General features: G+C 64.3%; 45 protein-coding genes and 1 pseudogene (2 of these 46 running past the window's edge). 28 read left to right on the top strand and 18 right to left on the bottom strand.

Annotated features, from left to right (window positions below; translation table 11 throughout):
• The 12 genes from B5X73_RS02865 to lpxC all read left to right on the top strand — a co-directional run.
• Positions 1-1,804: the 3' portion of a peptidoglycan D,D-transpeptidase FtsI family protein gene (locus B5X73_RS02865; protein ID WP_079520494.1), read on the top strand. The gene continues 5 nt to the left of window position 1, outside the view; the window shows 1,804 of its 1,809 coding nt (coding positions 6-1,809); the start codon falls outside the window, past its left edge; its stop codon occupies positions 1,802-1,804.
• A complete protein-coding gene (locus tag B5X73_RS02870; protein WP_079520495.1) occupies positions 1,801-3,294 on the top strand; it encodes a UDP-N-acetylmuramoyl-L-alanyl-D-glutamate--2,6-diaminopimelate ligase in 1,494 nt (497 codons plus the stop codon). The genes B5X73_RS02865 and B5X73_RS02870 overlap by 4 nt, the downstream gene beginning before the upstream one ends.
• A complete protein-coding gene (gene murF / locus B5X73_RS02875; protein WP_079520496.1) occupies positions 3,291-4,655 on the top strand; it encodes a UDP-N-acetylmuramoyl-tripeptide--D-alanyl-D-alanine ligase in 1,365 nt (454 codons plus the stop codon). The genes B5X73_RS02870 and murF overlap by 4 nt, the downstream gene beginning before the upstream one ends.
• Positions 4,645-5,727 carry a phospho-N-acetylmuramoyl-pentapeptide-transferase gene (gene mraY, locus B5X73_RS02880; RefSeq protein WP_036110460.1) on the top strand — a complete coding sequence of 361 codons (1,083 nt, stop codon included), beginning with the start codon at positions 4,645-4,647 and terminating at the stop codon, positions 5,725-5,727. Before murF ends, mraY begins: the two co-directional genes overlap by 11 nt.
• A gap of 6 nt (positions 5,728-5,733) precedes the next feature.
• Positions 5,734-6,954: a putative lipid II flippase FtsW gene (ftsW, locus tag B5X73_RS02885; RefSeq protein WP_079520497.1), complete on the top strand. Its 1,221-nt coding sequence runs from the start codon at positions 5,734-5,736 to the stop codon at positions 6,952-6,954.
• Positions 6,951-8,045, top strand: coding sequence for an undecaprenyldiphospho-muramoylpentapeptide beta-N-acetylglucosaminyltransferase (gene murG, locus B5X73_RS02890; protein WP_079520498.1), 1,095 nt, complete (start codon positions 6,951-6,953; stop codon positions 8,043-8,045). The genes ftsW and murG overlap by 4 nt, the downstream gene beginning before the upstream one ends.
• Positions 8,042-9,481 carry a UDP-N-acetylmuramate--L-alanine ligase gene (murC, locus tag B5X73_RS02895; RefSeq protein WP_043695767.1) on the top strand — a complete coding sequence of 480 codons (1,440 nt, stop codon included), beginning with the start codon at positions 8,042-8,044 and terminating at the stop codon, positions 9,479-9,481. Before murG ends, murC begins: the two co-directional genes overlap by 4 nt.
• The gene (locus tag B5X73_RS02900; protein ID WP_079520499.1) at positions 9,481-10,455 is read left to right on the top strand and encodes a D-alanine--D-alanine ligase; all 975 of its coding nucleotides are present in this window, start codon (positions 9,481-9,483) and stop codon (positions 10,453-10,455) included. Before murC ends, B5X73_RS02900 begins: the two co-directional genes overlap by 1 nt.
• On the top strand, positions 10,452-11,192 hold the full coding sequence (locus B5X73_RS02905; protein ID WP_036110469.1) for a cell division protein FtsQ/DivIB: 741 nt from the start codon (positions 10,452-10,454) through the stop codon (positions 11,190-11,192). Before B5X73_RS02900 ends, B5X73_RS02905 begins: the two co-directional genes overlap by 4 nt.
• An 8-nt stretch (positions 11,193-11,200) precedes the next feature.
• The gene (gene ftsA / locus B5X73_RS02910; protein ID WP_036110472.1) at positions 11,201-12,436 is read left to right on the top strand and encodes a cell division protein FtsA; all 1,236 of its coding nucleotides are present in this window, start codon (positions 11,201-11,203) and stop codon (positions 12,434-12,436) included.
• Positions 12,437-12,572: 136 nt separating this feature from the next.
• Positions 12,573-13,763 (top strand): cell division protein FtsZ, encoded by a 1,191-nt coding sequence (gene ftsZ, locus B5X73_RS02915; RefSeq protein ID WP_036110474.1) that lies wholly within the window; start codon positions 12,573-12,575, stop codon positions 13,761-13,763.
• Positions 13,764-14,090: 327 nt separating this feature from the next.
• Positions 14,091-15,002 carry a UDP-3-O-acyl-N-acetylglucosamine deacetylase gene (gene lpxC / locus B5X73_RS02920; RefSeq protein WP_036110475.1) on the top strand — a complete coding sequence of 304 codons (912 nt, stop codon included), beginning with the start codon at positions 14,091-14,093 and terminating at the stop codon, positions 15,000-15,002.
• Between the two features lie 1,107 nt (positions 15,003-16,109).
• On the opposite strand, the gene B5X73_RS02925 is transcribed toward lpxC, so the two are convergent.
• Complete coding sequence (locus B5X73_RS02925; protein WP_079520500.1) at positions 16,110-16,568, bottom strand: DciA family protein; 459 nt, start codon at positions 16,566-16,568, stop codon at positions 16,110-16,112.
• A 30-nt stretch (positions 16,569-16,598) separates the two neighbouring features.
• Here B5X73_RS02925 and B5X73_RS02930 point away from each other — a divergent pair, with 30 nt between their 5' ends.
• Both B5X73_RS02930 and secA read left to right on the top strand, forming a co-directional pair.
• Positions 16,599-17,537: a M23 family metallopeptidase gene (locus B5X73_RS02930; RefSeq protein WP_036110481.1), complete on the top strand. Its 939-nt coding sequence runs from the start codon at positions 16,599-16,601 to the stop codon at positions 17,535-17,537.
• Between the two features lie 131 nt (positions 17,538-17,668).
• On the top strand, positions 17,669-20,386 hold the full coding sequence (gene secA, locus B5X73_RS02935; RefSeq protein ID WP_079520501.1) for a preprotein translocase subunit SecA: 2,718 nt from the start codon (positions 17,669-17,671) through the stop codon (positions 20,384-20,386).
• A 101-nt stretch (positions 20,387-20,487) separates the two neighbouring features.
• Here secA and B5X73_RS02940 read toward each other — a convergent pair whose 3' ends face one another.
• The 7 genes from B5X73_RS02940 to B5X73_RS02970 all read right to left on the bottom strand — a co-directional run bounded on the left by B5X73_RS02940 (position 20,488) and on the right by B5X73_RS02970 (position 28,279).
• Positions 20,488-21,339 carry a symmetrical bis(5'-nucleosyl)-tetraphosphatase gene (locus tag B5X73_RS02940; protein ID WP_036110488.1) on the bottom strand — a complete coding sequence of 284 codons (852 nt, stop codon included), beginning with the start codon at positions 21,337-21,339 and terminating at the stop codon, positions 20,488-20,490.
• A gap of 56 nt (positions 21,340-21,395) precedes the next feature.
• On the bottom strand, positions 21,396-21,779 hold the full coding sequence (gene apaG / locus B5X73_RS02945; protein ID WP_036110491.1) for a Co2+/Mg2+ efflux protein ApaG: 384 nt from the start codon (positions 21,777-21,779) through the stop codon (positions 21,396-21,398).
• Between the two features lie 52 nt (positions 21,780-21,831).
• Positions 21,832-22,611 (bottom strand): 16S rRNA (adenine(1518)-N(6)/adenine(1519)-N(6))-dimethyltransferase RsmA, encoded by a 780-nt coding sequence (rsmA, locus tag B5X73_RS02950; protein WP_079520502.1) that lies wholly within the window; start codon positions 22,609-22,611, stop codon positions 21,832-21,834.
• Positions 22,608-23,603, bottom strand: a complete 996-nt coding sequence (gene pdxA, locus B5X73_RS02955) for a 4-hydroxythreonine-4-phosphate dehydrogenase PdxA (RefSeq protein WP_079520503.1) — start codon at positions 23,601-23,603, stop codon at positions 22,608-22,610. Before pdxA ends, rsmA begins: the two co-directional genes overlap by 4 nt.
• 7 nt (positions 23,604-23,610) lie before the next feature.
• Complete coding sequence (locus B5X73_RS02960; protein ID WP_036110498.1) at positions 23,611-24,984, bottom strand: peptidylprolyl isomerase; 1,374 nt, start codon at positions 24,982-24,984, stop codon at positions 23,611-23,613.
• A gap of 30 nt (positions 24,985-25,014) precedes the next feature.
• Positions 25,015-27,558, bottom strand: coding sequence for an LPS-assembly protein LptD (gene lptD, locus B5X73_RS02965; protein WP_079520504.1), 2,544 nt, complete (start codon positions 27,556-27,558; stop codon positions 25,015-25,017).
• 160 nt (positions 27,559-27,718) lie between these two features.
• Positions 27,719-28,279: a cob(I)yrinic acid a,c-diamide adenosyltransferase gene (locus tag B5X73_RS02970; RefSeq protein WP_043695756.1), complete on the bottom strand. Its 561-nt coding sequence runs from the start codon at positions 28,277-28,279 to the stop codon at positions 27,719-27,721.
• Between the two features lie 109 nt (positions 28,280-28,388).
• Between B5X73_RS02970 and ubiH the strand changes: the two genes are divergently transcribed.
• From ubiH to B5X73_RS02985, 3 genes are all read left to right on the top strand, one after another.
• Positions 28,389-29,576, top strand: coding sequence for a 2-octaprenyl-6-methoxyphenyl hydroxylase (gene ubiH / locus B5X73_RS02975; protein WP_343124637.1), 1,188 nt, complete (start codon positions 28,389-28,391; stop codon positions 29,574-29,576).
• On the top strand, positions 29,573-30,784 hold the full coding sequence (locus B5X73_RS02980) for a UbiH/UbiF/VisC/COQ6 family ubiquinone biosynthesis hydroxylase (protein ID WP_036110503.1): 1,212 nt from the start codon (positions 29,573-29,575) through the stop codon (positions 30,782-30,784). Before ubiH ends, B5X73_RS02980 begins: the two co-directional genes overlap by 4 nt.
• A gap of 62 nt (positions 30,785-30,846) precedes the next feature.
• Positions 30,847-31,644 carry a dienelactone hydrolase family protein gene (locus tag B5X73_RS02985; protein ID WP_079520506.1) on the top strand — a complete coding sequence of 266 codons (798 nt, stop codon included), beginning with the start codon at positions 30,847-30,849 and terminating at the stop codon, positions 31,642-31,644.
• Between the two features lie 4 nt (positions 31,645-31,648).
• On the opposite strand, the gene B5X73_RS02990 is transcribed toward B5X73_RS02985, so the two are convergent.
• Positions 31,649-32,647 carry a polyprenyl synthetase family protein gene (locus B5X73_RS02990; protein WP_036110505.1) on the bottom strand — a complete coding sequence of 333 codons (999 nt, stop codon included), beginning with the start codon at positions 32,645-32,647 and terminating at the stop codon, positions 31,649-31,651.
• A 130-nt stretch (positions 32,648-32,777) separates the two neighbouring features.
• Between B5X73_RS02990 and B5X73_RS02995 the strand changes: the two genes are divergently transcribed.
• The 6 genes from B5X73_RS02995 to ssb all read left to right on the top strand — a co-directional run bounded on the left by B5X73_RS02995 (position 32,778) and on the right by ssb (position 39,322).
• Positions 32,778-33,974, top strand: a complete 1,197-nt coding sequence (locus B5X73_RS02995; RefSeq protein WP_079520507.1) for an MFS transporter — start codon at positions 32,778-32,780, stop codon at positions 33,972-33,974.
• 207 nt (positions 33,975-34,181) lie between these two features.
• The gene (locus B5X73_RS03000; protein ID WP_079520508.1) at positions 34,182-34,736 is read left to right on the top strand and encodes a fimbrial protein; all 555 of its coding nucleotides are present in this window, start codon (positions 34,182-34,184) and stop codon (positions 34,734-34,736) included.
• A gap of 74 nt (positions 34,737-34,810) precedes the next feature.
• On the top strand, positions 34,811-35,548 hold the full coding sequence (locus tag B5X73_RS03005) for a fimbrial biogenesis chaperone (RefSeq protein ID WP_079520509.1): 738 nt from the start codon (positions 34,811-34,813) through the stop codon (positions 35,546-35,548).
• A 105-nt stretch (positions 35,549-35,653) separates the two neighbouring features.
• Positions 35,654-38,011, top strand: a complete 2,358-nt coding sequence (locus B5X73_RS03010) for a fimbria/pilus outer membrane usher protein (RefSeq protein ID WP_176167700.1) — start codon at positions 35,654-35,656, stop codon at positions 38,009-38,011.
• A complete protein-coding gene (locus tag B5X73_RS03015) occupies positions 38,008-38,523 on the top strand; it encodes a fimbrial protein (protein ID WP_079520511.1) in 516 nt (171 codons plus the stop codon). Before B5X73_RS03010 ends, B5X73_RS03015 begins: the two co-directional genes overlap by 4 nt.
• A 184-nt stretch (positions 38,524-38,707) precedes the next feature.
• On the top strand, positions 38,708-39,322 hold the full coding sequence (gene ssb / locus B5X73_RS03020) for a single-stranded DNA-binding protein (protein WP_079520512.1): 615 nt from the start codon (positions 38,708-38,710) through the stop codon (positions 39,320-39,322).
• Positions 39,323-40,103: 781 nt separating this feature from the next.
• Here ssb and B5X73_RS03025 read toward each other — a convergent pair.
• Positions 40,104-41,537 carry a phospholipase D family protein gene (locus B5X73_RS03025; RefSeq protein ID WP_079520513.1) on the bottom strand — a complete coding sequence of 478 codons (1,434 nt, stop codon included), beginning with the start codon at positions 41,535-41,537 and terminating at the stop codon, positions 40,104-40,106.
• Between the two features lie 531 nt (positions 41,538-42,068).
• Between B5X73_RS03025 and B5X73_RS03030 the strand changes: the two genes are divergently transcribed.
• Positions 42,069-43,070: a helix-turn-helix transcriptional regulator gene (locus tag B5X73_RS03030; protein ID WP_139382638.1), complete on the top strand. Its 1,002-nt coding sequence runs from the start codon at positions 42,069-42,071 to the stop codon at positions 43,068-43,070.
• A gap of 82 nt (positions 43,071-43,152) precedes the next feature.
• Here B5X73_RS03030 and B5X73_RS03035 read toward each other — a convergent pair whose 3' ends face one another.
• Genes B5X73_RS03035 through B5X73_RS03055 form a run of 5 tightly spaced genes read right to left on the bottom strand, consistent with a single transcriptional unit; the run spans position 43,153 to position 47,853 of the window.
• Positions 43,153-44,700 carry a GTPase gene (locus B5X73_RS03035; RefSeq protein ID WP_079520515.1) on the bottom strand — a complete coding sequence of 516 codons (1,548 nt, stop codon included), beginning with the start codon at positions 44,698-44,700 and terminating at the stop codon, positions 43,153-43,155.
• A complete protein-coding gene (locus B5X73_RS03040) occupies positions 44,697-46,445 on the bottom strand; it encodes a GTPase (RefSeq protein WP_079520516.1) in 1,749 nt (582 codons plus the stop codon). Before B5X73_RS03040 ends, B5X73_RS03035 begins: the two co-directional genes overlap by 4 nt.
• On the bottom strand, positions 46,442-46,831 hold the full coding sequence (locus B5X73_RS03045; RefSeq protein ID WP_079520517.1) for a hypothetical protein: 390 nt from the start codon (positions 46,829-46,831) through the stop codon (positions 46,442-46,444). The genes B5X73_RS03040 and B5X73_RS03045 overlap by 4 nt, the downstream gene beginning before the upstream one ends.
• Before the next feature lie 3 nt (positions 46,832-46,834).
• The gene (locus tag B5X73_RS03050) at positions 46,835-47,653 is read right to left on the bottom strand and encodes a GTPase (RefSeq protein ID WP_079520518.1); all 819 of its coding nucleotides are present in this window, start codon (positions 47,651-47,653) and stop codon (positions 46,835-46,837) included.
• Between the two features lie 8 nt (positions 47,654-47,661).
• Positions 47,662-47,853, bottom strand: coding sequence for a hypothetical protein (locus tag B5X73_RS03055; RefSeq protein ID WP_079520519.1), 192 nt, complete (start codon positions 47,851-47,853; stop codon positions 47,662-47,664).
• Positions 47,854-48,466: 613 nt separating this feature from the next.
• Here B5X73_RS03055 and B5X73_RS03060 point away from each other — a divergent pair.
• Positions 48,467-49,885 carry a ComEC/Rec2 family competence protein gene (locus B5X73_RS03060; RefSeq protein WP_079520520.1) on the top strand — a complete coding sequence of 473 codons (1,419 nt, stop codon included), beginning with the start codon at positions 48,467-48,469 and terminating at the stop codon, positions 49,883-49,885.
• Positions 49,886-49,989: 104 nt separating this feature from the next.
• Here B5X73_RS03060 and B5X73_RS03065 read toward each other — a convergent pair.
• Both B5X73_RS03065 and B5X73_RS03070 read right to left on the bottom strand, forming a co-directional pair.
• Positions 49,990-50,340: pseudogene (locus tag B5X73_RS03065) on the bottom strand (integrase core domain-containing protein); the annotation flags it as partial.
• 584 nt (positions 50,341-50,924) lie between these two features.
• A complete protein-coding gene (locus B5X73_RS03070; RefSeq protein ID WP_079520521.1) occupies positions 50,925-52,058 on the bottom strand; it encodes an aminotransferase class I/II-fold pyridoxal phosphate-dependent enzyme in 1,134 nt (377 codons plus the stop codon).
• Positions 52,059-52,203: 145 nt separating this feature from the next.
• Here B5X73_RS03070 and B5X73_RS03075 point away from each other — a divergent pair, with 145 nt between their 5' ends.
• The gene (locus tag B5X73_RS03075; protein WP_079520553.1) at positions 52,204-53,082 is read left to right on the top strand and encodes an EamA family transporter; all 879 of its coding nucleotides are present in this window, start codon (positions 52,204-52,206) and stop codon (positions 53,080-53,082) included.
• Between the two features lie 55 nt (positions 53,083-53,137).
• Here the strand turns inward: B5X73_RS03075 and B5X73_RS03080 are convergent, their stop codons facing one another.
• The gene (locus tag B5X73_RS03080; RefSeq protein WP_079520522.1) at positions 53,138-56,137 is read right to left on the bottom strand and encodes an autotransporter family protein; all 3,000 of its coding nucleotides are present in this window, start codon (positions 56,135-56,137) and stop codon (positions 53,138-53,140) included.
• Positions 56,138-56,451: 314 nt separating this feature from the next.
• On the opposite strand from B5X73_RS03080, the gene B5X73_RS03085 reads away from it, so the two are divergent.
• Positions 56,452-56,685, top strand: a complete 234-nt coding sequence (locus tag B5X73_RS03085; protein ID WP_043695729.1) for a hypothetical protein — start codon at positions 56,452-56,454, stop codon at positions 56,683-56,685.
• A gap of 178 nt (positions 56,686-56,863) precedes the next feature.
• Positions 56,864-57,671 carry the 5' portion of a CocE/NonD family hydrolase gene (locus B5X73_RS03090; RefSeq protein WP_079520523.1) on the top strand. 1,103 nt of this gene lie beyond the right edge of the window, so the window shows 808 of its 1,911 coding nt (coding positions 1-808); the start codon lies at positions 56,864-56,866; its stop codon lies beyond the right edge, outside the window.

Consider the following 57,671-nt stretch of genomic DNA (forward strand, 5'->3'; position numbering starts at 1 on the left):
GGCGCGCTACGGCAAGCCCGTCGTGCCCAGCCGCCGTCGCGGTCAGGGCCCGAGCCCGCGCAAGCGCATGACCGTCGTCGTGGCGCTGCTCTGTGTCGCCGCGTCGGGTCTGGTCGTGCGCGCGTTCGACCTGCAGGTGGTGCGCAAGCAGTTCTATCAGGACCAGGGTGACGCGCGCTTCCTGCGGGAAATGCCCATCGCCGTGTCCCGCGGCACGATTTTCGATCGGAACGGAGAGCCGCTGGCCGTGTCGACCCCGGTCGCCTCGATCTGGGCCAACCCGCCCGAGGTGCTCGAGAACGCCGACCGCATCCCTGAACTGGCCAAGGCCCTGCACGTCGACGCCGATGACCTGAAGCAGAAGATCGAGCAGCGTGCGGACAAGGAATTCATGTACATCGCGCGTCAGCTGCGTCCGGAAGACGCGCAGGCGATCGTCGATCTGAAGATCCCGGGTATCTCGTCGCAGCGCGAGTACCGTCGCTATTACCCGTCGGGTGCGGTCAACAGCCACATCCTCGGCTTCACCAACATCGACGACCACGGCCAGGAAGGTCTCGAGCTGGCGTTCGATGAATGGCTGTCCGGCAAACCGGGCGCCAAGCGCGTGATCCGCGACCGCATGGGCCACGTAGTGGAAGACGTCGAGCTGGTGCGCGAGCCGCAGCCGGGTCGCGACATCACGCTGTCGATCGATCGCCGCATTCAGTACCTCGCCTATAGCGCGCTGAAAGACGCTCTGGAAAAGAACAAGGCCGACTCGGGCTCGATCGTCGTGATGGATGTCCACACCGGCGAAGTGCTCGGCATGGCCAACCTGCCGTCGTTCAACCCGAACGCCGTGCGCGGCAGCACGCCCAACGATCGCCGCAACCGCGCCGTCACCGACGTGGTCGAGCCGGGCTCGACCATGAAGGCGTTCACCATGGCCGCGGCGCTGACCAGTGGCAAGTACACGCCGACCTCGCCGCTGATCGAGACCTCGCCGGGCACCTGGATGATGGGCGGCCACCCGGTACGCGATACCCATAACTGGGGCACGCTGACCCCGACCGGTGTGATCACCAAGTCGTCGAACGTCGGTGCCGCGAAGATCGCGATGACGCTCGATACCGACTTCCTCTATTCGATGTGGAAATCGTTCGGTATCGGCAACAGCACCGGTAGCGGGTTCCCGGGCGAAGCCGCGGGCTATCTGCCGGTTAGCCGCACGTGGAAGCCGATCGAAAAGTCGCGCATGGCCTATGGCTACAACCTCAGCGTGACGCCGCTGCAGCTGGCCACCGGCTATGCGGCTATCGCCAACGGCGGTGCGCTTCGCGCGCCGAGCTTCATCAAGGGGGCGGACAATCCGCCGAACCAGGTGATCACCCCGGACATCGCCCACGAACTCGTCCGCATGCTCGAGACGGTGCTGCAGCCGGGCGGTACGGGCTACGGCTTCGCCTCGGTCGCCAATTACAGTGTCGCCGGCAAGACCGGTACCTCGCACAAGTTCTCCGTCGGCGGCTACTTCGCCAAGAACTACATCTCGCTCTTCGTCGGCATGATTCCGGCGAGTAACCCCCGCCTGGTCACCGTCGTGGTCATCAACGATCCGCAGGGTGGTCATTACTACGGTGGCTCCGTCGCCGGCCCCGCCTTCGCTCAGGTGATGGAAGGCGCGGTGCGCCTGCTCGACATTCCGCCCGACAACGTCGGTCGCTGGTATGTCGGCGGCCCGAGCCAGGGTGGCCTGATCGGCACGGCCAACGCGCCACCGCCGCAAGCGGACGACAGCGCGGCGGAAGAGGTGGTCCCGTGACCCTGACCCTCGCCGAACTGCTCGACGGTTTCGCCGACGCCTCCGGTGCCGGCGAAATCGTCGTTTCCGGCCTTTCACTCGACTCGCGCGAGATCGTCGAAGGTCAGGCCTTCGTCGCGCTGCGTGGCACGAAGGGTCACGGCATCGACTTCGCCGCAAAGGCCGTCGAGCAGGGCGCCGTCGTGATTCTGGCTGAAACGCCGTTCGACACGGTCGACGCAGGCATACCGGTGGTCGCGGTCGACAAGCTACGCGACAAGGCCGGTCCGATCGCCGCGCGTTTTCACGGCGATGCATCCGCCGCGCTCGAGGTCATCGGTGTGACCGGCACCAACGGCAAGACCTCGACCGTGCAGCTGATCGCTCAGGCGCTGACGTTCCTCGGCCGTAAGGCCGCGACCGTCGGCACCCTCGGCGCGGGCTTGCACGGTGCGATCGCGGAAGGCGAACGCACCACGCCCGATGCCATCAGCATGCAGGCGCTGCTGGGCGAATTCCGTGACGCCGGCGCGACGCACGTGGCGATGGAAGTCTCCTCGCACGCCCTGGAACAGGGCCGGGTCAACGCCATTGCGTTCGACATCGCCGTGTTCACCAATCTCACCCGCGATCACCTCGATTACCACGGCACGATGGAAGCGTACGGCGCGGCGAAAGCCCGTCTGTTCGCCTTCGACGGTCTTGGCGCCGCGGTGATCAACGTGGACGACCCGTTCGGCGCGAGGCTGGCGAAGGGCCTGCCCGAGTCCGTGACGAAGCTGCGCACCTCGATGGCGACCGACAGCACCCCGAAAGACGCCGAAGTCCGCGCGGATATCGTGGTGACCTCGGCCCGGGGACTGTCGTTCAACCTCAATACGCCGTGGGGCATGCGTACCGTGCGCAGCGCGCTGCTGGGCCGCTTCAATGTGGCCAACCTGCTCGCCGTCGCGGCGGTGCTGGGCGCGCTGGGCGAACCGTTCGAGCGCATCCACGCCGCACTGGAATCCCTGCAACCGGTCAACGGCCGCATGAGCCGCCTCGGTGGCGACGGCCGCAAGCCGCTGGTGGTGGTCGACTACTCGCACACGCCGGATGCGCTGAAGCAGGCGTTGCTGGCGCTGCGCTCGCATACCAAGGGCAAGCTGATCTGCGTCTTCGGCGCCGGTGGCGACCGCGATCAGGGCAAGCGCCCGATCATGGCCGGTATCGCCGAGCGTCTGGCCGACGTGGTCATCGTGACCGACGACAATCCCCGCAGCGAGGACGGCGACGTCATCGTCGCGCAGATCGTCGCCGGCCTCATTCACCCCGAGACCGTGATGGTCGAGCGCGACCGCGCGCAGGCTATCGCGCTGGCGCTCGCCGACGCGAAGGCCGACGACGTCGTGCTGATCGCCGGCAAGGGTCACGAAACCTATCAGGAAGGTCCGGACGGCAAACGCCCGTTCGACGATCTCGCCGTCGCCCGCGAGGCGATGGATTCCGGCAAGAAAGGAGCCCGCGCATGATGCGCCTGTCCGCCGTCGCCCTCTGGACCCGCGGCCGCCTGCATGGCGCCGATGTCGAGGTGACGGGTTTTTCCATCGATACGCGCACCCTCAAGGCCGGCGACCTGTTCGTGGCGCTGCCGGGCGAGCGCGTCGATGCGCATGATTTCGTCGCTGCGGCCGCGGCGAAAGGTGCGGTCGCCGCGCTGGTGACGCGTCCGGTCGACGCGCCGATTCCGCAGGTCATCGTCGACGATACGCAGGCCGCCCTCGGCGACCTCGCTAGCGCCGCTCGCGCACGCGGCAATGTGCGTGTCGTCGGTATCACCGGGTCCAATGGCAAGACGACGGTGAAGACGCTGACCGCGTCCATCCTGTCGCGTCACGGTCGTACCCACGTCAATGCCGGTAACTTCAATAACGAGATCGGCATGCCGCTCACGCTGCTGGCGATGCCGGAAGACACTGAGTACGCCGTGCTCGAGATGGGTGCGGGCAAGCCGGGCGACATCGATTACCTCGCTGCCATCGCACGGCCCGATATCGGTCTCGTGAATTCCATCGCGCCCGCGCATCTTGAGCGCATGGGCACGATCGAAGGCGTCGCCGAAACCAAGGGCGCGCTGTACCGGTCGCTTCCGGCCGATGGCGTCGCCATCATCAACGCGGATGACGAGCGCTTCGCCGGCTTCTTCACGAACCTGGCCGGCAGCCGCAGCGTGCTGCGCTACGCGCTCGACCATCGTGCGGACATCGGTGCCGACATCGTCGAAGAGCGCATTGACGGCACTCATTTCGTCCTGTCCACGCCGCATGGCGACGGCGACGTGCACCTGCCGTTGCCGGGCCGTCACAACGTGGCCAACGCGCTGGCCGCCGCCGCGATCGCGACGGCGCTCAACGTTCCCGTCGAAAAGATCGTCGAAGGTCTGGAGCAGGTGCCGCCTGTCGCCGGCCGTCTGAACCTGGAACCGATGCCGGGTGGCTGGACACTGATCGACGACAGCTACAACGCGAATCCGGGCTCGGCCGCCGCGGCGATCGACACGCTGGCACTCGCCCTGGGCGAGCGCTGGCTGGTGCTGGGCGATATGGCCGAACTCGGACCCGAGGCCATGAAGCTGCATGCCGGTATCGGCGAGCTCGCCCACCGCCGCGGTATCGAGCGGCTGCTGGCCACGGGGCCGAAAAGTGCCGCCGCGGTCGAGGCGTTCGGTCCGGGTGCACAACATTTCGCCACGCAGGAAGCGCTTATCGAGGCAGCCTGCACGCAAATCCATGAGGGCGTCACGTGCCTCGTGAAGGGGTCACGTTCCTCCGGCATGGACCGGGTCGTGGCGGCTTTGAAGAAATACGCTGAAGGAGCCTCCGATGCTGCTTGAACTGGCGGAATGGATGGCTCGGCACTTCGCTTCCGTGCATCTTTTCCAGTACATCACGTTCCGCGCGATCATGGCGGCGCTCACCGCGCTGGCCGTGTCGCTGCTGCTCGGCCCGTTGCTGATCCGCAAGCTTGCCGCGCTGAAGGCGGGGCAGGTGGTGCGCAGCGACGGCCCGCAGACGCATCTTGCGAAGGCCGGTACGCCGACGATGGGCGGTCTGCTGATCCTGTTCGCCGTGGGGATCGCCACGGTGCTTTGGGCGGATCTGTCCAACCGCTACGTATGGGTCGTGCTGGCGGTGATGGTCCTGTTCGGCGTCATCGGGTTCTACGACGACTACCGCAAGCTGGTCCTGAAGGACAGCCGTGGCCTCGCCAGCCGCTGGAAGTATTTCTGGCAGTCGGTGTTCGGTCTCGGCGCCGCCGTGTTCCTTTACCGCACGCACCAGCTGCCCGCGGAGATCGCGCTCTACGTGCCGCTGTTCAAACAGGTGGCGATCCCGCTCGGCATTTTCTTCGTGGTGGTCGGCTACTTCATCATCGTCGGCTTCTCCAACGCGGTGAACCTCACCGACGGTCTGGACGGCCTGGCGATCATGCCGAGCGTCCTGGTCTCCGGCGCGCTGGGCATCTTTGCCTACCTTGCCGGTAACAAGCTGTTCTCCGAATACCTCGGCATCCCGGCGATTCCGGGCGCCGGCGAGCTTGCGGTCTTCTGCAGCGCGCTGGCGGGCGCGGGGCTCGGCTTCCTCTGGTTCAACACCTACCCGGCCCAGGTCTTCATGGGCGACGTGGGCGCGCTGGCCATCGGTGCCGCCCTCGGTTGCGTCGCGCTGATCGTCCGTCAGGAAATCGTGTTGCTGGTGATGGGCGGCGTCTTCGTGATGGAGACCGCCTCGGTGATGTTGCAGGTGGGCAGCTTCAAGCTGCGCGGCAAACGCATCTTCCGCATGGCGCCCATCCATCACCATTTTGAACTGAAGGGCTGGCCCGAGCCGCGGGTCATCGTCCGTTTCTGGATCATCAGCGTCGTGCTGGTGCTCATCGGTCTCGCTACGTTGAAGGTGCGCTAAGCCATCATGTTCGGCTTCGGAAACAAGCAGGCCAAACGCCGCCAGGGTCCCCGCGGGAGCTTCGATCTCCCGTTGCTCCTGGCGGCGCTCGCGCTCGCGACGCTGGGCGTGATCATGGTCACGTCCAGTTCGATCGCCGTGGCCGACGGCTCGCACCAGGGCGCCTTCTACTACCTCAAGCGCCATCTCGTGTTTCTCGTGCTCGGTGGCTGCCTGGCCGGCGCCGCGATGCGTACGGAACTGAAGACGCTGGAGAAGCACAGCTTCCTGCTGCTGCTGGTCGGCATCATCATGCTGCTGATGGTGTTCCTGCCGGTATTCGGCATGCGCATCAACGGCGCACGTCGCTGGGTCAACCTGCTGGTCACCAGCTTCCAGCCGGTCGAGGCGGTGAAGCTGATCCTCGTCGGCTATTTGTCGAGCTACCTGGTCCGTCACCGCGAAGGCGTGGAGTACGACCTGTTCGGCGTGGTCAAGCCGGTGGCCGTGGCCGGTCTCATCGTGCTGTTGCTGCTGGCACAGCCCGACTTCGGTTCGGCGGCGCTGGTGGTCGCGACCACGGTCGGCATGGTCTGGCTGGCGGGTGCGCGCATGCGCAACCTTCTCGTGCTGGCGACGCCCCTGGTTCCCGCCCTGATTTATGCGGCGACCGCCGAGGATTACCGCATCAAGCGCCTCACCTCGTTCCTCGATCCGTGGAAGGATCCGTTCAACGACGGCTTCCAGCTGACCCAGGCGCTGATCGCCGTGGGGCGCGGTGAGTGGACGGGTGTGGGTCTGGGTTCCAGCGTGCAGAAACTGTTCTACCTGCCCGAGGCGCATACGGACTTCATCCTTGCCGTGCTCGCCGAGGAGCTCGGCCTGGCGGGCATCGTCACGGTCATCTTCCTTTACATCGTGCTGGTCGGCCGGGGTCTCTACATGGGACTGAAGGGCGTCGAGCTCGGTCAGCGCTTCTCCGGTTACGTCGCCTACGGCATCTCGCTGATGCTCGGCTTCCAGGCGATGGTCTCCATCGGCGTGAATCTCGGCGTGCTGCCGACCAAGGGCCTGACCCTGCCGCTGATCAGCTCGGGCGGCTCGTCCGTGCTGATGACCTGCGCGATGGTCGGTGTGCTGCTGCGCGCCACGTTCGAAATCAACCGCGCCGAAGACGCGCGGCAGACCGCCGTGCGCCTGCCGGCCAATGCCGTGCCGGATTCGGCGGCCTATGGCGGTGCCGCATGAGCCGCCCCGTGCTGATCATGGCCGGCGGTACCGGCGGCCACATCTTCCCCGGCCTTGCCGTGGCCGACGAACTGCGCTCGCGCGGCGTCCCCGTCGCGTGGCTCGGTGCCGAAGGCGGCATGGAGACCCGCGTGGTGCCCGCGCATGGCCTCGACCTGCACACGGTGGCCGTCGGTGGCCTGCGCGGCAAAGGCATGAAGACGCGCGTGATGGCGCCGGTGATGCTGGCGCGTGCGCTGCTCGCTTCGCTCAGGCTGCTGCGCCGCCTGCGTCCGGCCTGTGTGCTTTCGATGGGTGGCTACGTGGCGGGCCCCGCCGGCGTGGCGGCGCGTATCGCGGGCATTCCGCTGGTCGTGCACGAACAGAACGCGGTAGCCGGCTTCACCAACCGCAAGCTCGCCGGCTTCGCGAAAAAGGTGCTCACCGGCTTTCCCAACGTGCTGCCGAACGGCGAGTGGGTCGGCAATCCGGTACGTGCGCGCATCGCCGCGCTGCCGCCGCCGGCGCAGCGCATGGACGGTCGTGCCGGTCGCCCCCGCCTGCTCGTTCTCGGCGGCAGTCTTGGTGCGCGCACCCTGAATCTGGCCGTGCCGAAGGCGCTGGCGTTCATGCGTGCTGACGCGCATCTGTCGGCCTGCGAGCCTGAAGTCGTCCACCAGACCGGCGAGCGCGGCCTCGACGAAGCGCGCACGGCCTATGTCGACGCCGGCGTCGCGGCCAACGTCGTCCCCTTTATCGAAGACATGGCCGGTGCGTACGAGTGGGCGGACGTGGTGGTGTGCCGCGCCGGCGCGCTGACCGTGGCCGAACTCTGCGCCGCGGGCCTCGAAGCGCTGCTCGTGCCGTTCCCGCATGCGGTGGACGACCACCAGACGGTGAACGCGCGCGCGATGGTCGACGCCGGTGGCGCTCACGTCATCGCCGACAAGGCGCTGAACCAGGCCGGCTCTCCCGAAGCGCTGGCCCGTCTGCTCTACGACATGCTGCTGGACCGCCAGCAGATCCTTTCCGCGGCCAATGCGTCCCGTACGCTGGCCAAGCCCGACGCCGCATCCACGATTGCCCGTCATTGCATGGAGGTTTCCGCATGACGCCCGGTCGTTTGCGCGCCCACGACGATTTCATGACCTCGTTCCGCCGTGTCCACTTCATCGGCGTGGGCGGCGTCGGCATGAGCGGTATCGCCGAAGTACTGGCCAACCTCGGCTACAGCGTGTCCGGCTCCGACCGCGCGCATTCGACGACCACGGAGCGTCTGGCCAAGCTCGGCGTCGAGGTGCACGTCGGTCACGAGGCGTCGAACATCGACGGCGCGGACGTGATCGTCACGTCCAGCGCGATCCGTCAGGACAATCCCGAGCTGGTCGCCGCACGTGCCGCACGCATTCCCGTGGTGCCGCGTGCCGAGATGCTCGGCGAGCTGATGCGTTTCCGTCGCGGCATCGCGATCGCGGGAACGCACGGTAAGACGACCACCACCAGCCTCGTCGCGAGCGTGCTGGCGGAAGCCGACTACGACCCGACCTTCGTGATCGGCGGCCAGCTCAACGCCGCCGGTGCGAATGCCCGTCTGGGCACGGGCCAGTACCTGGTCGCCGAGGCCGACGAGTCGGACGGTTCCTTCCTGATGCTGTCGCCGGTCATCGCCGTCGTCACCAATATCGACGCCGATCACCTCGAGAACTACCAGGGCGACTTCGCGCTGGTGAAGAAGGCCTTCAGCGACTTCCTGCATCGGCTGCCGTTCTACGGCATGGCGGTGCTCTGCATCGACGACGAAGAGACGGCGAAGCTCGCGGAAGACACCTCGCGCCGCCTGCTCACTTACGGTATCGACAACGCCGCCGCGGACGTGACGGCCACCAACGTGCGCCAGCTCGGCTTCGAAATGCATTTCGACCTGCATCTGCCGGGCAGGGTCGACGCGCTGCCGGTGACGCTGAATCTGCCAGGCCGGCACAACGTGCAGAACGCGCTCGCCGCGGCGGCCGTGGGCTGGCAGCTGGGCGTCGAAGCGGAGGCCATCGCGCGTGCGCTGGCACGTTTCGAAGGCGTGGGTCGTCGTTTTCATCGTCGCGGTGAGATCGCGCTCGACAGCGGCAGCGCGCTGCTCGTCGACGACTACGGTCATCACCCGCGCGAACTGGCCGCCGTCTTCGCCGCGGCGCGCGGCGGCTGGTCGGACCGCCGTCTGGTCGTGGCCTTCCAGCCGCACCGCTACAGCCGTACGCGCGACCTGCTCGACGACTTCGCCAAGGTTCTGGCCGAGGTCGATGTGCTGGTGCTGACCGAGGTGTATCCCGCAGGCGAATCGCCGATCGCGGGCGCCGATGGCAAGGCCCTCGCGCGCGCTATCCGTGCCCGTGGCAAGACCGACCCGGTGCTCGTCGACCATCCGCGCGACCTTCGCGCCACGCTGTCCGCGCTGGCGCGCGACGGCGACCTGATCATGCTGCTGGGCGCCGGCGATATCGGCGCGGCGGCCATCGAGCTGGCCAGCGCCGGCAACCTGAGGACAAGCAAGTGATGAGCACGACCCGTTTCCCCCGCATCGTCACCGACGCCGCCGATTTCGGCCGCGTGGCCGTCGTGCTGGGTGGTAACTCCGCCGAGCGCGAGGTGTCGCTCGACTCCGGTCGCGGCGTGCTCGAAGCGCTGCGTTCGCTGGGCGTCGACGCGCATCCGATCGACGGTATCCCGGCCTTGCTCGACGCGGTGCGCGCGGGTCACTTCGCACGCGTGTTCAACATCCTGCACGGCGCGGGTGGTGAGAACGGCGAGTTGCAGGGCGCGTTGCAGTCGCTCGGCGTGCCGTATACCGGCTCCGGCGTGCTCGGTTCGGCGCTGTCGCTGGACAAGGTCCGCGCCAAGCAGGTGTGGATCGCACTCGGCCTGCCGACCCCGAAGTTCAAGGCGCTGCCGCGCGGTGCGGACGTACACGCCGCCGCCCGTGACGTCGGCTTTCCGCTGATCGTGAAGCCGGCATGGGAAGGTTCCAGCGTCGGCGTGACGCGTGTGTTCGATGAAGCCGGTCTCGATGCCGCCGTCGAACTGGCGCGCCGCTATCCCGGCGACATGCTGATGGAAACCCTGATCGAGGGCGATGCGAGCGAGGGCGGCGAATACACCGTCGGCATCCTGGGTCGCGAAGTGCTGCCCACCATCAAGATCGTGCCCAAGGGCGATTACTACGATTACAACGCCAAGTACGTGGCGGAAGACACCCAGTACATCGTGCCTGGCCTGTCGGGCGAAGCCGAGGAAGCCATGCGCGCGCTCGCGCTGCAGGCCTTCGACGCGGTCGACTGCTTCGGCTGGGGCCGCGTCGACGTCATGCGCGATCGCCATGGCAAGAACTGGCTGCTCGAAGTGAATACGGCGCCCGGCATGACCTCGCATTCGCTGGTCCCCAAGGCTGCCGCCGTCGCGGGCCTCGACTATGCGGGTCTGTGCTGGCGCGTGCTGGAAACCTCGATGGAACGGGAGGCCGCCCGCGCATGAAGGGTTCCGCCGCCACGCGTCTGGTCGCCTGGGGAATCGCCATCACACTGGTGGTGTTGCCCGTGGTCGGCGTGATGCAGGGCTGGTTCGCCGTCGGCCGCTGGCCGGTGACGCAGCTCAAGGTCGAAGCGGAGTTCGCGCACGTCAGCGCCGAACAGATCCGCAGCGCCGTGCTGCCGAGCCTCGGCAAGGGCTTCTTCGCGACGGATCTGGAAACCGTGCGTCATTCGATCGGTGCGCTGCCGTGGGTCGAGTCGGTGGAAGTGCGCAAGCGCTGGCCCGACACGCTTTTGGTACGCATCTACGAGCGCCAGCCGTTCGCGCGCTGGAACGAGGACCGTCTGATCAGCCGCCAGGGGCTCGTCTTCGACGCGCCGGGCGCCGACCAGATGGGCGACCTGCCGCGGCTGCGTGGGCCGGACTCGCGTCTGGCCGAGGTGGTGAGCTTCTACGCACAGGCACAGAAATCGTTCGAGGGCAGGACAGGCCTGTCGATCGTCGGCGTCAGCCTCAGCGAGCGCGGCAGCTGGAGCGTCACGACCGAGAGCGGCGCCGAAATCGTCATCGGCGATCGCGAGCAGGCCGATCGCCGTCTGGCCCGCTTCCTCGATGTCTACCCACAACTCGTCGCCGGTCGGCACAGCGGTTTCGCCTACGCCGACCTTCGTTACACCAACGGATTCGCCATCCGGTGGCCGCAACCGGAAACCACGGCCACACCCAAGGTCGGAAGCTGAGCAGGATCATGAGAAACAAGAACGACAAACAGCTCGTCGTCGGCCTCGACATCGGAACGTCGAAGGTCGTCGCCATCGTCGGCGAATACGAGCCGGGTGAAGCCATCGAAATCATCGGTATCGGCACGCACGTCTCGCGCGGCATGAAGCGTGGCTCGGTGGTCGACATCGAATCGACGGTCCACTCGATCCAGCGCGCGGTCGAAGAGGCCGAGCTGATGGCCGGCTGCGATATCCGTTCGGTGTACGCCTCGATCTCCGGCAGCCATCTGGAAACGCGTAACTCGCACGGCACCGCGGCCATCCGCGACCGCGAGGTGATGTCGGCCGATCTGGAGCAGGTACTCGAAGCGGCCAGCGCCGTGGCGATCCCGGCCGATCGCAAGGTGCTCTACAAGGAGTCGCAGGAATACCGTATCGACGGTCAGGACGGTATCCGTCATCCGGTCGGCATGAGCGGCGTGCGTCTGGAGGCCAGCGTGCATCTGGTCACGGGCGCGGCGAGCGCGGTGCAGAACATCTCCAAGTGCATTCAGCGCTGCGGTCTGTCGGTCGACGAGCTCGTGCCCGCCGCTGTCGCCAGCGCGAAGGCGGTGTTGACCGAAGATGAGCTCGAGCTCGGCGTGTGCCTCGTCGATATCGGTGCCGGTACGACGGATATCGCCATCTATACGCAGGGCGCGATTCGCTACACCAAGTCGCTGCCCGTCGGTGGCGATCAGGTGACGAACGACATCGCGTATGGCGTGCACACACCGACCGCTCACGCGGAAGAGATCAAAATCAAATACGCGTGTGCGCTCGCCCAGCTTGCCCATGCGGAAGAAACGATCCAGGTGCCGAGCGTGGGCGATCGTCCGCCGCGTCGTCTCGCGCGTCAGGCGCTCGCGCAGTCGGTGCAGGCCCGCTACGAGGAAATCTTCGAGATGGTGCAGGACGAACTGCGTCGCTCGGGTTACGAGAGCCTCGTCGCCGCCGGCATCGTACTGACCGGAGGCGCCTCGCGTATGGAAGGCGCGCTCGAACTGGCGGAGGAAATCTTCCACAAGATGGTCCGTATCGGCGTGCCCCAGCACGTGTCGGGCCTGGGCGATGTCGTCTCCAGCGAGTTGCATTCGACCGGCGTGGGCCTGCTTCTGCACGGCTCGCGGTCGACCGGCGGCGCGCGCCACACGAGTTCCGCCGCCGGCAATGTCGGCAGCATGGTTGAGAAGTTCCGTAGCTGGTTCACCAAGAATTTCTAAGCAGTAGTCACCGGATTGTCGGTGCCCGATGGAAGGGGGGCGCCGGGGCACAAGGGATGGCCCGCAACCCATGGCCGACAGGAGTCGGACAAGGGACATAAACCAAAAAAACTAAAAGTTCTGCGGAGGACGGGAAATGTTTGAACTCATCGAAAAGCTGGCACCGAATGCGGTCATCAAGGTCATTGGCGTGGGTGGCGGCGGCGGCAACGCCGTGGCGCACATGGTCAATTCCAATATCGAAGGCGTCGAGTTCGTCGTCGCCAATACCGACGCCCAGGCGATGAAGAGCTGCGCCTCGCGCACGCATCTTCAGCTGGGTGGCAATGTCACCAAGGGTCTCGGCGCCGGCGCCAACCCGGAAGTCGGCCGCCAGGCCGCGCTGGAAGACCGCGAGCGCATCGAGGAAATGCTCGAAGGCGCGGACATGGTCTTCATCACCGCCGGCATGGGCGGTGGTACCGGTACGGGTGCGGCTCCGGTCGTGGCGCAGCTGGCGAAAGAGAAGGGCATCCTGACCGTCGCGGTCGTGACCAAGCCGTTCCCGTTCGAGGGCCGTCGCCGCATGCAGGTCGCCCTGAAGGGTATTGAAGACCTGTCGCAGCATGTCGACTCGCTGATCACCGTTCCCAACGAGAAGCTTCTCTCGGTGCTCGGTCGTGAGGTCACGCTCCTCAACGCGTTCAAGGCGGCCAACGACGTGCTGCAGGGCGCGGTCCAGGGCATCGCCGACCTGATCACGGCCCCCGGCCTGATCAACGTCGACTTTGCCGACGTCCGCACCGTCATGAGCGAAATGGGTATGGCGATGATGGGCTCGGGCACCGCCCGCGGCGACGATCGCGCACAGGCCGCCGCGGAAGCCGCGATCAACAATCCGCTGCTGGAAGATGTGAATCTGGCCGGCGCCTGCGGCATCCTGGTCAACGTCACGGCGGGTCCCAACCTGACCATGCGCGAGTTCGACGAGATCGGCCGCGTCATCCACGACTTCGCCTCGGAAGATGCGACCGTCGTGATCGGCACCTCGCTGGACCCGGAAATGCAGGACGACGTCCGCGTGACGGTCGTTGCCACCGGCCTCAACCGCGGCGGTGCCGCGGCCTCGTCCAAGCAGCCGGCTCGCCAGCCGGTGCAGCAGCAGGTGGAGATGCGTCAGCGTCCCCGCCCGGTCGTCCTGCGCACGGGAACCGGCAACGAAGTGGTCGATTACGCGCAGGCCGACTCCGTTCCGTCGGTCCGGTCGGAACCGGCACCTTCGAAAAACGCCGAGCCGGCGATCGATTACCTCGATATCCCGGCGTTCCTGCGTCGTCAGGCTGACTGAGCGGTACTTGCAGATCCAGGCACGTTAAGGAAAACGTGAGGACGGCCCGACACGACGTCGGACCGCCCGACGCTCCGCCGCCATCCCGTCCGGGTGGCGGAGCGTCGCCGCTTAGCCTCAGGAAAACCTGCAAGTGATATCAGTTACTTGCAAGTGATTGAACGGACGAACGTTTCAGTCGCAGGCCAGATGAGAATGGATCGCAGCTGATGCTGAAGGAACGGTGAAGCAACACTGGACTGTACCGTCCGGTTTGTTTTTTCCGAGGTTAAGACTGTGTTAGCATGATCGCTACTTTAGGCTGCTGCCAACAAGGTTCGACCCAACATGATCAAGCAGCGCACGCTCAAGAACATCATTCGCGCCACCGGCGTCGGCCTCCATACCGGCGACAAGGTGTACATGACGCTTCGTCCGGCCGCGCCGAACACGGGTATCGTGTTCCGCCGCACCGACCTCAATCCGCCGGTCGAGCTCAAGTCGCGCCCGGAGAATGTCGGTGATACGCGTCTCTCGACGACCCTGATCCAGGGTGACGTCCGCGTGTCCACGGTGGAGCATCTGCTCTCGGCCATGGCCGGCCTCGGCATCGATAACGCGTACGTCGACCTTTCGGCGCCGGAAGTGCCGATCATGGACGGCAGCGCGGGTCCGTTCGTTTTCCTCATCCAGTCCGCTGGCATCGAGGAGCAGGACGCGGCCAAGCGTTTCATCCGCATCAAGAAGCCGGTGATCGTGAAAGACGGCGACAAGTGGGCCAGGCTGGAGCCGTTCGACGGTTTCAAGGTCGGCTTCTCCGTCGAGTTCGATCACCCGCTGTTCAACAAGCGCAATTCGCAGGCCGAGATGGATTTCTCGACGACGTCGTTCGTCAAGGAAGTCAGCCGCGCCCGCACGTTCGGCTTCATGCGTGACATTGAAATGCTCCGCGAGCGCAACCTCACACTCGGCGGCTCGATGGACAACGCCGTCGTACTCGACGACTACCGTGTGCTGAACGAAGACGGCCTCCGTTACGACAACGAGTTCGTCAAGCACAAGATCCTCGACGCCATCGGCGACATCTACATGCTGGGCCACAGCCTGATCGGCGCTTACTCCGCGCACAAGTCGGGTCACGAGCTCAACAACAAGCTTCTCCGCAGTCTGATGGCCGACGCCGCGGCGTGGGAAGAAGTCAGCTTCAAGGATCCGGCCAAGGCGCCGATCTCCTACGCCCATCCCGCCCAGGCGGTGTAAGGCGACGCCTCACCGGGGCGTAGCGAAACGAGAGAAGCCGCGAGCGATCGCGGCTTTTTTTATGGGTGGGTGAGGTTGGCCTTTGAGGGCTCGGCTTGCGCCATCGCGTTTGGCCTTGTCGCGGCGTGTGGCGTCGCGTTGGAGAGCCGGCGGGTGTGACCCTCGAGGCCACGCCTGCGGCGACCCCTCAGGGAAGGGCCGCTACCGCGGCCGTATCTCAATGGCCTTCGGCCGGGTCGGGCTTCGCCTGGGGGTTTTCGAGTCGGCTGTCCCTGCCTCCCCGAAAACGGCCGGTCATCCCTGACCGGCCCCGCCTGCGCGGCCTTGTCCAGTCGAAGCCCTCGCCTGCGGCTACCGGCCTCGAGGGTCACCCCCGCCGTCTCTTTGGTGTACCGAGGTGGGTTGGTGGTCGAGCGGGGTGTGGCTTCTTCGCTTCGTTGGCTTTTCGCGCGCAGGGCGCGCTCCTACAGGCCGCCATGTATCCCACCATTGCGGTCGCCGTGCGGTAGGAGCGAACCGTGTTCGCGAACCCTCAGCCTCACTAAGGCGAACGAGGCCATGCACCCCAGGCAAGCGAGCGGTCCCAACCAACGAAGCGCACCGCCGCTCGACCCCACGCTGCCTCACCGTCCGAAAGAGCCGGCGGGTGCCACCCTCGCGTCCGGTAGCCGCAGGCGAGGGCTCCGACTGGAAGAGGCCGCGAGAGCGGGGCCGGTCAGGGATGACCGGCCGTTTTCGGGGAGGCAGGGACAGCCGACTCGAAAACCCCCAGTCGGAGCCCGACCCGGCCGAAGGCCATTGAGATACGGCCGCGGTAGCGGCCCTCCCTGAGGGGTCGCCGCAGGCGTGGACGCGAGGGTGGCGCCCGCCGGCTCTTCCCGACCTCACCGCACGCCGCGACAAAGCCAAACGCGACGGCGAAGCCGAGCCCTCGAAAGCCTGGGCCCCAGGCAGCAAAACCATCAAAAACACCCATGACCGTCACCTCACCCCGTGAACTTTATGTGCAATTTAGGTGTTCGCCCGGTAGAGGCGTGCTATAAAGTTCGCCACCTCGCGGGATGCGGTGGTACTTACGGACCCGCATCCCGGGTCGTAAGTAACGGATTAATCTTCGTTTTCGGCCTGGAGTGCCAGATACAGAAAAAGATCCCGCAGCGTGGGATCGGAGAGTGATGCCGCGGCGGACCGTAGATGACGGGCTGCTTCGGTGGAAAGCGGTTTATGCCGGTCGGGGATGACTTCCTCGGGCGGCAGCGGGGCCACTTTCACGGCAACCGAGTGGGCCTTTGCGCCGATGGCGCGGGCGGCTTCGAGGATCTGCGTCTGGTACAGGCGCACTCGCGAAGCCCAGGCTGACGAGGGCGCAAGGAAGACGAGCCGGCCATCGCGCAGGTCCGCAAAACGGATCTGGTCACGCATCGGTGCAGGCAGTGTCGCGCGCAACTGGCGGTCCAGCTGGTCGAGTTCGCGCGCCCGGGTGGCGAGCGAGACGACAGGTCCCACTTCCACGATGGACTTGAGTCCGCGCGTGGCATGACGGGACGGTTTGGACGGCGGTGGCATGGACCGGCTTAACTATTCGATGTGGAACGTATGCAGATCATACTCGTGTCACGCGGCCAGAAAGGGCCGAAAACGCTCGACCTCTCCTGCAGGCGCCTGCGCTGCAAAATGGCCGCGATGGTGCTCGCGGGCATCGTCGGCATCGCCGGTGTCGGCGCCGGCATCGCACTTACCGTCGCCAGCCCTCGGGATCGCGCCATGGGCGACATCCATGGCTTGCAGCGCGAGGTGGGCGACCAGAACGCACAGGTCGCTCAGATCAAGCGTGATGCCCAGCGGGACCTCGACGCACTTGCCGTCAAGCTTGGGCAGCTCCAGGCACAATCGGTCCGGTTGAACGCCTTGGGCGAGCGGCTGACCCAGGTCGGCAAACTGGACGATGGCGAATTCAATTTCGACGAGGAGCCCGGCCAGGGCGGTCCTGAAGTGACCACTGGCGCTGAGCCGGATGCCTACACCTTGCCGGAGTCCCTGAACAAGAGCATCGACCAGCTCTCCGGGCAGTTCGACACCCAGCAGGCGCAGCTCGAAGCCCTGCGCGACATGCTGATGGATCGCAGTATCGAGTCCAGCCTGCGGCCCACGGGTATGCCGGTGAACGGGTACATCTCGTCGTATTTTGGCGGCCGCCCGGACCCGTTCAGTGGTCACAGCGCCCGGCATACCGGGATCGATATCGCCACCCCTACGGGTACGCCCGTGACGGCGGTCGCGGAGGGGATGGTCACCTTCGCGGGTCAGCGGAGCGGCTATGGCGACGTCATCGAAATCGACCATGGCAATGGGTACATGACCCGTTATGCGCATAACAGCGCCCTGGTCGCCAGGCCGGGACAGCGGGTCCGCGTCGGCGATGTGATCGCCAAGGCCGGCTCCACGGGCCGTTCGACGGGATCCCACGTCCATTTCGAGGTCTGGTACCACGATAAGGTCGTGAATCCGCTGGCTTTCGTCCGCAGTCACCGCTGACAGCCTTGAATCCGGCACGGCTCGCCGCCACCCCGAGGAAAGCCGGGGGCGGGCGTAGTATGATCGTCCCTTCGTGCCGGTCGGCTTTGCGCCGTCCGGCAGTCTTTTTTCGTTTCAGATCCGGATGATCGATGTTCAATCGTGCCCTGACGAGTATTTTCGGCAGCCGTAACGAGCGTGTGCTGCGCGACCTGTCCAAGACGGTCAAGCGCATCAACGCCCTGGAGCCCGAATTCGAAAAACTTTCCGACGATGAGCTGCGCGGGAAGACCGAGGAGTTCCGCGGCAGGATCGCTGCCGGCGAGACCCTCGACAAGCTGTTGCCCGAGGCGTTCGCGGTCACCCGTGAGGCGGCCAGGCGTGTGCTCGGCATGCGCCACTACGATGTCCAGATGATCGGCGGCATGGTGCTGCATTCCGGCCGGATCGCCGAAATGCGCACGGGTGAGGGCAAGACCCTCGTCGGTACGCTGCCGGTATACCTGAACGCCCTGGAGGGTAAGGGCGTCCATGTCGTCACGGTCAACGACTACCTGGCGCGTCGTGACTCGGCGCAGATGGGCAAGCTTTACAACTTCCTCGGCCTCTCGGTCGGCGTGGTGTATCCGGGTATGGACCACGCAGACAAGCGTGCGGCCTATCAGTCCGATATCACCTACGGCACCAACAACGAATTCGGCTTCGACTACCTGCGCGACAACATGGCGCTCAGCAAGGAACAGCGCAACCAGCGCGGCCTGCACTACGCCATCGTCGACGAAGTCGACTCGATCCTGATCGACGAAGCCCGTACCCCACTGATCATCTCCGGCCCGGCGGAAGACTCCCCGCAGCTCTATATCGCGGTGAACAAGATCGTGCCGCGCCTCAACCGTCAGGAAAAAGAAGACGGTGCCGGCGACTACATGGTCGACGAAAAACAGAAGCAGGTGCACATGTCCGAAGAGGGCATGGAGCACGCCGAGCAGCTGTTGCGCGAGGCGGGTGTCATCGAGGCCGACAGTGGCCTCTACGACTCCAAGAACCTGGCGGTGGTGCATCACCTCAATGCCGCGCTGCGTGCCAACGGCATCTACCAGCGTGACGTCGATTACATCGTGCGCGACGGCGAAGTCATCATCGTCGACGAATTCACCGGCCGTACGCTGGCGGGTCGTCGCTGGTCCGACGGCCTGCACCAGGCGGTCGAAGCGAAGGAAGGCGTGCCCATTCAGCGCGAGAACCAGACGCTGGCGACGGTGACGTTCCAGAACCTGTTCCGCATGTACAAGAAGCTGGCCGGCATGACCGGTACGGCGGACACGGAAGCCTACGAATTCCAGACCGTCTACGGCCTCGAAGTCGTCGTGATTCCGACGCACAAGCCGATGGTCCGTGTGGACAATCCGGATTCCGTGTTCCTCGGTCCGGATGCGAAGTACAAAGCGGTCATCGCGGACATCAAGGCCTGCCACGAGCGCGGTCAGCCCGTCCTCGTCGGCACGGCGTCCATCGACGTGTCTGAGCTGGTCTCGGGCCTGCTCAAGCAGGAGCGCATTCCGCACGAGGTCCTCAACGCCAAGCAGCATGAGCGCGAAGCGCACATCGTCGCGCAGGCCGGTGCGCCGGGTTCGGTCACCATCGCCACCAACATGGCGGGTCGCGGTACCGATATCGTGCTCGGTGGCAGCCTCGAGGCCGCGCTGGCCACGTTGCCGGAGGATGCGTCCGACGTCGAGAAGCAGAAGGTCCGGGCGGACTGGAAGAAGCGCCACGAGCAGGTGCTCGCCTCGGGCGGTCTGCACATCATCGGCACCGAGCGTCACGAGTCGCGTCGTATCGACAACCAGTTGCGCGGCCGTTCGGGCCGTCAGGGCGATCCCGGTTCCTCGCGCTTCTACCTGTCGCTTCAGGACAACCTGATGCGCATCTTCGGCGGCGAGCGTATCGGTCGCTGGATGCAGATGTTCGGCATGAAGGAAGACGAGGCCCTCGAGGACCGTCTGATCACGCGGCAGATCGAAAAGGTCCAGCGCAAGGTCGAGCAGCACAACTTCGATATCCGCAAGAACCTCCTCGATTTCGACGATGTCGCCAACGACCAGCGCAAGGTGATCTACGCGCAGCGTGACGAGCTCCTCGAGATCGACGACATTTCCGACATGATCGGTGACATCCGCCAGGACGTCGTCGTCGCGCTCGTGCGTCGGTTCGTGCCTGCCGACAGCATCGACGACCAGTGGGACCTCGCCGGCCTGGATCGCGAGCTCGCCAGCGAACTCAACCTCCGGCTCGACCTCCCGCAGTGGGTCGAAGCTCAGAAGGAAGTCGACGCTGAAGGCATCCTCGACCATGTGCGTGAAGCGGTCGATGCGCTGTTCGTCGAGAAGGAAGCGCAGATCGGTGCCGAAACCATGCGCTCGCTCGAGAAGCACGTGATGCTCTCGGTCGTGGACAACGCCTGGAAGGAACATCTCGCCAGCATGGATTACCTGCGTCAGGGCATCTATCTGCGTGGTTACGCGCAGAAGCAGCCGAAGCAGGAATTCAAGCGCGAGTCGTTCGAGCTGTTCTCCGAGATGCTCGACCGGATCAAGGGCGAAGTGGTGCAGATGCTTGCGCGTATCCGCATCCGCAGCGAGGACGAAGTCCTGGCGATGGAAGCGGAGCAGCAGCGTGCCGCTGAAGCCCAGCGTCTGCAGTACCAGCACGCCGATGCACAGGCGGCGGGCCTTCCCGCCGGCAGCGACGTCGGCGCCGAGCCGGTCGTTCAGTCCGTCGTCAACGATGGTCCGAAGGTCGGTCGTAACGATCCTTGCCCCTGTGGTTCGGGCAAGAAGTACAAGCACTGTCACGGCCAGCTGACCTGACCCATGAAAAACCCCGCCAATCGGCGGGGTTTTTTGTCGGGCAGAATGTAGGAGCGCGCCCTGCGCGCGAAAAGCCTACGAAACCTTAAATCCGCACCCGCTCAATCTCCGCCACCCTTAGGCTTATGCCGGTGCGGCTCGGCATTCACCGTGATGTATTCCGGCTCTTCCGTGTCCAGCCGCAGCGCGGTCAGCTGGCCGCCCCAGACGCATCCGGTATCGATGGCGTAAACGCCCAGACCGGCGAAGCGACCCAGAGCCGACCAGTGACCGCAGACGATCTTCGTCTCGCGGCGACGCATGCCCGGTACTTCGAACCACGGATACATGCCCGGCTTCTGCGTGCCCGGCGTGCCCTTTCCCTCGAAGTCGATGCGTCCGTTGACATCGCAATAGCGCATGCGGGTCAGCGTATTGATCGTGGCGCGGTGCCGTTCCACACCTTGCAGGCGGTTGTTCCAGCCCGGAGGGCGGTTGCCGAACAGGTTTTTCAGCAGGCGCTGGTGGCGTGGACCACCCAGCTCGCGCTCGACGTCGAGCGCGGCGCGCTGTGCCTGTCGCAGCGTCCACATCGGCGCCATGCCGGCGTGGATCATCGTCCAGCCTAGTGTTTCGTCGTGGTGCAGCAGCTTCTGCATGCGCAGCCACTCGAGCAGCACTGGCGCATCCTCGGCGAAGAGCACCTCGCGCAACTCGGGATTGACCCGTTGCTGCGCGTCCTCGCGTCGCTGGCCGATGGCCAGCAGCGAGAGGTCGTGGTTGCCCAGCGTGATGATGGTGCTGTCGCGCAGCGAGTGAATCAGTCGCAGCGTGGCCAGCGACTCACCGCCGCGATTGACGAGGTCGCCACAAAACCACAGTTTGTCGTTCGACGGGTCGAAACGGATCTTCTCCAGCATTCGCTGAAGTTCGGGGTAGCAACCCTGGACGTCGCCGATCGCGTAGACGGCCATCAGTCCAGTCGCTCCATCGCGCCGTTGCCGGCATGCACGCTTTCCATGGTTCGATCCTAGTGGAGCGTGCGCGGGATCGAAAGCACGAAGGGTGCGATAGGCGCATCGAATTGCGTGCCGTCATCCGCGACCATGCGATAGCTGCCTTCCATCGTGCCGACCGATGTCTCCAGTACGGCGCCCGAGGTGTACTCGAACGACTCGCCCGGACGCATCCACGGTTGCTCACCGACGACGCCGTCGCCGCGCACTTCCTCGACCTTGCCATTCGCATCGGTGATCACCCAGTGACGAGTGAGCAACTGCGCACCGGAATCGCCCGCATTGCGGAGCGTGATCGTGTACGCGAAGACGTAGCGATTGTCCTTCGGCTGCGACTGGTCGGGAACGAAGCGGGTTTCGACCTCCACGTCGATCGTGTAGGGGTGTTTAGAGTTCATGGAGGGATTGTCGAGCACGCGGAGGGGGTGGGCAAGTATGCCCTGAACGCGGTTAGTCCGCGTTTGCGAGCTTCACGAAGTCTCCGGGTGCCAGCGTCTCGGCGCGCGCCTGCGGGTCGATCCCGAGTTCACGCATCGTTGACGCATCGACCAGCCCCTTGAGCGTGTTCGACAACGTCTTGCGGCGCATGGCGAAGGCCGCCTTCACCACGGCGTGAATTCTGGCCGGATCGCCCTTGGGCAACTGCTCGGGAGGTAGCGGCACGAGGCGGACCACGGCCGAATCGACCTTCGGTGGCGGGCGGAACGCACCCGGTGGAACCGTGAACAGCGGCGTCACCTTGCAGGCAAGCTGCAGCATGACGCTGAGCCGCCCGTACACCTTGCTGCCGGGCTCGGCCGCCATGCGGTCGACGACTTCCTTCTGCAGCATGAAGTGCATGTCCTGGATCGCGGACGCATGCTCGACGCAATGAAAGAGGATCGGGCTGGAGATGTAGTAAGGCAGGTTACCGGCGATGCGCAGTCGCCCGGCACCCAGTTCGGCGGCAAGCATGGTGAAATCCACCTTCAGCACGTCGGAATGCACGATGCGCAGTTCGCCGATGGCGTCGGCCCGCGCCTGCAAGCCGGGAATGAGATCGGTGTCGAGCTCGATGGCCGTCATTCGCCCGGCCACGGCGAGCAGCGGCAAGGTCATCGCACCTTCGCCCGGGCCGATCTCGACGACGGTGTCACCGTCCTTCGGCGCGATGGAAGAGACGATCCGGTCGATGTAGCGCTTGTCGTGCAGGAAGTGCTGTCCGAAGCTCTTTTTGGGGCGTGCGTTCATGGTGTGACCCGGTGGCGGGCGAGATCGATGGCGAGACGGGTCGCGGCGAACAGGCTTGCGGGATCCGCGTGGCCGGTGCCGGCGAGATCCAGCGCGGTGCCGTGGTCGACCGAGGTGCGGATGTAGGGCAGGCCGAGCGTGACGTTCACCGTGCGATCGAACGCCTCGCTCTTGAGTACCGGCAATGCCTGATCGTGATACATCGCCAGTACGGCATCGTAGCGGTGACGCATGGCTGGGACGAAGGCGGTATCGGCCGGCAGGGGGCCCAGGAGCTCCATGCCTTCGTCGCGCAGGCGATCGAGCAGGGGAATGATCGTGTCCAGCTCCTCGCGCCCCATGTGACCGCCTTCGCCCGCGTGCGGATTGAGGCCCAGCACGGCGATGCGGGGTCGGGCGATGCCGAAATCCCGGAGCAGCGAACGCGCCACGATGCGCAGTGTGCGCTCCAGGAGCTCGGGCGTGACAGCGGAAGGCACGGCGGAGAGGGGGAGATGGGTCGTGGCCAGAGTGACGCGAAGCTCGGGGCTTGCAAGCATCATGACCACATCGGCAGCCGCACGCTCGGCGAAGAACTCGGTGTGGCCGCTGAAAGGCACGCCGCCTTCGTTGATGCTGGATTTCTGCACCGGACCGGTCACCACGGCGTCGAATTCGCCGCTGACGCAGCCATCGGCCGCGAGGGCGAGCATGTCGAGAACATGCCGCGCGTTGCGTGGATCGGGGTGGCCCCAGGCTTCCGGCGCGCCCAGCGGGACGTGACGTACCCGGATGCTGCCCGGTGTCCGGGTGGCGATGCGGTGGCCATCATCGTCGATGATCTGGAGGGCGACGCCCGTCGCCGCGGCGGCACGAGCGAGGAGGGCGCGATCGGTGATCGCGACCAGGTCCGCCGGAAAGTCGCTGGCCGCCAGGCGGGCGACCAGTTCCGGTCCCACCCCGGCAGGCTCACCGGCGGTCACGGCGAGCCTTGGCAGGGTGGTCGCGGTCATGACGGGCTTACGGCGTGGAGGCCGACGCCTGCTTGTCGTCCGGGTCCTTCAGTTCGGGGACGCGGATGTCGACGAACGACGTGGAACGCAGCTCGCGCAGGTAGTTCTCGTAGGCCTCGTCGGCCTTGCGGTTGCCGATGGCCTGGCGGGCCTGATCACGCTGCAGCTGATCGGTGAGATCGCTCTGGCGGGTGCCCAGGCGCTGCAGGACGATCCAGCCTGCATCGGTCTGGATGGGGTGCGAGACCTCGTTGTCCTTCAGCTGTTCGATCTGGGTGGCGATGGCCTGGCCCCAGGCGTCCTTGGCGAACCAGCCCATGTCGCCGCCGTTGTTCGCCGTGGTGTTGTCCTTGGACTCATCCTTGGCGAGCTTGGAGAAGTCTTCTTTCTTGTCGACGATGCGCGTGTAGAGGTCCTGCGCCTTTTTCTCCGCCTGCTCCGGGGTCACGATTTCGGAGGGCTTGATGAGGATCTGGCGGGCGTGGTACTCGGTGACGATCTGTCGGCCCGGGGCGCGCGTGTCGACCAGCTTCAGGATGTGGAAGCCGGTGGGGCCGCGAAGCGCGCCGGTGGTCTCACCCGGCTTGAGGCCGCCGACCGCATCGGCGAAAGCCGGCGGCACTTCGTCGAGCCGGCGCCAGCCGAGGTCGCCGCCGTCGAGTGCATCGGGGGCGTCGGAGAAGCGGATGGCGGCGGCGTTGAAGTCCATGCCGCCCTTGATCGCCTTCATGGCCTCGTCGGCCTTCGCCTGCGCCGCGGCGATATCGCTGGCGCCGCCGTTGGCCGGTGTGCTGATCGCGATGTGGGCGAGGTGGACTTCACCCGCCTTGTAGCTCGGGCTCGCCAGGAGGTTGTTGACCTCGGCGTCGGTCACCGTGACCTGGTCGCGAACGACGCTTTCGTGGAGCTTCTGGGCGATGATCTGGTCGGACAACTGCTGGCGGAACGCCGCATAGCTGTAGCCGTCCTGCTCCACCGCGCCACGCAGCTGGTCGAGGCTCATCTTGTTCTGCTGGGCGACGTTGCCGGCGGCCTGATCGATGTCCTGGTCGGACACATGGATGTTCTGGTCGTTGGCGCGCTGGACCTGGAGCTTCATCAGCACGAGGCGGTCGAGCACCTGGCGGGCGAGGACGTCCTTCGGCGGCAACTGGCCCGGATTCGACGCGTACTGGCGGACGATGGCGTTGATCGCCTCGTCCAGCTCGCTCTGCAGGATGACGTCTTCCTCCACGACCGCGACGATGCGGTCGAGGGAACCGTTGCCGGCGGTCGCGCCCGCGACGGTCGGCTGGGCCGACGGCATCAACTGGGCATGGGCCGAGGGCATCGCCGCCAGAAGGGAGGCAGCGAGCAGGGAGTACGAAAGGATCTGCTTCATCGAATAGGGAGCCCGGGGCGCTTGCCCCACTTATTGATAGCCAAGGATAGCACGGCGCAGGTAGGCGCCCGATTGCGGGTTGAGCGAGCCCAAGCCCTTGAATTCCACCTCAAACATGACCGCGTTGTCCGTCTCACGGAGGTAGTCGTGTACGTAGTGGCGGCCGAGCACGCGGAAGGCGACGCAGCAGCTGTCGTACTCGACGCCCACCGCGGCTTCGAGGGTGCGGTGGGAATACGTGAACGTGGTGAAGCTTGCACCGTTATCCAGCGTGACCGGCAGGACGTCGCGGCGGGCGAAGACCCAGCGGGCCAGGGCCCGCCAACGTTCGGACACAGGAAAGACCGCGGATGTGTCGAATTGTTCCATCACGCCACGGCGGTAGCGGTACGAGAAGTTGACGATGCCGTCGCCGGCGATGCGGCGCTGGATACCGATGGTGGCGAGGTCGGTGTTACGCCCCGAATCGTAGATGGCGCCCTGGTCGTTGACGTAGGTGCTCGGCTGCTTGTTCGGGTTCCACTGGTACGAGCTGTTCAGGCGCCACTTGTCGTTGAACTGGATGGCGAGCTGGGCCACGTAGTCGGACCGGCCGAAGTCGGTCGGGGCGACGCCAGGCATCTGCACCTTCTGGCCGTTGAAATACTTGATCTGGCCGAGACTGGCCGACAGGCGCTCGACGCCCGTGTCGTCCAGCAGGCGCGTCGTGAGCGCCGCGGTCAGGTTGTTCGCATCCATCTGGCGGTCGGCGCCGGAAAACCGGTTCGTGGTGAACAGCTGCCAGAAGTCGAACGACATGGCGTTCGTATCGAAGGTCGGCAGGTCGTTCTGGTTGCGGTAGGGCACGTACAGATAGTAAAGGCGCGGCTCGAGCGTCTGGGTGTAGCTGCTGCCGAACAGATTCGTCTGGCGGTCGAAGATCAGGCCGGCGTCGACGCTGGAAATCGGCACCGAACGCGACGGGTCCTGCTTGGCGTAGTGGTAATACGAGTAATCCGAATCCAGGCGGTAGTCGGTATAGCGATATTCCACGCGGGGGCGGACGAACCAGGATGCGCCCGAGAAATCGGCCGCCAGGTAAGGCGCGAGATCCAGGCGATTGCCGTCGACCTGGCCGAGCTGAGCGGCATTGTTCGGGGCGAAGGGCGAGCGGTCGGGCTTCCGGAACGCCACCGCTTCCGTGTCGACGCCCGCGTCGAGCCAGCTGTTGATCGGCGCCTGCATGTTGAACGTCGCGCGCGGCCAGCGGCGATAGGGCACCACGTAGTTGGGCAGCCCGGCGTCCACGTTCTGGTAGTCGTCCGCGCCAATGGACGCGCTCCAGTATTTGCCGCCCTTGGATACATAGGCGCTCGAACTCAGGATGCCGACCGCCGACTGGTACAGGTCGTTGCTGAAGTCGCGGAAATACTGGTTATCCGACGCACGGTTGATGTTGACGCCGAGATTGAACCCGTCGCCCAGATTGGTCGAGTTCACGATCTTGACGAGGTAGCGCTGCTTCGAACCGTCGCGATCGCTGGTGCCGCTCTCGTCCTGATCCGGACCCTTGTCGTGCGCCATGTACTGGATGTCGAACGTGCCATTCGAGCGCGGGAGCAGATAGCGGAACTCGGTGCCCAGCATGAAGCCGCGGTCGCTGTAGTAGCCCGGCGTGATCGTCGCATCGTAGTTCGGTGCGATGTTCCAGTAGTAGGGCGTGTTCAGGAACAGGCCCGAGCGGCTCGACGAGCCGAACGTCGGGTAAAGGAAGCCGCTCTTGCGGCGGTCGTCCAGCGGGAAGGTGAAGTACGGCAGGTACATGAACGGCACGTTCTTGAAGCGCATGGTCGCGCTGCGTGCCTCGCCGACGCCGGTTTCCTTGTTGAGATTGATCGTCTTGGCGCGGAACTCCCACATGCGGGCGCCCACGTCGCAGGTGGAATAGGACGCCATGTGGAAGCGGCCGTGCTGCGGGTCGAGAATCTTTGCGTGATCGGCCACGCCGTTGCCGCGCGACTGCAGCAGCTGGTAACGGACGTTGTACGCGTCGCCGTCGTTCGGCGTGGTGGTGCCCGTCATGCGGTCGGCGGAGACCAGCATGCCGGCCTCCTGGTACTTCACGTTGCCCTTGGCATCGTAGGCCGTCGAGTCGGCGTTGTACGTGACGTCGTTGGCGCGCAGCACCTGATCGGCGCGCTCGAGGCGCACGCCGCCGGTCATGTGGTACTGGTCCGGTTCCGGGCTCTCGACCTTGACGCCGCTGGTGTTGCCGTCGTCGATGCCCGAATGGACGTCGGTCACGGCGGTGTCGCGCAGCGAGCTGTCCTTCGTTATGCCGGGCTCGTAGAAATCGAGCATCGCGTTCGGTCGGCACAGCGCGTAGCTGATGGGACGCGGCGGGCAGATAAAGGAACCGAGCGGACAGGTTTCCGCCGGGACGGGCGCCGCGGTAGCGGTCGTGGTGACCGGCACGACGACGGCCCGGGTTTCACCCTGGACCGGCGCACTCTGCGCCTGCGCTTGCCAGGCGGGGGCCGAGACGATCAGGGCGACAGCGGTCGCCAGCAGGCGGCGTTTAGGCAGGATGCTCATGCGTGACGTCACGGGCTCGGTCTTATCCGGTTTGCGAAAGGCCGCCAACTTAGCAGAATCCCCAACCCCGCGGCACGATGGCACGTCACCCATGAGCATGAACCCCTCGGGAGGCGCGACGTGGATCGCCGCACCGGCACCGCGAGCTTACACCGCGGACTCAGCCGCGCGGGCGGCGTTCGTGCTGCCAGAGTACTTCGCCGTGCCCGCTGCGCCTCGCCAGGACACGTGCCAGCACGAAGAGCAGGTCGGACAGGCGGTTCAGGTAGCGCTGTGCCTCGGGGCGGATGGCTTCTTCGCGGGCGAGGGCGACCACCTCGCGCTCGGCACGCCGGCAGACGGTCCGGGCCACGTGGCAGGTCGCCGCCGCCATCCCTCCGCCGGGCAGGATGAAGTCCTTCAGCGCCGGCAGATCGGCGTTGAAGCCGTCCAGCACGGCCTCGAGCCGGTCGATGTCCGTGGCCTGGATCATGGCCATACCGGGAATGCACAGCTCACCGCCCAGATCGAAGAGCTCGTGCTGGATCTGGATCAGCGCCTCGCGAACGTCATCATCGACGCCCTCGGATGCCAGCGTGACGCCCAGTGCGCTGTTGAGTTCGTCCACGGTGCCGTAGGCGGCTACCCGCAGTGAGTCCTTGCCGGTACGGCTGCCATCGCCGAGGCCGGTGCTGCCGTCGTCGCCGGTGCGGGTGTAGATCTTGGAAAGTCGATTGCCCATCCGGGCATTCTAGCGAGGGCCGTCGTCACTGTGGCAGGCGGCCGCAACGGCGGCGCATTCACGTGGCGGCGTTATGATTCCGCCCATGAGTCCCTCTCCCGAACCTATCGTGATCGTCGGCGGCGGCCTGGTCGGCGCCAGTCTTGCCATTGCCCTTGATGCCGCCGGCCTGCCCGCCGTCCTCATCGAGGCGGCCGCACCGACGGTCGGGCAGCAGCCGAGTTACGACGAGCGCAATCTTGCCCTGGCCAGAGCCACCGTCAATGGTCTCCGGGCGATCGGCGTGTGGGATTTTGCCGAGGACCGGGCCACACCCATCACGCATATTCATACGAGCCGCGCCGGCGACTTCGGCAGTGTCCGCATGAACGCGTCCGAGGAAGGCGTGGACGCGCTGGGCTGGACGCTTCCGGCCCGTGAACTGGGCTCGGCGCTCCTGCGTCGCCTCGATCGATGCCATCACCTTACCCGCCTGGCGCCCGCGCGGGTCGAGGGCATCCACGCGGATGACCGGGGCTGGACGGTCGACGTCGTCACTGATGCTGGCATGCGATCGCTGCACACGTCGCTGCTGGTCGGCGCCGACGGCACGCACTCGGGAGTCCGGCGCCAGCTCGGCATCGGAACCCGCGAGCACGACTACGCGCAGGCGCTCTTCGTGACCACCATGACGCCGGAGCGCAATCCGCGTGGCCGCGCCTTCGAGCGCTTTACCAACGAGGGTCCCGTCGCGGTGCTGCCGCTGACGGACCGCCGGGTCGGCGTCGTGCTGACCGTCGCCGCGGACCGGGTCGACGAGGTGGCCGCCATGGACGATCAGGCGTTTGCAGCCCTGGCGCAGGAGCGCTTCGGCTGGCGGCTTGGCCGGTTGACCCGACCGGGTAAACGTTCGCCGTATCCGATTCGCCGCGTCGCGGCCGAAGCGCTCACCTCGAACCGCGCCGTGCTGGTGGGCAATGCCGCCCAGACGGTGCATCCGATCGGCGCGCAGGGCTTCAACCTTGGTTTACGCGATGCGCTGACGCTTGCCGAGCTCGCAACGGGCGCTACCGATCCTGGCGCTCCGTCGCTGCTTGCCGAATACGCCGCGCGGCGCGCCACCGACCGTGAGGGAACGATGGCGATGAGCCACGGCCTTGTCCGCCTCGCGTGCCTCGACCAGCCGTTTCTCGGCCCGTTGCGCTCACTGGCGATGCTGGCGCTCGACCGCGTGCCGCCCCTCCGCCACGCCCTCAGCCGCCGAGGCATGGGTTTTCGCGCCAACGCACCGTTCGCGGTCCGGGAGAAAACCCCGTGAGCGATAGCTGGAGCGCAACCTCCTCCCGTCGTCGCGGCGGTCCGCTGGACGTCGCCGTGGTCGGCGGCGGCATGGTGGGTGCCGCCGCCGCATTGAGTCTGGCGAAGGCGGGCTTCTCGGTGGCCCTCGTCGACGCACGGGAGCCCGCCGCCTGGAACGCATCGGACGAAGTCGACCTGCGCGTTGTCGGTCTTGCGCCGTCTTCGGTCGTCCTGCTGGACCGCCTCGGGGTGTGGGGCGCCATCCGCGACGCACGCGCCTGCGGCTACGAGCGCATGCTGGTCTGGGACGCAGAGAACGGTGCCACGGTGGATTTCGACGCCGCCGACGAAGGTCGCGATGTACTCGGTTACATCGTCGAAAACAATCTCGTGCAAGCCATGCTCTGGGATGCGCTGGACGACGCGGGTGTTCGTCGCATCGTTCCCGCGCAGGTCGTGGGTTATGGCGAACGCGACGATCGCGCCCAGCTGGAACTCGCCGACGGTCAGTTCATCTCGGCGCGCGTCGTCGTGGCCGCCGACGGTGCGGATTCCCCGTTGCGTGCCATGGTTGGCATCGGTACGCATGGTCGCGACTACGCGCAGCGCGGCGTCGTGGCGCATGTCCAGACCGCGCGCCCGCACGAAAGTACGGCCTGGCAGCGTTTCCTCCCGTCCGGGCCGTTGGCGTTCCTGCCGCTGGCCGATGGCCGCTGTTCGATCGTATGGACCCTGCCCGAACCGGAAGCCGCGCGCATCATGGCGCTGGACGACGACGCTTTCCGGGATGCGCTCGGCGTGGCCAGCGACTTCCGTCTCGGACCCGTGCTTTCCGTCAGCCGTCGCGCCGCATTTCCCTTGCGGCTGAAGCTGGCCGATCGTTACGCGTCCGGGCGGCTGGTGTTGCTGGGCGATGCGGCCCATGCGGTTCATCCCCTGGCCGGGCAGGGCGTGAACCTGGGCTTGCGCGATGTGGCCGAGTTGCGCGACACGCTGGTCGCCGCACGGGACGCGGGCCGCGATATCGCGGCTCCGCATGTGCTTCGCCGCTACGCAAGACGACGCAACAGCGCCGACGGGCTGGACGCGTGGTCGTTCGACGCGCTCGGGCGTATCTATGCGTGGCAGGCGGGGCCGCTGGTCGCGGCGCGCGGCCTGGGCGTCCGGCTCGTGAACGGACTGGTGCCGCTCAAACGTAAACTCGCCAGGCACGCCGCGGGACTTTGACCGGTCTGGCGGCGCGCCCGTCGCGAGGCCTATCCTTGGGCACTTTCCAGGGAGTCACGCCGATGCGCCGTTCACTGCTTGCCTTGTCCTTGCTGGTCCTCGGTCACGTGGGAGCCGCCTCCGCGGCGATGGTGGCAAAACCGGTCCAGTGGACCGACCAGGGTGTGACCTATAAAAGCTTTCTGGTCTACGACGACGCGGTGACCGCCAGACGGCCGGGCCTGGTCATGGTGCCGAACTGGTATGGCGTCAACGATATGGCGGTGGCCAAGGCCAAGGACATCGCCGGCAAGGACTACGTCATCCTGCTCACCGATATGTACGGTGGCGACACGCGTCCAAGGTCCGAAGCGGAAGCCGGCGCGGCGGTGAAGCCGCTTTACGCCGATCGCAAGATCATGCGGCAGCGCGTGGTGCGCGCACTGGACGAACTGAAGGCGCAGGAGAAGAACGCGCCCATCGATCCGTCACGGCTGGCCGCCATCGGCTTCTGTTTCGGTGGATCGGCCGTGCTCGACCTGGCTCGCACGGGCGCCGATGTCGCCGCTGTCGTGAGCTTCCACGGCCTGCTGTCCACAGACGATCCGAAGCTCGGCGCGCAGATCCATGCTCACGTGCTGGCTCTCAACGGCGCGGATGACGCCAACGTGCCTCCGGAGCAGCGCGCGGCGTTCGAGGCCGAAATGCGCGATGGCAAGGTCGACTGGGCCTCCACGGATTTCGGTGGCGCCGTGCACTGCTTCACCGAGAAGGAAGCCACCACGCCGACCGGCAATTGCCGGTATGACGACAAGGTGGCCAAGCGCGCCTACGCCGCAATGCGGGCGTGGCTCAGCGAGTCGTTCGCCGCGAAGAAGTAACGCCTCAGAAGCGGCGTTCGACCGAGTAATCGGCGAGCGCCGCGAGGGCGTCACGGTACGGCGAAGCGGGAAGTGCCGACAGCGCGTCGCGTGCTGCCGTCGCGTGCCCCACGGCTTTCTCATGCGTGCGCTCGATCGCTCCGGAGTCGCGAATCGCCGCGATGATCAGGTCGAGCGAATCCAGTCCGCCATGCTCGATGACATGCCGCAGGGATTTCAGCTGGTCTTCGTCGGCTACCTGCATCGCGTAGATCAGCGGGAGGGTGGGCTTGCCTTCGGCAAGATCGTCGCCGATGTTTTTACCCAGCGTCTCCGCATCGGACACGTAGTCGAGCAGGTCATCGGCGATCTGGAAGGCATAACCCAGCTCCATACCGTAGCGACGGAGCGCCGCGACCTGCGTATCTGGCAACCCGCCCAGCACGCCACCCAGTTCGGTCGCCGCGGCGAAAAGAACGGCCGTCTTGCGCTCGATCACGGCGAGATAGGCGGCTTCATCCACGTCCGCATTGCCGATGTTGAGCAGTTGCAGCACTTCGCCTTCGGCAATCGTGTTGGTCGTGTCGGCGAGGATGCGCATGATCCGCATATCGTCGAGCTCGACCATCAGCTGAAAGGAGCGGGAGTAGAGAAAATCGCCCACCAGTACGCTGGCCGCGTTGCCCCACAGTGCGTTGGCCGTCTTGCGGCCGCGACGCATGTCGGACTCGTCCACCACATCGTCGTGCAGCAGTGTCGACGTATGGATGAACTCCACGATGGCCGCCAGCTTGGCGTGATCCTGTCCGTCATAACCGGCCGCGCGAGCCGCGAGCACGTGCAGCATCGGACGAAGCCGCTTGCCGCCACCCGCGATGATGTGATCGGCGATCGCATTGATCAGCACGACATCCGACGAGAGCCGGTGCCGGATCAGCGAATCGACTTCTTTCATGTCGGCGGCGGCGAGCGTACGGACGCCAGCGAAGTCGAGGGAGGTCGGGCGGGCGGCTATGGAGTCCATCTCTACAGGTCGTGTGCGGCAAAACAGCCCACAGTATAGGGGCTCACCCGTGGTTACGCCGTGGATTTGGCCGGTGTCCGTATAATCCGCTTCCGATGACATCGATCGGCCTCGCGCCCGGAAACCCTTGGTGAGCAAACTCAGTTCCCTGGAACGGCGCACCGCGCTGACCCTGGCAGCGGTGATCAGCCTGCGTCTGTTCGGGCTGTTCCTCATCCTTCCCGTATTTTCCGTCTACGCGCGAGCCATGCCGGATGCCACGCCCTGGCTGATCGGCCTGGCCCTGGGTGTCTACGGGATCGGCCAGATGTGCTTGCAGATTCCCCTGGGACTGCTGTCCGACCGGATCGGTCGCAAGCCGGTCATCACGCTGGGGTTGCTCGTCTTCGCCCTGGGCGGAGTGGTCGCCGCGTTTTCCCACACCCTGACCGGCATCGTCGCCGGACGTGCGTTGCAGGGTATGGGTGCCGTTGCTGGCGCTGGCACCGCGCTGGCCGCGGATCTGACGAGCGAGGCCCATCGAAGCAAGGTCATGGGCATCATCGGCGTATCGATCGGGGTTTCGTTTCTTCTGGCGCTCATTCTGGGGCCGCCGCTCGAAGCCGTGGCGGGTCTTCCCGGCCTGTTCGGTTTCACCTCCCTGCTTGCGGTCGCGGCTATCGCCATGCTCTGGTGGCGCGTGCCCACGCCGACCCATCATGGCGCCCCGGCCGCCGCGTCGTGGCGCGAGCTGGCCTCGATGTTTCTCGACCGTCGCATGCTCGTGCTGAATGGGTCGGTGTTTTTTCTGCACGCGTTGCTGACCGCCTCATTCGTCGGCCTGCCCATTCTTCTCACCGACGTCATGCGTATTCCTGTGGCACACCACTGGATGCTGTATCTGCCGGTGATGACGATCGCCGCACTCGGCATGGGCGCGATGCTACCCCGGATGAAGGATATGCGGCGCGCGTCGCACGTCGTGGTCGGATGTGTCTGCGTGCTCGGGCTGGCGCTGGCGGGCATGGCGCTCGCCGAAACGCACGTCATCGTCCTCGGTGCGGCCGCCGCCCTCTTTTTTGGCGCCTTCAACCTGCTTGAGGCCGCCCTGCCGAGTCTCGTCTCCCGTCTGGCGCCAGCCACCCTCCGCGGCGCGGCGATGGGGGCCTATTCCAGCTCGCAGTTCTTCGGCGCCTTTATCGGCGGTGCCGTGGGCGGGCTCGCGCTGGGTCACCTTGGCCTTCGCGGTGTATTTGGCTGCGCGGCCGCCATGACCCTGCTGTGGCTGCCGCTGGTCGTTCGCGGGACGCGGCGTATGGCTGCCGGCGGCTTCGCCTCGGCGGCTTGAATGCGGCGGGGGTTGAAGGACTCGCCGACACGGATGTCGGCGTAGCGAGTCGCTCGCGTCATGGCTGCCTGCATGTATCGCGGCATCTGTAGTCGTCATTTCAGAATTTGCGTATCGATCGCCTCCGGGTCCTCGACCAGACTTCGTGTGCGCGCCGTCCCGCACGTTTTCCGGTGCGCGTCCTTTCCCATTGAAGAGGCCGTCGCCATGTATAAGAAAGTTCTCTCACCGGTGTTCATCGCGTCGGCTCTCGCCGTCTCGTCGTCCGCTGCACTCGCGGCAAACGACGGTTCCATCGAGATCACCGGTCGTATCGTCGCCACCACATGCAACGTCGAAGGACAGGCGCCGGGTGGCGGGGCCGTCAAGAAATCCGTCGGACTCGACGGCATCTCCGTGGCAAAACTGGCGGCATCGGGAGACGTGGCGGGCGACAAGGGCTTCCTGATCGTCGTAGGCGGCAACGACGATTGCGCCGACGGACTGAAAGCGAAGATCCGTTTCGATCCATCCAGTCCCGCGATGGATCGCACGGCGGGTCGATTGAACATCGACACGGCGGCCGATGCCGCGAAGAACGTTCAGATCGAAATCGCCAACGGTGACGGAACGCCGATTCACTTGTTTACGGGCGAGTCCAGGCCGGTGGTCATCGAGGGACACCGCGCAACGATCGAATTGCTTGCGCGCTACTACAGCCTTGGCGGTGCGACGCAGGGCACGGCGAATTCTCGTGTCGGATTTCAGGTCGTCTACGACTGACCCGAACCCCGCGTGGCGAATCACGACGACCGGCCCTTCTGTCCGGTCGTATCTCTCATGCAAAAGGAACGAGCATGCTGAAGCAAATGGCATGGACCGCGGGCGTCGTCATGGCTTTGATGGCGAGCCCGGCCAAGCCGGCAATCGTCATCGGCGCGACGCGTGTCGTCTTTCCCGCCTCGCAGCGGGACGTCGCTGTCCGCCTGCAGAATAAGGGGGAAGAGCCGGCGCTGGTGCAGGTGTGGATCGACGACGGCGATGAAGCTTCGTCGCCGCAGACCGCGCGTGGCCCCTTTGTCATCACGCCGCCGGTCTTTCGGATCGACCCGGGTCACGGGCATGCCGTGCGCATCGTTCATGTGGGCGATACGACGCCTGTCGACAAAGAAAAGCTCTACTGGTTGAACGTGCTCGAGATTCCTCCGAAAGTGGACAAGACGGAGAGTTCGAACGTTCTCCAGTTCGCTTTTCGACATCGCCTCAAACTGTTCCATCGACCGGAAGGACTGCCGTCGACGGTCGATCAGGCGCCCGCGAAGCTCGTCTGGTCGCTGGTTCGTGGCAATGGCCCCGCGTCGTTGCGTGTTGCCAATCCTTCGCCTTATGTCGTGTCGTTCAACGCCATCGGGCTGGGTCCGTCGGACGCACCGGGCGCGCCGACGGTGCCTCTCGGGGGTGGCATGGTCATGCCGGGTGGATCGTTGATCATCCCTGTTCCATCGCCTACGCGTTCTGAACTCACGCACGTCTCTTACGCCGTCATCAACGATTATGGCGCCGTCGTCCCCGGGACGGCGAAGCTGGCCCCATGATCCGGGAGAGGATTCATGGACGGATCCAGCGCGATAGGGCTCCGGTGTGGCGCTCTCCCCGGTCGGTGGGTGAGCGCGTGCATGGTGGGCGTGGCCGGGATGTTCATGAGTTGCATGGTGTGTGCGCAGGACGCACGATCCGTTCAGTTCGACGCGGGTTTTCTTCCGGATGGTCTCGCCATGGGACTTGACCTCTCCCGTTATGCCCATGGAAATCCCGTCCTGCCCGGCGTCTACGACGTCGACATCTGGATGAACGACGAGTGGCAGGTACGCCGCGCCGTACGCTTTGTCGAGCGTTACACGGGCAACGATGCTTCGCCATGCCTGAGTCGGGCAGAGCTCGAAAGTTTCGGCCTCGTCAGGAAAGAACGGTCGTTTGCGGAGGACGACTGCGCGCCTCTGAGCGAACGTATTCCGCAAAGCTCCTCGCGGCTCGACGTCGCCGAGCAGCGCCTCGACATTGAAGTTCCGCAAGCGTGGCTGGTACGTCGTCCCCGCGGCGTCGCGCCTCGCGAGCAATGGAAGGACGGCGTGACAGCCGCGCTGCTGGCGTGGCGCGCCAATTTTCATCAAAGCGCGTTACGGCATCGGTCCTCGCGCTCCCTGTTCCTCACCGGCGATGCGGGGTTGAATCTGGGCCGCTACCGGTTTCGGCACGCCGGATCATGGTCGCAGGGCCAATACCGGCAGGGACACACGTTCGTCGAACGAGCTGTCGACCGGCTCCAGGCACGCTGGAGAGCGGGGGGCGTCATCCTGGGGGACGATCTGCTGGAGCCGGTCCTCGTTCGCGGCGTGAGGCTTGCCAGTGACGTGCGTATGCGTCCCGACGCGGGTGATGGCTATGCGCCTCAGGTACGCGGCGTCGCGGCGACCCATGCGAGGGTGACGGTCAGCCAGGGAGGTCGTTTGCTCAGGGAACTGTCCGTTCCGCCGGGTGCCTTCGTCATCGACGATCTCGGCGTGGCGGGCCGGGGAGGGGATCTCTCCGTCGAGATCGCCGAAGCCGACGGTCGCCGCATTCGTTACAGGGTGCCTTACTTTTCGCTGCCGCTTTTGATGCGTGAAGGCGCTACCCGCTACTCGATGGGCGTGGGCCGATGGCGTGGCGGTTCGTTCCGCCAGCCGTGGCTGCTCGAAGCCGCCTGGCGTCGCGGTGTGCGTCACGGCTGGACCGTACAGGCAGCACAGCGTGTGATCGGAAGCGACACGTGGCTGGTGGGTGGCGCGGCGGTCGACACGCTGGTCGGCGCGTTCTCGGCCGATGTGACGCACGCGTTGGCCCGGGGTGCGGGACCGGTCGGAACGCTCTGGCGGCTGCGTTACGGACATCGGTCGGACCGTGGCGGCGTGCTCTCAGCCACCGTGTCAGGTGGGGCGCAGCGAATGGCCGCGGGAGCGATGAACGCCGATCGCGCGCGCGCGCGACAGCGAAGAGCGGATATCTCATATCAACACATGTTCGACGAAGCCGGCGGGTCATTCGGCCTCGCGTTCGGCTACACGCACCTGTCGGACAGCGGAGGCGGAGAGTGGGATCAGGCCTTGTCATGGAGCCACGTCAAGGGCGCGGCCGTTGTGGACGTTTCTTTACGTCGTTCGTTAAGAACGGCGTCGCGTTCGTCTGGCCGCGCCTCGGAAAACACCGCACAGGTAACGATCTCCCTTCCCCTGGATGGTGAGCGTTCGCGCGTGGCGTCGCAGGCGGCGTTGCGCATGGGGCCGGACGGCAAGCAACTACGAGCCGGCCTGCTCGGCAGCGCGGGTAGCGAGGGTGCGTGGGGATATGCCGCATCGGCTGCGACACATGCCGGTGGTCCACGGCTGGACGCATCGGTTTCCCGTTCCTCCGGTGGTGGCGATCTCAGCGTCGCCGTGGAGCGGTCCCGTGTGGGAAGGGCGGCGTCACTGTCCGCCTCGGGCGGTATCGTGGCTCATGCGGGCGGGATCACGCTTGCACCCTTTCTGGGTAACGCCTCCGGACTGGTTCAGGCGCGCCACGCGCGCGGCGCCCGCCTGGCATCCGCCACATCCGTTCACGTCGACAGGCGCGGATACGCCATCGTGCCGAGCCTCGCCCCTTACCGGTGGAACAGTGTGGACATCGATCCCACGGGTCTGCCGCTCGGGGTCTCACTGGCGTCGACTCACGCGCGCGTGGTGCCCACGGCAGGCGCGGTGGTCGTTATCCCATTCGAGACGGATGAGCACGCGACGATTCTTCTCACCGGCCGTCGCAGCGATGGGGCACCGTTGCCGTTCGGTGCGGAGGTGGTCGACGACCAGGGCCGCTCGATCGGGGTGATCGGGCAGGGCGGTCGGTCGTTCCTTCGCTCGGACGGCGGTACGCCCACCTTGAGAGTGCGGTGGTCCGATCAGGCGGGAGGCGTCTGCGAGTTGCGGCCGACGCCGGCAGGCGAACGGGCCGGACTGAAACATTACGAAGGAGTATGCAGATGACGATCAGAATCGCCTCGCTGACAAAGGGCGGTATGGCCGCGTTGCTCATGGCCTTGACCCCGGAAGGGACGCGGGCGGACGACCGTCTCGATTTCGAGGTCACCGGAGCCGTGGTGGCTTCTTGCGGTCTTGCGGATCAACGGATCCGGATCGACCTCGGAAGCGTCGCCTACGGAGACCTGGGACGGGTCGGTGCGGCTAGCCCATGGCGTCGCGCAGCATTTTCCGGCGTCGACTGCGTCGGTGCGACGCGCGCCTCCGTGACGCTGCGCGCTCGTCCGTATCCGCCCGACCCCCGGCTGCTCCAGCCTGACGGTACGGCGCGTGGTGTTGCGATCGAGATGCGGACCGGATCGGGGGAGCCCATCGTTCCCGATGGAAAGACGCCGGTCGGCTTCTCCTGGCCGGGTGGCGCCCCGCAGCTCGCTTTCGAGGCAAGGTACGTGAGAACAGGCAATCTTGGCGCCGGGGATGCGACGGCCACCGCGGTGGTCGAGATCACCTGGGAATGAGACTGGGACGACAGCGCGCTCCGGCGGCGGCCGGCGCATCGGGGTTTGCGGTGATGGCGGCCATCGCCCAAACTACACGGTCCGACCCCGCCAGCCCGCGCTTGCCGCAGGCTCGCTATGATGGGCGGGAGCGACGACGATCCGCCGGATCGGGCGTCCAACGACACGAATACGAGGGAAATCCATGGCACGCGGTATCAACAAGGTCATCATTGTCGGCAACCTCGGCGCGGATCCCGAGACCCGTTACACCGGTAGCGGTACGGCGATCACCAGCCTGCGTCTGGCCACGTCGGAAGCCTGGACCGACAAGCAGTCGGGCGAAAAGCAGGAGCGCACCGAATGGCACCGTGTGAAGTTGTTCGGCAAGCTGGCCGAAATCGCCGGTGAATACCTGAAGAAGGGGCGTCAGGTATATATCGAGGGTTCGCTTCGCACCGACAAGTACACCGATAAGGACGGCATCGAGCGCTACTCCACGGACATCATTGCCAACGAGATGCAGATGCTGGGCGGCCAGGGTGGCGGTGAAGGCGGTGGCGGTTTCAGCGGCGGCCAGGGCGGCGGCGCACGTCAGCAGGCGCCTCGCAGCGGCGGTGGCGGCCAGAGCGGCGGTGGCAACTGGGGTGGCGGTAGCGGTGGTGGCGGTCAGCAGCGTGGCGGCGGCAACTACGGTGGCGGTCAATCGCAGCGTGGTGGCGGCGACGACTACGGCCAGCCCCGTGGTGGCAACGCGCCTCCGCAGCGTTCCGCACCGCCGGTCAACGAAGGCTTCGACGACGACGACATCCCGTTCTAGGACATGCCTTAGACCGTTTTTGTACGGTTTTGACTTACAAGCCCCCGATTCGTCGGGGGTTTTTCTTTTTTAAGACCGGACAATTTCGCACTGAACTCATCTCCGAGTCTTCGCCTAAGCTGCATCTTGAGAAGTGTTGCGAGCCATTGATTGGAGTACGGAGATGCTACTGAGATACCGAACTCGAGGTTTCATCATGGAAGATGGTGAAAGGTACCGAGTCCTTGTTGATCCCCGCTCGGATATCCCCCTCTTCTACCCGAACCTGTTTGTAACGGCACAGGTGCGTAATCGATCATTGTCAGTGGCGACCATGGACGCTGTGTGTGCTGCCCTAAATGTACTCCTCACCCACTGCAGCACGTGTGGTATCGATTTGGAGGACCGAATCAGGGGTCGGCGCTTCCTGAGCCCCGCCGAGTTGGATGCGATCAGAGACATATGCCAGAAACGGTTTGGTAAGCATGACAGCGCGGTGGTAGTGCCTCTTCGGCATAGCAGAGCAAACCAGCGGGTCAGACGGGAAGCGAGTACGTCCGCCTGACTCATATGGCCAACTATCTACGCTGGCTGTCCCACACCCTGCTGGGTTCAGCATTGGATGAGTCCGCCGCATGCCGCCTACGCAAAACAGTTACAGTAATTCTGGACTCAAGATCGGACCGCTACTGAAGGCGGGGGGACGTCGCAGCGAAGACAACACGGGTGCTCGCGACTACTACCTGGTACCGCGTCGACATGGCAACACGGCCGCGGCATCTTGGATTCGAGAATTCACCGTTCATCGACGGATATCAGAGTACTTCGGCGATCGCTTTAGAAACGCACGCGTAGCACGATCGTGAATCTCAGGAAGATCACGCATAAGATCCGCAAGGGGCAGGGTGAGTAACGTTCGGTCAGGATTTTTGGGGGTGGGCTCCGACTTGCCGAACCGACGAGATTCCCGGGCGCTCATGTAGGTCAGGACCTGGCATTCCCGTCCCGGCTTGTCTGCCAGAATCCGGAAGAGACAAACGACGGCGCTAAGCCGCTTATCCGCGGCGGTCTCATAACCGGTACGTATCTCCGGGCGCTGCATGCGAATCCATCGGGCGGATTGACCATCCGGGGTCACCAGATGCCGGCATGCCTCGAGCAGGGTGGCATTTGCGGGGTCGAGTTCGTCGTCGCCCTCATGCACATTGCTCTTGCCAGCGTCGGGTGTGCCGAAGCGCGCCTCCAGTACGTCATCAAGCGAAATCACGAACGACGAATCATTTTTTTTTAACTGCTTGTCACCCCAGACCTTCGGCATGGTATTCATGAATTCCGTGAACGCCTTCGCCTCGACGCCCGAGAAACGCATGTCCCCTAGGTGGCGCACGATCTCCAGCACATCCATGGCCTCGCCGCCTTGAACGGAATGCCCGTCCTTGATCCACGTGCGCGCGCCGCGACAATCGAATCGCTTTGCCTTGCTCATCCAATGCACGTCGATGAACTGAGCGTGCTTGTGACGATGAATATCGTTACCCCAGTTGTGGTAATAATCCAGCCCGCTTCTTACCTTTGCCTTGTCAGAGCTATCCGCCGATTCATCGGCACGTTCTTTTCGATCTTGTTGGGCGCGAGCGTTCTCGGCTTTCGTAGGGAATCGCCCCCACACGATGACGTGAATCTGCCGGTCCCGGAATCCGAGCCAATTATCTTTGGTGATGACAAAGGCATCGTTAGCCGCCCGAAGCTTTGGGCGCATTTTGCGGCGTAGAGCCCAGGCTTCCCGGGCGTTCTTGATGTCCAAGGGCGTGATGGTGCTCGCCTCGCTGTCCCATAGACTGGTGAACCAGGTCCGCAGGCGCTTCAGCTCAGCTTTGTCAGTGACGATGTAACCCGCCTCCTGCCAATAGGCGAGCTCGCCATCCTCAAGGCCAAGGCCGTTCGCAGAAAAATTGGCCGATCCGACGATGGCAACGTCCTTGCCGATAACGACCTTGGCGTGGAGGTTGTCCAGCTTCTTGACTGAGACCCTTGGGCTCTCCCCGAGCTTCTCGATCACGTCGGGGTTTGTGCCGCCGCTACCCAGGTTGCAGATAATCCGACGTGCGGAGCCAGCCTTGCTTACGGCTTTTGCCTCGGCACCCGTTCCCCAGAAAGCGATGGCAACGTCAAGCGGCTGCTCGGTTGCGAATAGTTCCTTTACGCGCGTGGAATATGCGTCCCCCGACACGAACATAATGATCTCCCTGTTTGGCGGAATGAAATCACACTCGTCAGGTCACGACAATCCCCTGCTGAGCAGGCCTAACGACCTACCCGGCGGCGTGGCATGAGTAGTTCCACAAGGCGTTCAATCTCCGTCGCTTCGCGGCGGAACAGGTTCTCGCTGGTGCAGGCGGGGCAGTGGGCGAATGACGTAATGCCATGGATCAAGGCATCCCCTGCAGGTGGCGTTGTCTTTCGCCAGTCGCAGTTCAGGTATTCGAATGTCCAACTAGGTGGCTTACCCCACATGGTTGCAGACCAGGCCGGCGAGGAAGGAGCCGTGATACCGAGAGGAGTCAGAAATGCTGGCTAACGCTCGCGGCACGCGCGAATAATTGATCACGGCAATACTCCGATATGCAAGTAAATTGAGGCATCCGGCCAGGTTGCTGCATGCCTCAGGATTCGGAAGCCTCCTATCCCATTCTCGGTAGCGGTGCGACATACTACGTCGCACATCGATGCATCATGGAGAGCGTCGATAGCTGCAGGGGGCGGAAACGTGAGTGCTTCAACCAATGAAACGATCTGGCGGCAATGGACGCTGTTGCGTGCCATGCCGCGCGCGCCACGACAGAAGACCGTTGCTGAGCTGAGTGCGGATCTGGCCAAGGAGGGTATCGAGGTCAGCCGGCGTACGGTCGAGCGCGATTTGCAGAATCTCTCAGCCAGGTTTCCTCTCGTTGCTGATGACTCCAGCAAGCCGTTCGGCTGGTCGTGGATGCGAGACGCGAATATCGAATTCACGCCGCGCCTGAGTATTCCGCAAGGGATTGCGCTGCTGCTTGCGCAGGTACATCTGCGGCCGCTGCTCCCCGATAGCCTGATGCGTGAGCTGATGCCGATTTTTTACCTGGCTCGGCAAGAGATGGCCCATGGTGCCTGGAATGACTGGCATCGGCGTACCGCCGTTGTCCCGACGGCCATGGCGCTCCTGCCGCCGGTGATTGACCGCCACGTCCTGAATGATGTTCACGAGGCTCTGGCGATGCGTCGCCAGCTGGTTGCTGAGTATCGGTCCAAGGGTGCGAGGGAGTCGCGCGAAGTCACGATTCATCCTCTCGGCCTCGTCGTTCGCGGATCGGTCCAGTACCTGGTGTGTACGTTGTTCGACTACGACAATATCCGCCAGCTGGCATTGCACCGCCTGTCCCGTACACGCAGGTCTCACGAGCAGGCCTCCGTGCCCGAGGGATTCGACTTCCAGGCCTATGCCAAGTCAGCCGCCAAGTACGAATCGCAGGGCTTAATCAAGCTCGTTGCGCGCTTCTCGGCGGGCGCGGCTGAGCATCTGCGGGAGACGCCCCTGTCGTCGGACCAGCAGGTTGTTGCTGCCGAAGGAGGGGAGCACGTCGATGTTTCTGCCACGGTCGAGCTGGATCAAACGCTCCGCTGGTGGCTCAAGGCGTTCGGCAGCAACGTGGCGGTGATTGAGCCGCAGGCGCTGCGTGACGAAATGCGGCGGGATGCTATGGCGTCCGTGGAACACTATGGCGGCGCGTGAGCCCTCAGTCCCCTGGCCCCGGTGTTCGGACGAATCGTGCGAGGAGGGAGCGACTAGGCTCCCTCCCCGACACGAGCGAACGTCAGATTGCCAGGTCCTGCACGCGTGCCGTAAGGGCCGCCCAGGCCAGTCTGTCGGTGTTGAGCGAACTTTCGCCTTCCCGCAGCGCGTCCAGCCTGGCGTCCACGGGCTCCACAAGCTGGTTGAAGTAATCCTTCAGCTGGGAATCGATGCCCTCGACGATGTCTGTCTGAATCTGCGTGCAGATGGAGGTGACGCGTTGCTCGTGCGCGAGCGCCTGTCCAAGCAGCACCTTGTTCTCATTGGCCTCGTCATAATGGGCCACGCCGGCCTCCGCCGCGGCAAGGCCCAACTGGAGCCACGGAGCCGCCTTCCCGGCGAGCTTTTCAAGGGTCTTCTCGTGGCGCCCCTTCAAACCGAAGAGCTTCAGCTTCCGCGCGAGAAGCAGGAGTTTGGTGATGTTCTCGGCATTGGCACCGCTTTTGGCGGTGTTGATGGCAGCGTCACGACCGGCACGACCCAGCTTCGAGTCATCGACTTGAGCGCTTTCACCGATGTCGATCTCTCCGACGCCAAGCCGCGCTGAGAGACCAGCGAGTACGCCGTGCTCTGCCTCGTCCTGAAGCCACTTCTCGACGGACTGGATAACCTCGCCTGAGACGACGGTCACCTGCGCAATCGCGGCCTGGGAGTCGCCGAGGGCGAGCGCCTTGCTCAGGGCGGGCCTGCGCAAATTGATCTCATGCCGGGTCTTGCTCATCGCGGTCTGCCGGAGGTACCTAGTAGCCCGGACCAGATCCGCCCTGGCCTGAACAGCGTCATCAGTCTCGGCATCGGGTAGCTCGACGTGGTCTATGGCCGCCTTGACGGGCTGCATCAATGCCCTGGTCACGTTCGCCTTGAGCGACGCCAGACGTTCCTGCACTCCCTCGTGGCGCTTTAGCCAGGCGTTGAACTGTTCGATGAACTGATCAAATCCTGCGCGCTCCTGAAGAAGCGCTTTGCCGTCCAGCCGGGCCCGGAGTGCGCTCCGGGCATTGAGGATGGCTACGGGAATCTGGGCAAGGGCCTCGACGCCGTACGCCGGCGTGCGCGCCGCCGCATACGTGAGCAGGGTGGCACCGAGCCGCTCCCGGGTGTGTTCGACGTAATCAGGGTCGCTGTCAGGGACATTGAGCACGATAAACACGGGATGCCCGGCATCGAGAAGCTCGAAGATACGCCGAAGCACGTCGTCAGCGTCTTGATCCTCCTGGCGGAGCACGAAAAGAACCAGGTCGGTCTCCTTGAGCCTGGCCAGGCTCACTTCCTCGTGCTCGATCGGGGCGTTCACCCCTGGCGTATCCAGAAGAACGTTGCCTTCCCAATCGTAGGCGTGCACGTTGTCCGTGGTAGGGATGTCACCGACCGTGGCGGCTTCTTCCGCCAGAAGGGTATTGATGAGGGTGCTCTTGCCGGCGTTGTACGCGCCGTAGAGCATGACCTTGACCCGGTCGTCCCGGACCTGCTGCTCGAGCGTGGAAAGGGTGGCATCAATCCCTGGGACGTAACGGGACGCCAGTGGTGCAGCATCGCTAAGCAGCTGCTCGCAGGCAACAAACGGGGTCATGCTTGCAATCCTTCCTTCATGGCGATCAGTTTGGCTTCGTATGTTGCGACGACCGCATTGAACTGGTCAGCGCCGTCGGTGATGAGCTTGATCGACGCCTTGAGGCGGTCGATTGCCCCGCGGGCGCCGATCTCGATAGATGACTTGAGTCGCGCCTGCAGTTGCACCTGAAGGTTGGAATAGCTCACGCCAACGCTTTGCTTGATGACTTCGCTGTCAGGGATGAATTCGGCACCCTTGGTGCCGATCATGCCACCCACGATACCGCCTGCTACGCCAGCCAGGATCGCGAGGCCGCCGGTAGCGATGGTGAGCCCAGCAAGTGCAGCACCACCGGCTGCTGTCGCCGCTCCAACCAAGGCTTTGTATGCAGCATTCTTCTTTCGATTTACGTCAATGGTGTCGTCTTCGAACCGAAGGTCCTCATCGGCCACAATGCGCCCCAAAGAATCATCGATGGTGACGAGAAATTCCTTTGCTACACGCTGCACTTCCACCTGTAATGAGGCGTTGAGCGCGTCGGAAAGTTCGCTACATACAGCGGTCACGTTTTGCCGGCCCTTATGCTTCTCAAGAAGCTGGGATAGTGTGGCCTCGCACTCCGTCTGCACCGCCTGCACGATGTGGGTTAAGCGTTCGTCGCAGCGTGATGCGGCGTTCTTCCCCATGGCATGCATGCGCTGGAAATGCTCGCCAAGATCGCCGCGCAGGGAGCGCAATATCTTCTCTTCCAGATGGCGGATCATGAGCTGTGGCACGCGCTTGCGCTTTTTGCTGACCGATTGGCTCACGATGTCATTCAGCTTGTCGAACAGCCGGTCAAGCCCGGCTTCTTCCATTGTGTGGGAGTTTCCGTTCCCTTTCCTGGCCATATAAACTGATACCGAGACCGGACGATCGGCGACTCGCGCGCAGGTGCTGATCGCCTCAAGCTTTTGCGCCGTACGAGCTTGGACATCGGTCTCTTGCAGGTCGCGGTTCGATTTTGACTTATTAATCAATACATTAACGATCTTGCCGTCCTCCTCGTCTTCCTCGTAGACATCGCTCTTGCTGATGACGGGGAGGAGCAGCGTTCCAGCCGAAAGCTCTGCAGCGAGGTCGTCCAGCTCCTGAACCTGGCCCGGCGACGTCGAGCTGGTGAGCCAGATGACCGCATCCGCGCTGTTGGTGAAGCGCCGGGTGAGGTCGCCATTTTCCTTCGTTACCGACAGCAAGCCAGGCGTGTCCAGGATCACCAGGCGGTTGCCCAGATAAGCGCCCTGGATGCGCGCCGTCGTTTCAGTCGCGCCCTCGGCGAAGAACTCGTCCATGTCGACGGGCCGCCCCTGGTCTACGTGGAAGCGCTCGGCTCGGTGACCGCGCGCCTCAAAGCGCTCCGCAAGGAAGTTGCAGAACGAGCTCTTTCCGGCGTTGACCTTACCGAACACGAGGACGACGCACCGGTCGCCAAACTGGCGTGCGAGCTCCTCCGCGGGGCCATTGTCATCCCACTGGTCGGCCCATGCAGTCAGGCAAGCCGAGGTGGCCTGGTGCATGGAGGTGACCAGTTTGCCGAACGCTCCGCGCTGCTTGAGGTTCTCCACCGGCGGCCGTATGGCATCGAGATCGCGGCAGAGCCCCAGGCGCCATGCTTGCAGCTTGTCGACATAGCCTGCCATGTTGTCCGTGATGAACTGGTAGCGATCGAGGGCATCGAAGAAGCGGCCTTCGCTTGAATCGTTGACGTAAGGGAGGGCCTTCATGGCGCGTCCGGATGGGTTGATTGGGTTTCAAGCATCTTGGCAAGGTCACCGCGGAGCCGGTTGACCGATGCAATGGCGCGACGCTTCTTATCAATGGCCGCGCGGCGCTTCTTCATGGCCTGCGTCTCGCCGAAGAAGTAAGCGCACCGGCCTATCAGCTGGTGTCGATTCACCGGATCACTCAGGCTGCTGTGGGTGACCAGTGAGAGGACGGTTGTCTTCACATGGTCGTCGTAGGGTATGCCGTTGGTATCCAGGCATTTCCGGACAACATCGCACGCCTGATTCTGCAGTTGAAAGGTACGTGCCCGGTGCGCCTTGTCGGTATCCACCGAGGCCGGCGTCGAACCAAAGACCGTGTCGTAGAGATCCGAGAGAAGGCCCATCGCTCAGTTGCTCCGCATCATGGAGATGGCCGTATCGACGGCGCGTTGCATGTTCTGCAGGAAGGACGTCTCGACGTCGCCGGCATCAGCGACCATCTCATCCCGCTTCTTGCGAAGGGCGCGCCCTTTCTTCTTGAGCGCTTGATCCAGGCGGTCCGCCAGCGTTGCTGCCTCGACCCGTCGTGCCGACTTCACGCCCTCTACAGCTCTCTCGATGACGCGCTGAAGCGCCGGAATGCCGCTGTGATCAACGAGGAGGTTCTTCTGCTCCATACGACCTTTCTGATGGCGCGTGGATGAGACCAGCGTGTGGGGGTATCCCTCGACCTGCCCCGTAATCGTGTCGCAAACCTTGGTCAGCACCGCGCCGTCGGGTACCTGATCGGCCTGGGACAGCACCAGGAGGGTTTTCCGTCCGGTTGCCTTGTCGTCAGCCCAGTATTCCCTGAACAGGCGCAGCTCCTCGGCGTCGAGTTCGCCTTCCTTCACCGAATGCACGAAGAGACGAATGTCGCCGCGGAAGTCAGCGGCAAGGGCCGCCTTCTGGTCATCGCTGCCAGTCACGTCGGCGTCGAGCCCTGGTGCGTCCAGCCACTGGGCCGTTTCGGTGCCATGGGGCTGGAGCTCGACAGTTGTCCGGACGTCGGCCACCGCGAAGATTTCACTTCCAATCAGCTCGTTGAGTAGCGAGCTCTTCCCATGGTTGTATTTGCCGACCACGGTCACTACCGGCGGTGCGCCAGACTGAAGCAAAGCCATGAGGCGATCAATCTCATGTGCATGCTTGGGCAGATGTTTCCGAAGGCGGCTCTCGACGCTCATGCCAATCCTTAGAAGTGCGTATCTGCAGATGGGACGGCGGCGTGGGCCGGGATAGTCACCACGAAGGTACCCGCGTTACCCGCGATATATTCGTCGGCAAGTTCTTGCGCCCTAACCACGCCAGCGACGCCGTCGACGGACTGCTCATTGGTCCATTCGAAAGCGCTACCCATCTCACTTTTGGTGACTTCGGATTCCATTGCAAAGCCCCTGTGATTTGTCTGGACGTTGAATCTGCCGGGCCATTTGGCTGGCAGGTAAATAAAAAGGGTTGGAGAGCTTCAGATGGCCGGCATCGTGCACGCTACCGCGAGCCTGTAGCGGCGACGAACATTCGTCGCGCGACGCTTTTACGTCACGCAAGGCGAGTGTGTTAGGCGTTGGTACTGGGTTGATTGATCGGCAAGCGTAAGATTCCCTTCATCATGTTCACCATGGCCCGATGCGATCGCGCGTTGCGCGCGGAGAGCGGGCCGCCCCTGTGGCTAAGTATTCGTCAAGCCGCGGAGCTTTGGCAATATGGCATTTGTCAAAGTACCGCTTCGTCTTTGGCGAGGTACTTGGCGAGGCCGAACAGTGCGAAGCCGTATACGACCGTGGTGCCGATGATCTTGAACATGTGTCAGTTCCTCAAAGGTTAAAGACGCCGCAACGCATGGGTATACGGCCAGGCCATATAGTCGGTGAGAGTGCGACAAGCTGTGTCGCACGAAGGGCAGATGCCGTTGCCTGTCCGATGTCGTTGTCCGGTTGGAAAATTCCAGAAAACGTGATAATTGTCGAATCTCCGACACGGAGGTCCAGTGAGCTCGTATGAATCCTTATTTCGTTCGTGGCGAAGGCTGGCGGGAAATCCCGAAGCGGATATACGCTCGTATCGAGTACATCGAACAGTCCAGTGATGACGCTGGGATGTACGTGGTTGGTTTCGATGCGGTGGACGCGGATTTGCCCGGGTTCGGACGCGACTTCTTTGAACTAACGACCGCATTAGAGCGAACCGACCAGATCAGGGCCTACTGGCGATCCAGCTTTGATCGAGAGTCTGAGGAGGCTGATGGATTCTTTGACCGGCTACCGATGTTCCATCTGGAAGCAACGATGCCGGTTGATTGGAACTCTGTGGCTCGCTGGCAGACTACAAATTCGTGGATCGAGCTTTCGCTAGATCACAAGGGTTCGTTTCCCGTAGATGTGTTCGGTGGTCTCTTTGAAGAAGCGACGGTGAGGCGAGCGACTGAAAAAAGAATGCTTCCGGATCGGCGGCGTGCGCTCAATGCGCTCTTTAACATGCGTTTCTGGCCTGGTTCGTCAGGTGCGCTTATCCGCAAAGCCATGACGCGTTCGTGCCATATAGACCAGCTCCGTGTCTTCGACATTGGACAAGGTTCGGCTAATGCGCTCTGCTGCGAGTGCGGCTACGTCATGTACTACTTCGATGCCGGCTGTGGGGTGTATAGAAACAAGAACACGAATCCTCCCAGCATAGAATTTTGCATTTGCGATAAGCCGGTCGTAATTTTATCCCATTGGGACGCAGACCACTGGGCTGGAGCACTGGAGGATAAGGACTTGCTCGCCATGACATGGATTGCTCCGCGGCAGAAGATTGGCGTGAGGCACGTGGCCTTTGCGAAAGAGATACTCAACGCCGGTGGCCAAATTCTGATTACATCCGCAAGCGGTGCTTGGAAGGTAACATCGAAGTCCAAGCAGACGTTGATATTGAAACGATGCACGGGTCCCGCTAGCGACCGAAACCGTTCTGGATTGGCCCTTACTGTCGAGGATAAGAGTTCGGGAAGGGGCTGGCTCCTTACTGGTGACGCACCGTACGACGTGATACCAGGCCCCTTGCCGCCAAATCTGTCTGCCGTTGTTGTTCCGCATCACGGCGGTAACATGGGTAAGCAGAGCGTTGCTATGGTTGCACCGGCCGTCGGAACCTATGGAAGGCTCGTATATTCGTTTGGTCCGGACAACGCTCACGGCAGTACTGGTGCTCGACATCCGACATCCGCGACCGTGAATCTGCATGCATCTGCAGGCTGGATCCACACCGGATGGAATCAGTCTACGCCTGGTTCTCCGACGTCGGGTTCGTCTGTGATGAGCACAGCGACACATGGCGGGAAACATTTCGGGGGCATTGCGATTGGGTGGGATGCTCCTCCCAGCGCTCACGGAAGTTGCTGTCGGTGCAATAAGTCTATGCCAATCACTCAGGCCTGATGGATAGTTAAAGGCGCGATATGCCAATAGGATATTGAGACACGGTCAGAGACTGGAAAGAAGACCAAGCGATTGCAGCGTAGCCTGTGTCGACCCCCCGTCAGCTAGTGCCAACCATAACCCGAGGTTGCCGGATCATTTTTCTGCCTGAACTCGGCGGGCGTCAGCCCGCCAAGGCTGTCGTGGGGTATCTCGCGGTTGTAGTCGACCAACCAAAGCTCTGCCTGCTCGCGTACTTCGGTCAGGTTCCGGAAGACATGCATGCCGAGGACGCCGCGCCGTAAGCTTCCGTTGAAGCGTTCGCTGAAGCCGTTCTGCATCGGCCTTCCCGGCTCGATGAAGTCGAGCTTGATGCCTTTGCGTTCTACCCATTCCGCGAGAGCCAGAGCGACGAATTTTTCCGGACCATTGTCCAGGCGAAGCTTTGAGGGATACCCGGAGCCCCGCAACGAGGAACGCCCAGTGGCCTTCCGGATCACTGGGCGCCAATGGTTTCACGGTGCACGGCGGAGAGGGTGGAATTCGAAGCCACAGTGCGCGTACGCATGATTTGAAGTCTGGCTGACGAGCCCGATGAATGTCAGTCGCGGTTGGGCTGTGGGGCGCAATGACAAGACCCCCGGACGGGGCGGCCATGCGGCCACTTTATGGTTTAGCCGCGCGGCCAAGTTATGTGTTAACGCACAACTGAGTTATAGAAGAAATCTGAGTAGGCCCGCTAGGACTCGAACCCTCATCGTCCGCAGCAAGGTCTGTTCGTGGCGTTTCGGCCGTGTTCCCCTCGATATCTCGACAATTTCTTTCCTCGGTGTTGAGTTCGCATGGTTTAAACCATTGTTTTATCAAACTATTTCCATTCCGTAACATGGCAAGTTGTGCACAACCGTTCTGATCCTGATCGGCAGGGAATAATCGACAAACGGGCGCCCTTGGGCGCCCGTTCTCGTCAGGGGTAGCGGCAGGCTTTCCGCGCCAGGTGGCACGACGTCAAGACGACCAGGACGGATCCGGTCATCGACCAGCTCCTGAAATAGATCTGTCAGCTCGTTCGCCGGAGGTATTTGGATAGCTCCGTCAGGGCATCGCCTGTTTCGTTGCGACCAAATCCGATACGGAAACGGTCGGCAGGCGTCGCGGTCAGCGTGGACTGGTAGTTGGAGGCGGGAAGCAACAGGATTCCCGCTTCTTCGACCAGGCGCCTCGCAAAGACTTCGACGCCTTCCGGACCGAGGTAGCGCGGAAAGGCGATGCAACCTCCGTCCGGGCGGCGCCATTCGAATCGCTCGCTCCACTCGCCGAAGAAGGCGTCGACACGTTCGAGATTACGGTCGAGAAGCTGTCGCTGCCGATCTAGGATGGTGTCGCGGGCTTTCAGGGCGATCAACGCAAGTTGTTCCGAAGGCCCCGAGTTGCAGATCGATGTGTAGTGCTTGTATCGCTCCATGCGTTGCAGGAGTTCGTGGTCGGCACAGGCGATCCAGCCAATGCGCAACCCCGGCAGTCCGTATGCCTTGGACATGACGCCGATCGAGATCGCACGCTCGTAGACATCGGTGGCCTGCGGCAAGTGCACGGTGCCTGTCGCTCCCAAAGGCCGGTTGACCTCGTCGCTGAGCAGCCAGATGCCGTGCTTGCGGCAGAGTCCGATCAGTGCGTCGAAACGATCCCGCTCGAGAATCTTGCCCGTGGGGTTGTGCGGGAAATTGATGGCGATCAGCCGCGTGTTCGGTCGTACGGCCGCTCTTATCTCATCGATGTCGAGCGACCAGTGATCGTCGGGACGGAGCGCGACGCCGGTGACGTCGCAGATCGCCGCAGGGATGGTTTCCGCCGACTGGTAATTGGGCGTGACCACGATGGCGTGATCGGTGGGCTCGAGCAGTACGCGCATGGCGATGTAGAGCGCTTCCTCACCTCCGGCAAAGCAGAGAATGTCTGCCGCGTGCCTGCCCTCGTAAGTCGACGCGATAGCTTCACGAAGTTCAGGGGCGCCGTACGTCTGCGTGTAGCTCAGCGGCAGGGAATCGAACGCGGCACGATCACGGTCATCGGCCAGGTCGAGTAGTGCCGATACGGTGAGGCTTTGCGCATCGGAAGCCGCGAGGTTGTAGCGCACCGAGAACTCCCAGCGGGAAAAGTAGGTCTCCAGCTGGAAATCGGGAAGGGTGGTCATCAGTCGGTCCTGGAAGCGTGGCGGATACGAGCGGGTCTGAGTGGACTATATGTCCATACGAGATTATCAGTCTAGTGTCCGCCTGTTCATCGCCGTCCGGACGGCGCCCATGGAATGCGCGCCAATGCCTCGCTACAGTGGCGCCATGACTCCCCGCCAAACCTCTCTCTGGCTGCCGGCCCTGGCCGTGCTCGGCTCGGTGACCTCGTTGTGCATCGGCACGTCGTTCGCGAAACGATTGTTCCCTCTCATCGGCGCCGAGGGCACGTCGGCGCTCCGGGTCGGTTTTTCCGCGATCGTTCTCGTGCTGTTCTGGCGACCCTGGCGCTGGCCGCTCAGTCGGCGTGACGCCGGCTTTGTGATCCGCTACGGGTTGACGCTGGGCGTCATGAATCTGCTCTTCTATCTGGCGTTACGAACCATTCCGTTCGGCATCGCCGTTGCCATCGAGTTCAGCGGGCCCCTGGCCGTGGCGATGCTCGCTTCGCGAAGGGCGATCGACTTCGTCTGGCTCGCCTTCGCCGTCATTGGGCTGGGCATGCTGTTACCGCTGGCCGGTCAGCATACGGTCGATCCCACGGGCGTAGCGCTCGCGCTCGGTGCGGCCGTTTGCTGGGCGCTCTATATCCTTTTCGGTAAGCAGGCCGGCCATTTGCATGCGGGTCATTCGGTCTCGCTGGGTCTGGTGGCGGCCAGTCTGGTCGTGGTGCCTTACGGTGTCGCCCATGCGGGATCCACCCTGCTGCACCCCGCGATTCTGCTCGCGGGACTGGGTGTGGCCATCGTGTCGAGCGCGATCCCGATGTCGCTGGAGATGATGGCTCTGAAGCGGCTTCCCAGTGAGACGTTCGGCATCATGGTCAGCCTTGAGCCAGCGGTAGCTTCGCTATGGGCCATGTTGCTGCTCGGCGAACTGCTTACCGTTTCGCAGTGGAGCGCGATCGGTTTTATCGTCGTGGCCTCCATAGGAAGCACGGTAACGGCAAAGCGCGGCGTTGCTTCATCGCCTGAGGTCGTCGGCTGACAGCGGACGCCGCACCGGTCATCCCGGGTCGCCGACGGCGACCCGGGATCTGCGTTTACCAGGCGCGACGAATGCCCAGGCTGCCGGTGACACGGCGGTACCCATGCGTGCCGAAGCGCGTTTCGACGTCGGACCACGCGCGCCACCCGTTGGCGCGCAGCAAGGTCAGACCCAGCTTCAGCGCGTAGGCATTGCGCGGCACGCCTGCGTTGAAGGTATCCGTCCCGATTTGCGTCGCATCCAGGCGGCCGAGGCGACGCAGCCAGCTGGCCGAGAAGTAGGGCGATGCCGTATGGCCGCCGGGCGTATGCCAGCGTGCAGCACCGCGCAGGCCGAGGCGCCCCGTGGCACCACTCGCGTGCAGCGGAGTGACGCGTGTCCCATTGGCTTCGGTGAGCGAGCCGCCACGAAGCCTTGTCGCGAGGACCTGCGCCTGCGGTTCGAGATAGACGTCCGTGTCGCGATTGAGCGCCAGGCGCCAGCGACGGCCGGCCTCGAGGCTGGCGCTCAGGCCGCCGCTCCCGTAGCGCTCATCCGCCAGGGCATCGCCTTCCAGGCGCTGGTTGAAATGAGCGTACTGGGCCCACCCGCGCACGTAGGTGCCATCGTCCAGACGTACGCCGCCGTAAAGACCGGCTGCCGTCCCGCGTACGCGCCCCTTCGCCGAGTAGTGTGTCAGCGCCGACGTGGCACGCGTGTCCGCGCTCCCGGCCGCGGCCATGATGCCCAGATAGCCTTCGGACGAGGAATCGCTGCGAAGCAGATCGGCACCGAGGGTCAGCTCGCTGGTCGACGCGGTCGTCGTGAGTTCGTCGCCGATGTCGAACGCGGTATGGCGCCGGTCGAAGCGTGCCCACACGCTTTGCCTCACGCCTTCGCGCTCGTCGTCCTCGCCGCCGCCGGGTCCGCCCTGGAACATTTCCAGCGCCGCCGTCTGGTTGGCGCGGTAGGTACCGACCTCGGGGCGCAACACCGGGGGTGGCGGGACCGGCGGATCGACAACGGCCGGGACGTCCGGATTGTCCGTCACGGGATCGGTGTCGGGGTCGCCCGGGTCGACAACCGGGTCGACAACCGGATCGACGACGGGGTCGGTGATCGACGATCGCAGATACCAACCGCCGTCGGCTGGATTACTCAACGAACCCTTGTGGAGAAAATATTCGTAAGGACCGGCCACCGCGCGGCCCAGTAACGCGAAGACGCCGTCCGAGCGACCGTCGACGCGGACGAGCTGGATACCGTCGTGCGTCACATCGCCCTGGCTGCCCATGGTGTCGACGGCGATGCCGCTGGTGCCGGACGTGTTGCCCAGCACATGGATGCGATCGGCGGGCGACGAGTCATCGCCGAGGCGCGCGCGCATGCGAAAGACGCCGTCCCTTCCGTCGTAGTCCCCCGAAATGGTCAGTGTGGCGAATGCATCGGGGCGCTCAGGCGCGAAGGTCACGATGCCCGCATGGTTGCTCAGGCGGTCGACCCGGCTGTCTGCGGTCAGGTTCCAGACGCCGCCGGACTGGAGGGAGAGATCGCGCACGATGGAAGTCGCACCCGTCCAGCGAGCGCCGGAGGTGATGTCCAGCGAGAGCTTGGTGTTATCGGGAACGGCGTCACCGTCGGCGGGGATGCGGCGGATAACGCCGTCCGCGGTTGCCGCGTTCTGAAGCGTGACAGTGATGGGCTGCTCCGAGTCGGCACTCAGGTCGACGAACACGCCATTGCCACCCCTGATGACCGTACCGTCGAAACGAAGACGCCCGGAGTCGCTCAGGCTGAGCGCCGAGGCCTTGTCGCTGATGAGCGAGCCTCCCTTCATATCGAGTGCGCCCCCACTCACGACCCGGGCACCGAAGGCACCTGCGCCGTGAGTGACGATGTTCGTGTTCCGGGCCCGTATGTCCGCATCGTTAACGACGAGGCCGTAGGCGCCGTCTCCCTGGGTTTCGATGGATGAGCCAGTGACGTCGATACGGCCATCCTTTCGCGCGACCGCACCATGTGCCTTCGTTCCTGTCGTAACGATCTTCGTATCTACGGCATCGAGACCTGGCGACGCGTTGAAGTCGCCACCCTGAACGTTGAGACCGAACGCGGACTCGCCTGCCGTCGTTATGGAAACGCTGTCGAGGCCCACGGACGATGCGCGGTTATCGACGCCGATCGCGTTTTTTCCGGTGGTCGTCACGTTCGTCCGCGCCGCTACGATACGCTGGCCGTCGAGAACGTAGAGGCCATCCGCGTCGTCACCCTGGGTGTGCCATTCGCCGCCCTGGATCGTAATCTGGCCATGCAGTGTGTTTGCATCGAGCGCATGCGCCCACTTGCCGCCTGTGCTGATGTTTACGTCGGTCAGCGATGCTGTCGCGCCCAGCATCACGTGCACGCCCGTGCTGTCGTCTCCGTCAGTGCGGAGCGTCGTTGCAGTCGCCTGGAGCGCGGATGCCGTCGCTCCGTCGGGCGTCGAGCCGTCTACATACAGGGCATGAGCGGTCTTACCCCGGGTCGTGATGGTCGTCCCTTTGACCGACACGTTGCCTCCTTCGATGCCGCGGATGCCGATCGCCGTGTCACCGCCGGTCGTGATGCTGCCTCCGGTCAAGACGCCGCCGGCGTTTCCCTCGAAGGCCGCGCCCAGGGCACCGGCTCCCTCGGTGACGATCGTCGTGCCCGTGAGCGTGACGTTCGCGGCGATGCCGGTATCCCTCGCACGGATGCCGTATGCCAGGTTTTCCCGCGTATGCAGGGTGCCGCCTTCGATCGTCACCTCGCTCCGGTTATCGGTGACGAAGACGGCGTGCGACTGAAAGCCGAACGTGTCGAACGTGGCATGGCCGACATGGGCGGCGCCCTTTTTTTCCACCTGCAGCACGTAGGAAGAGGCAGCGCGCGTTTCATACGTGCCGTCGGGGACGTCCAGGTTCTTGTCGGCTCCGGCAAGAAACAGCGGCGTTTCGGCGCCCGCCACGGGGGGCAGGAAGGCGGCTACGAGGGCGGTAAGGTAGCGGCGTCGCAGGGGGGAGCGACGGTGCGGTTGGGGGATGTGGGGGGTACTCATGAAGCGTCTCTCCTTGTCTGGCCGTCGGCAGGGCGCCGATGGCAACTTCCGAATGACAGAGTAGGGACTGGCTTCCGAGGGGGGAACGCGATTATTCTGAAAATGTCTGCGAGCACGTCTAGCGCTGCGCCGCCGGACATCCACGCTTCACTATCGTCGTTGCATTCTAGCCGAGCCTGTTTTCGGACCGGTTCGTCGAGGACGCGAGTGTTATCCGCCTGCTGGTGCGGCAAAATTCGTGGGGTACTGCCGCTTCGTGGCGGAATTCCATCGTCGTATCTGCCTATGTATTACAAAATGAGGAGCAAAGAATCATGAAGGTCATTTCCCTTACCGCCCTGGCGTTTGTCGCCGTCGCCGCCCTGTCGGGCTGCAACAAGTCGGAAGACGCTGCTGCCCCGGCTGACGCCCCGGCTGCCGCTGCCACCGCCCCGGCTGCCGCTCCGGCTGCTACCCCGGCTGAGGCTCCGGCCGCCGCCACCACGGCTGCTCCGGCTGCCGCCGGCACCGCTGCTCCCGCTCCGGCTTCGACCGCTCCGGCTCAGTAAGTCGCCGCGCCGCTCCTGCCCTGTTGGGCGGGACGGGAAGAACGCCGCTCTCCGGAGCGGCGTTTTTTTTGCGCAAAGGCCGTGCCACGCGGGCGGGAGCTGAGAAAGGTCGTAGCCCTTCCATTCAGGATGCGGCACGCTAGGGCGGTTCCTCCGTCCCACAGCCACAGGAATCCCGATGACGTCCCGTTCCGTTCTGCTTCCCATGCTGGCGCTTTCCTTCGCCGTCGCCTCGTCCCTCGCCACGGCGCAGACCGCGCCCATGACGCCGGATATCCCGGCGAAGTTCGATAGCCCCCTGGCGGCCAACGACTACATCAAGCGTGTCGTCGAAATCCCGATGCGCGACGGCGTGAAGCTTCACACCGTCATCGTGATTCCCAGGAACGCGAAGCACGCGCCGATCCTGCTGACCCGTACCCCCTACAACGCCGACGGGCGCGCCCAGCGCACGGACGCTCATACGATGCGCGACCTGCTGCCCGAGGGTGACGAGGTCTTCGTCGACGCCGGATATATCCGCGTTTTCCAGGACATCCGTGGCAAGTATGGCTCCGAGGGCGACTACATCATGACGCGTCCGCTTCGTGGGCCGCTCAATTCGTCCGAGGTCGATCACTCGACCGATGCTTACGACACGATCGACTGGCTGACGAAAAATTTGCCCGAGTCTAACGGCAAGGTCGGCATGATCGGTTCGTCGTACGAGGGCTTTACGGTGGTCATGGCCCTGGTCAATCCGCATCCGGCACTCAAGGTGGCCGCGCCTGAAAGCCCGATGGTGGATGGCTGGATGGGCGACGACTGGTTCCATTACGGTGCTTTCCGCCAGACCAATTTCGACTACATCGCCGGCCAGAATTCGAAACGCGGCAAGGGCAACGCCGTGGCGCATGCAGGCTACGACGACTACACGAATTTCCTCACGGCCGGCTCGGCAGGTGATTACGCCCGGGCCGCCGGCCTCGATCAGCTGCCCTACTGGC

Source organism: Luteibacter sp. 22Crub2.1 (assembly GCF_900167995.1).
Classification (GTDB): Bacteria; Pseudomonadota; Gammaproteobacteria; order Xanthomonadales; family Rhodanobacteraceae; genus Luteibacter; species Luteibacter mycovicinus.

Coding starts and splice junctions, on each gene's coding strand:
- murF (WP_079520496.1), top strand. CDS start 3,291: ATGATGCGCCTGTCCGCCGTCGCCCTCTGGACCCGCGGCCGCCTGCAT.
- mraY (WP_036110460.1), top strand. CDS start 4,645: ATGCTGCTTGAACTGGCGGAATGGATGGCTCGGCACTTCGCTTCCGTG.
- ftsW (WP_079520497.1), top strand. CDS start 5,734: ATGTTCGGCTTCGGAAACAAGCAGGCCAAACGCCGCCAGGGTCCCCGC.
- murG (WP_079520498.1), top strand. CDS start 6,951: ATGAGCCGCCCCGTGCTGATCATGGCCGGCGGTACCGGCGGCCACATC.
- murC (WP_043695767.1), top strand. CDS start 8,042: ATGACGCCCGGTCGTTTGCGCGCCCACGACGATTTCATGACCTCGTTC.
- B5X73_RS02900 (WP_079520499.1), top strand. CDS start 9,481: ATGAGCACGACCCGTTTCCCCCGCATCGTCACCGACGCCGCCGATTTC.
- B5X73_RS02905 (WP_036110469.1), top strand. CDS start 10,452: ATGAAGGGTTCCGCCGCCACGCGTCTGGTCGCCTGGGGAATCGCCATC.
- ftsA (WP_036110472.1), top strand. CDS start 11,201: ATGAGAAACAAGAACGACAAACAGCTCGTCGTCGGCCTCGACATCGGA.
- ftsZ (WP_036110474.1), top strand. CDS start 12,573: ATGTTTGAACTCATCGAAAAGCTGGCACCGAATGCGGTCATCAAGGTC.
- lpxC (WP_036110475.1), top strand. CDS start 14,091: ATGATCAAGCAGCGCACGCTCAAGAACATCATTCGCGCCACCGGCGTC.
- B5X73_RS02925 (WP_079520500.1), bottom strand. CDS start 16,568: ATGCCACCGCCGTCCAAACCGTCCCGTCATGCCACGCGCGGACTCAAG.
- B5X73_RS02930 (WP_036110481.1), top strand. CDS start 16,599: ATGCAGATCATACTCGTGTCACGCGGCCAGAAAGGGCCGAAAACGCTC.
- secA (WP_079520501.1), top strand. CDS start 17,669: ATGTTCAATCGTGCCCTGACGAGTATTTTCGGCAGCCGTAACGAGCGT.
- B5X73_RS02940 (WP_036110488.1), bottom strand. CDS start 21,339: ATGGCCGTCTACGCGATCGGCGACGTCCAGGGTTGCTACCCCGAACTT.
- apaG (WP_036110491.1), bottom strand. CDS start 21,779: ATGAACTCTAAACACCCCTACACGATCGACGTGGAGGTCGAAACCCGC.
- rsmA (WP_079520502.1), bottom strand. CDS start 22,611: ATGAACGCACGCCCCAAAAAGAGCTTCGGACAGCACTTCCTGCACGAC.
- pdxA (WP_079520503.1), bottom strand. CDS start 23,603: ATGACCGCGACCACCCTGCCAAGGCTCGCCGTGACCGCCGGTGAGCCT.
- B5X73_RS02960 (WP_036110498.1), bottom strand. CDS start 24,984: ATGAAGCAGATCCTTTCGTACTCCCTGCTCGCTGCCTCCCTTCTGGCG.
- lptD (WP_079520504.1), bottom strand. CDS start 27,558: ATGAGCATCCTGCCTAAACGCCGCCTGCTGGCGACCGCTGTCGCCCTG.
- B5X73_RS02970 (WP_043695756.1), bottom strand. CDS start 28,279: ATGGGCAATCGACTTTCCAAGATCTACACCCGCACCGGCGACGACGGC.
- B5X73_RS02985 (WP_079520506.1), top strand. CDS start 30,847: ATGCGCCGTTCACTGCTTGCCTTGTCCTTGCTGGTCCTCGGTCACGTG.
- B5X73_RS02990 (WP_036110505.1), bottom strand. CDS start 32,647: ATGGACTCCATAGCCGCCCGCCCGACCTCCCTCGACTTCGCTGGCGTC.
- B5X73_RS03000 (WP_079520508.1), top strand. CDS start 34,182: ATGTATAAGAAAGTTCTCTCACCGGTGTTCATCGCGTCGGCTCTCGCC.
- B5X73_RS03005 (WP_079520509.1), top strand. CDS start 34,811: ATGCTGAAGCAAATGGCATGGACCGCGGGCGTCGTCATGGCTTTGATG.
- B5X73_RS03010 (WP_176167700.1), top strand. CDS start 35,654: ATGAGTTGCATGGTGTGTGCGCAGGACGCACGATCCGTTCAGTTCGAC.
- B5X73_RS03015 (WP_079520511.1), top strand. CDS start 38,008: ATGACGATCAGAATCGCCTCGCTGACAAAGGGCGGTATGGCCGCGTTG.
- ssb (WP_079520512.1), top strand. CDS start 38,708: ATGGCACGCGGTATCAACAAGGTCATCATTGTCGGCAACCTCGGCGCG.
- B5X73_RS03025 (WP_079520513.1), bottom strand. CDS start 41,537: ATGTTCGTGTCGGGGGACGCATATTCCACGCGCGTAAAGGAACTATTC.
- B5X73_RS03035 (WP_079520515.1), bottom strand. CDS start 44,700: ATGACCCCGTTTGTTGCCTGCGAGCAGCTGCTTAGCGATGCTGCACCA.
- B5X73_RS03040 (WP_079520516.1), bottom strand. CDS start 46,445: ATGAAGGCCCTCCCTTACGTCAACGATTCAAGCGAAGGCCGCTTCTTC.
- B5X73_RS03045 (WP_079520517.1), bottom strand. CDS start 46,831: ATGGGCCTTCTCTCGGATCTCTACGACACGGTCTTTGGTTCGACGCCG.
- B5X73_RS03050 (WP_079520518.1), bottom strand. CDS start 47,653: ATGAGCGTCGAGAGCCGCCTTCGGAAACATCTGCCCAAGCATGCACAT.
- B5X73_RS03055 (WP_079520519.1), bottom strand. CDS start 47,853: ATGGAATCCGAAGTCACCAAAAGTGAGATGGGTAGCGCTTTCGAATGG.
- B5X73_RS03060 (WP_079520520.1), top strand. CDS start 48,467: ATGAATCCTTATTTCGTTCGTGGCGAAGGCTGGCGGGAAATCCCGAAG.
- B5X73_RS03070 (WP_079520521.1), bottom strand. CDS start 52,058: ATGACCACCCTTCCCGATTTCCAGCTGGAGACCTACTTTTCCCGCTGG.
- B5X73_RS03075 (WP_079520553.1), top strand. CDS start 52,204: ATGACTCCCCGCCAAACCTCTCTCTGGCTGCCGGCCCTGGCCGTGCTC.
- B5X73_RS03080 (WP_079520522.1), bottom strand. CDS start 56,137: ATGAGTACCCCCCACATCCCCCAACCGCACCGTCGCTCCCCCCTGCGA.
- B5X73_RS03085 (WP_043695729.1), top strand. CDS start 56,452: ATGAAGGTCATTTCCCTTACCGCCCTGGCGTTTGTCGCCGTCGCCGCC.